The 57,671-nt window shown below is 44.5% G+C and carries 62 protein-coding genes and 3 pseudogenes (1 of these 65 running past the window's edge); 9 read left to right on the top strand and 56 right to left on the bottom strand.

Annotated elements, in window-relative coordinates:
* From ACESLK_RS16220 to ACESLK_RS16055, 34 genes and pseudogenes are all read right to left on the bottom strand, one after another.
* Nucleotides 1-54, bottom strand: partial view of an SAF domain-containing protein gene (locus ACESLK_RS16220; RefSeq protein WP_373230625.1) — the beginning only. It extends 1,089 nt beyond the left edge of the window; 54 of the gene's 1,143 nt are visible here — the first part of the coding sequence; the start codon lies at nt 52-54; its stop codon lies off the left edge, out of view.
* Nucleotides 55-95: 41 nt separating this feature from the next.
* Nucleotides 96-326: a hypothetical protein gene (locus ACESLK_RS16215; RefSeq protein ID WP_373230623.1), complete on the bottom strand. Its 231-nt coding sequence runs from the start codon at nt 324-326 to the stop codon at nt 96-98.
* 14 nt (nt 327-340) lie between these two features.
* Entirely contained in the window at nt 341-1,924 is a 1,584-nt protein-coding gene (locus tag ACESLK_RS16210; protein ID WP_373230622.1) for a CpaE/TadZ family protein, read from the bottom strand.
* Between the two features lie 28 nt (nt 1,925-1,952).
* Nucleotides 1,953-2,144, bottom strand: a complete 192-nt coding sequence (locus tag ACESLK_RS16205; RefSeq protein WP_373230621.1) for a DUF5049 domain-containing protein — start codon at nt 2,142-2,144, stop codon at nt 1,953-1,955.
* Between the two features lie 67 nt (nt 2,145-2,211).
* Entirely contained in the window at nt 2,212-2,400 is a 189-nt protein-coding gene (locus ACESLK_RS16200; protein WP_373230620.1) for a DUF5049 domain-containing protein, read from the bottom strand.
* 5 nt (nt 2,401-2,405) lie between these two features.
* Entirely contained in the window at nt 2,406-2,597 is a 192-nt protein-coding gene (locus ACESLK_RS16195; RefSeq protein WP_373230619.1) for a hypothetical protein, read from the bottom strand.
* 43 nt (nt 2,598-2,640) lie between these two features.
* Nucleotides 2,641-3,441 (bottom strand): DNA adenine methylase, encoded by an 801-nt coding sequence (locus ACESLK_RS16190; protein WP_373230617.1) that lies wholly within the window; start codon nt 3,439-3,441, stop codon nt 2,641-2,643.
* Complete coding sequence (locus tag ACESLK_RS16185) at nt 3,435-3,698, bottom strand: hypothetical protein (protein ID WP_373230616.1); 264 nt, start codon at nt 3,696-3,698, stop codon at nt 3,435-3,437. The genes ACESLK_RS16190 and ACESLK_RS16185 overlap by 7 nt, the downstream gene beginning before the upstream one ends.
* A gap of 9 nt (nt 3,699-3,707) precedes the next feature.
* Nucleotides 3,708-4,565 (bottom strand): annotated as a pseudogene (locus tag ACESLK_RS16180) (DNA cytosine methyltransferase); the annotation flags it as partial.
* Between the two features lie 100 nt (nt 4,566-4,665).
* Nucleotides 4,666-5,697 carry a site-specific integrase gene (locus ACESLK_RS16175; RefSeq protein ID WP_373230615.1) on the bottom strand — a complete coding sequence of 344 codons (1,032 nt, stop codon included), beginning with the start codon at nt 5,695-5,697 and terminating at the stop codon, nt 4,666-4,668.
* The gene (locus ACESLK_RS16170) at nt 5,694-6,677 is read right to left on the bottom strand and encodes a tyrosine-type recombinase/integrase (protein ID WP_373230614.1); all 984 of its coding nucleotides are present in this window, start codon (nt 6,675-6,677) and stop codon (nt 5,694-5,696) included. The genes ACESLK_RS16175 and ACESLK_RS16170 overlap by 4 nt, the downstream gene beginning before the upstream one ends.
* The gene (locus ACESLK_RS16165; RefSeq protein WP_373230612.1) at nt 6,677-7,888 is read right to left on the bottom strand and encodes a tyrosine-type recombinase/integrase; all 1,212 of its coding nucleotides are present in this window, start codon (nt 7,886-7,888) and stop codon (nt 6,677-6,679) included. Before ACESLK_RS16165 ends, ACESLK_RS16170 begins: the two co-directional genes overlap by 1 nt.
* 115 nt (nt 7,889-8,003) lie before the next feature.
* Nucleotides 8,004-8,528: a DNA cytosine methyltransferase gene (locus tag ACESLK_RS16160; protein ID WP_373230611.1), complete on the bottom strand. Its 525-nt coding sequence runs from the start codon at nt 8,526-8,528 to the stop codon at nt 8,004-8,006.
* 112 nt (nt 8,529-8,640) lie between these two features.
* Nucleotides 8,641-8,916, bottom strand: coding sequence for a hypothetical protein (locus ACESLK_RS16155; protein WP_373230610.1), 276 nt, complete (start codon nt 8,914-8,916; stop codon nt 8,641-8,643).
* A gap of 88 nt (nt 8,917-9,004) precedes the next feature.
* On the bottom strand, nt 9,005-9,223 hold the full coding sequence (locus tag ACESLK_RS16150) for a hypothetical protein (protein ID WP_373230669.1): 219 nt from the start codon (nt 9,221-9,223) through the stop codon (nt 9,005-9,007).
* Nucleotides 9,224-9,229: 6 nt separating this feature from the next.
* Nucleotides 9,230-10,189 (bottom strand): M23 family metallopeptidase, encoded by a 960-nt coding sequence (locus ACESLK_RS16145; protein ID WP_373230609.1) that lies wholly within the window; start codon nt 10,187-10,189, stop codon nt 9,230-9,232.
* A complete protein-coding gene (locus ACESLK_RS16140; protein WP_373230608.1) occupies nt 10,182-10,340 on the bottom strand; it encodes a hypothetical protein in 159 nt (52 codons plus the stop codon). The genes ACESLK_RS16145 and ACESLK_RS16140 overlap by 8 nt, the downstream gene beginning before the upstream one ends.
* Nucleotides 10,341-10,371: 31 nt before the next feature.
* The gene (locus tag ACESLK_RS16135; protein WP_373230607.1) at nt 10,372-10,587 is read right to left on the bottom strand and encodes a hypothetical protein; all 216 of its coding nucleotides are present in this window, start codon (nt 10,585-10,587) and stop codon (nt 10,372-10,374) included.
* A 59-nt stretch (nt 10,588-10,646) separates the two neighbouring features.
* Nucleotides 10,647-12,185: a hypothetical protein gene (locus ACESLK_RS16130; RefSeq protein WP_373230606.1), complete on the bottom strand. Its 1,539-nt coding sequence runs from the start codon at nt 12,183-12,185 to the stop codon at nt 10,647-10,649.
* A complete protein-coding gene (locus ACESLK_RS16125; RefSeq protein WP_373230605.1) occupies nt 12,182-14,674 on the bottom strand; it encodes an ATP-binding protein in 2,493 nt (830 codons plus the stop codon). Before ACESLK_RS16125 ends, ACESLK_RS16130 begins: the two co-directional genes overlap by 4 nt.
* A gap of 30 nt (nt 14,675-14,704) precedes the next feature.
* Nucleotides 14,705-14,938 (bottom strand): hypothetical protein, encoded by a 234-nt coding sequence (locus ACESLK_RS16120; RefSeq protein ID WP_373230604.1) that lies wholly within the window; start codon nt 14,936-14,938, stop codon nt 14,705-14,707.
* A gap of 213 nt (nt 14,939-15,151) precedes the next feature.
* A complete protein-coding gene (locus ACESLK_RS16115) occupies nt 15,152-15,850 on the bottom strand; it encodes a TcpE family conjugal transfer membrane protein (protein WP_373230601.1) in 699 nt (232 codons plus the stop codon).
* 6 nt (nt 15,851-15,856) lie between these two features.
* Nucleotides 15,857-16,114, bottom strand: coding sequence for a hypothetical protein (locus ACESLK_RS16110; RefSeq protein WP_138197764.1), 258 nt, complete (start codon nt 16,112-16,114; stop codon nt 15,857-15,859).
* 45 nt (nt 16,115-16,159) lie between these two features.
* On the bottom strand, nt 16,160-16,333 hold the full coding sequence (locus ACESLK_RS16105) for a hypothetical protein (RefSeq protein WP_373230599.1): 174 nt from the start codon (nt 16,331-16,333) through the stop codon (nt 16,160-16,162).
* Between the two features lie 40 nt (nt 16,334-16,373).
* Complete coding sequence (locus tag ACESLK_RS16100) at nt 16,374-17,192, bottom strand: conjugal transfer protein (RefSeq protein ID WP_373230598.1); 819 nt, start codon at nt 17,190-17,192, stop codon at nt 16,374-16,376.
* Nucleotides 17,193-17,197: 5 nt separating this feature from the next.
* Complete coding sequence (locus ACESLK_RS16095) at nt 17,198-18,301, bottom strand: replication-relaxation family protein (protein WP_373230597.1); 1,104 nt, start codon at nt 18,299-18,301, stop codon at nt 17,198-17,200.
* Nucleotides 18,264-20,558 (bottom strand): type IV secretory system conjugative DNA transfer family protein, encoded by a 2,295-nt coding sequence (locus ACESLK_RS16090; RefSeq protein WP_373230596.1) that lies wholly within the window; start codon nt 20,556-20,558, stop codon nt 18,264-18,266. The genes ACESLK_RS16095 and ACESLK_RS16090 overlap by 38 nt, the downstream gene beginning before the upstream one ends.
* A gap of 229 nt (nt 20,559-20,787) precedes the next feature.
* Nucleotides 20,788-21,285: a hypothetical protein gene (locus ACESLK_RS16085; RefSeq protein ID WP_373230595.1), complete on the bottom strand. Its 498-nt coding sequence runs from the start codon at nt 21,283-21,285 to the stop codon at nt 20,788-20,790.
* Between the two features lie 411 nt (nt 21,286-21,696).
* Entirely contained in the window at nt 21,697-22,338 is a 642-nt protein-coding gene (locus tag ACESLK_RS16080) for a response regulator (RefSeq protein ID WP_373230594.1), read from the bottom strand.
* Nucleotides 22,307-23,734: an ATP-binding protein gene (locus ACESLK_RS16075; RefSeq protein WP_373230593.1), complete on the bottom strand. Its 1,428-nt coding sequence runs from the start codon at nt 23,732-23,734 to the stop codon at nt 22,307-22,309. The genes ACESLK_RS16080 and ACESLK_RS16075 overlap by 32 nt, the downstream gene beginning before the upstream one ends.
* A gap of 59 nt (nt 23,735-23,793) precedes the next feature.
* Complete coding sequence (locus ACESLK_RS16070; protein ID WP_373230591.1) at nt 23,794-24,480, bottom strand: haloacid dehalogenase-like hydrolase; 687 nt, start codon at nt 24,478-24,480, stop codon at nt 23,794-23,796.
* A gap of 377 nt (nt 24,481-24,857) precedes the next feature.
* Nucleotides 24,858-26,186 carry an MATE family efflux transporter gene (locus tag ACESLK_RS16065; protein WP_373230590.1) on the bottom strand — a complete coding sequence of 443 codons (1,329 nt, stop codon included), beginning with the start codon at nt 26,184-26,186 and terminating at the stop codon, nt 24,858-24,860.
* Nucleotides 26,187-26,212: 26 nt separating this feature from the next.
* Complete coding sequence (locus tag ACESLK_RS16060; RefSeq protein WP_373230589.1) at nt 26,213-26,611, bottom strand: YkvA family protein; 399 nt, start codon at nt 26,609-26,611, stop codon at nt 26,213-26,215.
* 22 nt (nt 26,612-26,633) lie between these two features.
* Nucleotides 26,634-27,113: a Chromate resistance protein ChrB gene (locus ACESLK_RS16055; protein ID WP_373230588.1), complete on the bottom strand. Its 480-nt coding sequence runs from the start codon at nt 27,111-27,113 to the stop codon at nt 26,634-26,636.
* Nucleotides 27,114-27,330: 217 nt separating this feature from the next.
* Here ACESLK_RS16055 and ACESLK_RS16050 point away from each other — a divergent pair, with 217 nt between their 5' ends.
* Nucleotides 27,331-27,927, top strand: a complete 597-nt coding sequence (locus ACESLK_RS16050; RefSeq protein ID WP_373230587.1) for a DedA family protein — start codon at nt 27,331-27,333, stop codon at nt 27,925-27,927.
* Between the two features lie 283 nt (nt 27,928-28,210).
* On the opposite strand, the gene ACESLK_RS16045 is transcribed toward ACESLK_RS16050, so the two are convergent.
* Nucleotides 28,211-28,936, bottom strand: a complete 726-nt coding sequence (locus ACESLK_RS16045; protein ID WP_373230586.1) for a C39 family peptidase — start codon at nt 28,934-28,936, stop codon at nt 28,211-28,213.
* A 269-nt stretch (nt 28,937-29,205) separates the two neighbouring features.
* Between ACESLK_RS16045 and ACESLK_RS16040 the strand changes: the two genes are divergently transcribed.
* From ACESLK_RS16040 to ACESLK_RS16030, 3 genes are read left to right on the top strand one after another with little or no spacing between them, the layout of a single operon-like run.
* Nucleotides 29,206-30,453, top strand: coding sequence for a tyrosine-type recombinase/integrase (locus tag ACESLK_RS16040; protein ID WP_373230585.1), 1,248 nt, complete (start codon nt 29,206-29,208; stop codon nt 30,451-30,453).
* On the top strand, nt 30,450-31,412 hold the full coding sequence (locus tag ACESLK_RS16035; protein ID WP_373230583.1) for a tyrosine-type recombinase/integrase: 963 nt from the start codon (nt 30,450-30,452) through the stop codon (nt 31,410-31,412). Before ACESLK_RS16040 ends, ACESLK_RS16035 begins: the two co-directional genes overlap by 4 nt.
* On the top strand, nt 31,409-32,428 hold the full coding sequence (locus ACESLK_RS16030; RefSeq protein ID WP_373230582.1) for a site-specific integrase: 1,020 nt from the start codon (nt 31,409-31,411) through the stop codon (nt 32,426-32,428). The genes ACESLK_RS16035 and ACESLK_RS16030 overlap by 4 nt, the downstream gene beginning before the upstream one ends.
* 66 nt (nt 32,429-32,494) lie before the next feature.
* Here ACESLK_RS16030 and ACESLK_RS16025 read toward each other — a convergent pair whose 3' ends face one another.
* From ACESLK_RS16025 to ACESLK_RS16000, 6 genes are all read right to left on the bottom strand, one after another.
* Nucleotides 32,495-33,196 (bottom strand): carbonic anhydrase, encoded by a 702-nt coding sequence (locus ACESLK_RS16025; protein WP_373230580.1) that lies wholly within the window; start codon nt 33,194-33,196, stop codon nt 32,495-32,497.
* 694 nt (nt 33,197-33,890) lie between these two features.
* On the bottom strand, nt 33,891-34,292 hold the full coding sequence (locus ACESLK_RS16020) for a GNAT family N-acetyltransferase (protein WP_373230579.1): 402 nt from the start codon (nt 34,290-34,292) through the stop codon (nt 33,891-33,893).
* A gap of 236 nt (nt 34,293-34,528) precedes the next feature.
* A complete protein-coding gene (locus ACESLK_RS16015; protein WP_373230577.1) occupies nt 34,529-35,203 on the bottom strand; it encodes a TerC family protein in 675 nt (224 codons plus the stop codon).
* A 299-nt stretch (nt 35,204-35,502) separates the two neighbouring features.
* On the bottom strand, nt 35,503-35,823 hold the full coding sequence (locus ACESLK_RS16010) for an ArsR/SmtB family transcription factor (RefSeq protein WP_373230667.1): 321 nt from the start codon (nt 35,821-35,823) through the stop codon (nt 35,503-35,505).
* A gap of 10 nt (nt 35,824-35,833) precedes the next feature.
* A complete protein-coding gene (locus ACESLK_RS16005; protein ID WP_373230576.1) occupies nt 35,834-37,633 on the bottom strand; it encodes a SulP family inorganic anion transporter in 1,800 nt (599 codons plus the stop codon).
* Nucleotides 37,634-38,145: 512 nt separating this feature from the next.
* Nucleotides 38,146-38,475 (bottom strand): ArsR/SmtB family transcription factor, encoded by a 330-nt coding sequence (locus tag ACESLK_RS16000; protein ID WP_373230575.1) that lies wholly within the window; start codon nt 38,473-38,475, stop codon nt 38,146-38,148.
* Between the two features lie 138 nt (nt 38,476-38,613).
* On the opposite strand from ACESLK_RS16000, the gene ACESLK_RS15995 reads away from it, so the two are divergent.
* Both ACESLK_RS15995 and ACESLK_RS15990 read left to right on the top strand, forming a co-directional pair.
* On the top strand, nt 38,614-39,333 hold the full coding sequence (locus ACESLK_RS15995) for a hypothetical protein (protein ID WP_373230574.1): 720 nt from the start codon (nt 38,614-38,616) through the stop codon (nt 39,331-39,333).
* A gap of 123 nt (nt 39,334-39,456) precedes the next feature.
* Entirely contained in the window at nt 39,457-40,026 is a 570-nt protein-coding gene (locus tag ACESLK_RS15990; RefSeq protein ID WP_373230573.1) for a DUF3231 family protein, read from the top strand.
* 104 nt (nt 40,027-40,130) lie between these two features.
* Here ACESLK_RS15990 and ACESLK_RS15985 read toward each other — a convergent pair whose 3' ends face one another.
* The 6 genes from ACESLK_RS15985 to modA form a co-directional block, all read right to left on the bottom strand.
* Nucleotides 40,131-40,838 (bottom strand): tyrosine-type recombinase/integrase, encoded by a 708-nt coding sequence (locus ACESLK_RS15985; protein WP_373230572.1) that lies wholly within the window; start codon nt 40,836-40,838, stop codon nt 40,131-40,133.
* Nucleotides 40,835-43,804: a Tn3 family transposase gene (locus ACESLK_RS15980; protein ID WP_373230571.1), complete on the bottom strand. Its 2,970-nt coding sequence runs from the start codon at nt 43,802-43,804 to the stop codon at nt 40,835-40,837. Before ACESLK_RS15980 ends, ACESLK_RS15985 begins: the two co-directional genes overlap by 4 nt.
* A 217-nt stretch (nt 43,805-44,021) precedes the next feature.
* Nucleotides 44,022-44,834, bottom strand: coding sequence for a sulfite exporter TauE/SafE family protein (locus tag ACESLK_RS15975; protein WP_373230570.1), 813 nt, complete (start codon nt 44,832-44,834; stop codon nt 44,022-44,024).
* Nucleotides 44,831-45,928 carry a sulfate/molybdate ABC transporter ATP-binding protein gene (locus tag ACESLK_RS15970; RefSeq protein WP_373230568.1) on the bottom strand — a complete coding sequence of 366 codons (1,098 nt, stop codon included), beginning with the start codon at nt 45,926-45,928 and terminating at the stop codon, nt 44,831-44,833. Before ACESLK_RS15970 ends, ACESLK_RS15975 begins: the two co-directional genes overlap by 4 nt.
* A gap of 1 nt (nt 45,929) precedes the next feature.
* Nucleotides 45,930-46,607 carry a molybdate ABC transporter permease subunit gene (gene modB / locus ACESLK_RS15965; RefSeq protein WP_373230567.1) on the bottom strand — a complete coding sequence of 226 codons (678 nt, stop codon included), beginning with the start codon at nt 46,605-46,607 and terminating at the stop codon, nt 45,930-45,932.
* Nucleotides 46,604-47,425 (bottom strand): molybdate ABC transporter substrate-binding protein, encoded by an 822-nt coding sequence (gene modA, locus ACESLK_RS15960; RefSeq protein ID WP_373230566.1) that lies wholly within the window; start codon nt 47,423-47,425, stop codon nt 46,604-46,606. Before modA ends, modB begins: the two co-directional genes overlap by 4 nt.
* 205 nt (nt 47,426-47,630) lie before the next feature.
* On the opposite strand from modA, the gene ACESLK_RS15955 reads away from it, so the two are divergent.
* Nucleotides 47,631-48,566 (top strand): substrate-binding domain-containing protein, encoded by a 936-nt coding sequence (locus tag ACESLK_RS15955; protein WP_373230565.1) that lies wholly within the window; start codon nt 47,631-47,633, stop codon nt 48,564-48,566.
* Between the two features lie 305 nt (nt 48,567-48,871).
* On the opposite strand, the gene ACESLK_RS15950 is transcribed toward ACESLK_RS15955, so the two are convergent.
* The 9 genes and pseudogenes from ACESLK_RS15950 to ACESLK_RS15910 all read right to left on the bottom strand — a co-directional run bounded on the left by ACESLK_RS15950 (nt 48,872) and on the right by ACESLK_RS15910 (nt 55,994).
* Nucleotides 48,872-49,084 (bottom strand): cold-inducible protein YdjO-related protein, encoded by a 213-nt coding sequence (locus ACESLK_RS15950; protein ID WP_373230564.1) that lies wholly within the window; start codon nt 49,082-49,084, stop codon nt 48,872-48,874.
* An 855-nt stretch (nt 49,085-49,939) separates the two neighbouring features.
* Nucleotides 49,940-51,157: an ATP-dependent Clp protease ATP-binding subunit ClpX gene (gene clpX / locus ACESLK_RS15945; RefSeq protein ID WP_373230562.1), complete on the bottom strand. Its 1,218-nt coding sequence runs from the start codon at nt 51,155-51,157 to the stop codon at nt 49,940-49,942.
* 533 nt (nt 51,158-51,690) lie between these two features.
* A pseudogene (fabF, locus tag ACESLK_RS15940) lies at nt 51,691-52,926 on the bottom strand (beta-ketoacyl-ACP synthase II).
* A gap of 243 nt (nt 52,927-53,169) precedes the next feature.
* Nucleotides 53,170-53,547: an Asp23/Gls24 family envelope stress response protein gene (locus ACESLK_RS15935; protein WP_373230561.1), complete on the bottom strand. Its 378-nt coding sequence runs from the start codon at nt 53,545-53,547 to the stop codon at nt 53,170-53,172.
* Nucleotides 53,548-53,692: 145 nt separating this feature from the next.
* Nucleotides 53,693-53,830, bottom strand: coding sequence for a hypothetical protein (locus ACESLK_RS15930; protein WP_373230560.1), 138 nt, complete (start codon nt 53,828-53,830; stop codon nt 53,693-53,695).
* Nucleotides 53,823-54,428: a hypothetical protein gene (locus tag ACESLK_RS15925; protein WP_373230559.1), complete on the bottom strand. Its 606-nt coding sequence runs from the start codon at nt 54,426-54,428 to the stop codon at nt 53,823-53,825. The genes ACESLK_RS15930 and ACESLK_RS15925 overlap by 8 nt, the downstream gene beginning before the upstream one ends.
* 850 nt (nt 54,429-55,278) lie before the next feature.
* The gene (locus tag ACESLK_RS15920; RefSeq protein ID WP_373230558.1) at nt 55,279-55,515 is read right to left on the bottom strand and encodes a GerAB/ArcD/ProY family transporter; all 237 of its coding nucleotides are present in this window, start codon (nt 55,513-55,515) and stop codon (nt 55,279-55,281) included.
* Nucleotides 55,491-55,685, bottom strand: coding sequence for a hypothetical protein (locus ACESLK_RS15915; RefSeq protein WP_373230556.1), 195 nt, complete (start codon nt 55,683-55,685; stop codon nt 55,491-55,493). The genes ACESLK_RS15920 and ACESLK_RS15915 overlap by 25 nt, the downstream gene beginning before the upstream one ends.
* Nucleotides 55,686-55,781: 96 nt before the next feature.
* Nucleotides 55,782-55,994, bottom strand: coding sequence for a hypothetical protein (locus ACESLK_RS15910; protein ID WP_373230555.1), 213 nt, complete (start codon nt 55,992-55,994; stop codon nt 55,782-55,784).
* Between the two features lie 178 nt (nt 55,995-56,172).
* On the opposite strand from ACESLK_RS15910, the gene ACESLK_RS15905 reads away from it, so the two are divergent.
* A complete protein-coding gene (locus ACESLK_RS15905; protein ID WP_373230554.1) occupies nt 56,173-56,739 on the top strand; it encodes a DUF6431 domain-containing protein in 567 nt (188 codons plus the stop codon).
* A 41-nt stretch (nt 56,740-56,780) separates the two neighbouring features.
* A pseudogene (locus ACESLK_RS15900) lies at nt 56,781-57,551 on the top strand (DDE-type integrase/transposase/recombinase); the annotation flags it as partial.
* Nucleotides 57,552-57,671: the final 120 nt, after the last annotated feature.

Below are 57,671 nucleotides of genomic sequence, written 5' to 3'. Positions count from 1 at the left end.
CAAACCAATCGCCGAGATCACGACCGGTTTGCGGTAGCGGTACATAAATGACATCGCTACATTTCCCCTCTCGATAAGATAAAGCGGCAGAAACGCTACCGCCTTTCGTGAAACCAGTAGGAACACGTGTACAAATCGATCCCCTTGCGCGTTGGGATGCCAACAGTCCCTCGTCCGTTGCCCTTCCATCCTTGACTGTTCGCGGTCTCGACCGCCAGACGATCGGAGGCTCCCTTGTATATCTCCGTTTGCGTCCCATCAATAAAGACATACAAACCGCCAATGGCATTTATGGGATGAACGATTCTTGCCTCAAGCACATTCATGTTCTCACCACCTTTCAGGAATTGTTTTTTTGGTTTAGATTGGAAAAAAAACGTGCCACCAGGTTCCGTTTTTTACTGGGACGCTCCGGTTCCACGCCCATCCACCGATCCACCAGTTCTTTCACACGCAGTCGATACGGACTGCAAGGTGAACTTGCTATGAACTGCCCGCTTCGAACCGCTCGGCTAATCGTTGGATCTTCCGGCAATTCCAGGATTACCGGCCAGGGTATCTCCTCACGCCATTGCTCCTTTGGCACGATTTCCGTAAAACGACTCCATACGGTGTACATGTCCGGTGCGGGCAACAAGCTGGATAACAACGGCTTCATTCGCACGATACTCTGCATGCTGGCCGGTTCGTCGGTGGTCATTAGTAGCTGTAGCTCCGCTTGTTCCAGAGCCAGCTTCGTGAGGGCGTCGAAATGGACGGGTGTATCGATCAGCACGATATCTGCTTCTTCTTTCAAAAAGCGAAGGATCGCTAACAGTTGCTCCCGCTGCATCATAAAAGTTCCCGGTTGTGAAGGAGCGGCGACAATGGAAAAGCCCATCTTCGTTTGTTGAAGACAGGCTCGGCTTGCTTTCGGATCATCGATCCGGCGAACCAGATCGATAATCGTTTTATGAGGTTGTAATTGCAATGTGGTTGCGACTGTGCCGTTCATCAGATCCAGATCGAGGATGCAAACCCGGCATCCAACATTTGCTAATAATGAAGCCAAATGAATCAGTAATGTCGTTTTACCTACGCCGCCTTTGGCAGCAAAGACGGCGACAACCGATGGGAGGTCCCTGCTTGTCCGAGGCAAAGCGCTAGACGACTCAGGCGTGACAGCTTGTCGTTGCACCGGTTCTTCACCTTCTTCCAGCCAACCTATCGGCTCCGCGTTCTCCGCTCTAGATGGGGTCACTGCTTGTCGGTCCGGCCGATCTTGTGCCGTTTGTTCCAGAAAAGGAGGTTCCGGAAAAACGTTATATGTCTTCTGAACCTCGTCCGAATTAACACTGAAATCTTCCCTGACCCATGGCGCTATTGGAGAAGAAGGAGATCCCTCCGCTTTCTGCCGCGTTGCTTTCCGCTGTGAAAGCGGAACAAACGTTGTCGCATTATGCGGCCCTCTCGTTTCTATCTGCGTTTCGGTCGGCACGCCTACCTGCTCGTCCACATCTGCATGATCCAATTTTCGCGAAACAAACACTTCTTCGGTCGACAGTACAAGCCCTTTTCCCCACTGCGGAAAAGAAACCGGCAGCTCTTCGTCGTCCAGTTTGTTGGGAGCAAAGAATCGGGCAAAGAGTTGATCTGATTCTTCCTCCTCGGTCACCGTACCGGAAACGCCGAGCGCAGCCAACTTGTCTTCTTCCCACTGTGCGCCGCTGGCTACGAGTAGCACAACAGGCACGCCTTTGTCCCTCACCAGCTGAACATAGTCCTTCCATTTGCCAACTGCCGAATCAATGACCACGATATCTAACTCGAATGTTATCCGATCCAGATCATTGACGAAGCGACATGCATAACCTGACGCACGGAGCCGATCGATCCATGCCTGGCGCTCACGCTGGTGGGGACGAAACAAAGCGACTTGCAGCAAAGCTTACCACCTCCTTTCAAACACAGCCTCAGGTTGATGCCACAAAGCCTTGAAACACGCCTTCCCAATACTCGTTTCGATGATCCTGAATCCACTGTGCCGTTTCCGGGTAACCCAGCATCTGTGCGCAGCGGATGACATCGGAAACGATCAGCATATTCGTCTTCCCCGACACCCGAACGGCCTCCAGCCCATCCCATACGTTTTTCGGTACTTTCATGGTTCTTCACCCCTTCCCCATGATTTGCAGGTTGTGATGCGCCGAATTGATTTACCAAGGCTCGACTTCAAAACCAACAATAAGACCATCCCGATAAGCTTTTTTCATGACAACCCATCCAGCTTGCCGCCTCGGGATAGCTGTTGGCCTCTAGCCAACGAATAACGGTCGGGATGTCGTATAGATCAACGTCATCATCTGAAGTTTGGACTGCGTTTAGGCTGTCCATCACGATTTCCGAAACTTGAATAGACAAAATCGTCAGCTCCTTGTGCGGGGATCTATTTTTTGCCCACGATAATAGACATCCACCTTCATACGCTGCGCCAAATAGAACGCATAATCTTCCGCATCCGCATATGCATTTCGCACATCCATTTCCTGCGTCGAACCGCTATGCTCCAGCTCAACGGCAAACTTTTCGCCTTGCGGTACAATACGAATGTAATTCATGATCAACCAACCTCCTAGTAACCGTACACTCGGATATCCATGTTCATGAGTACGTTTCACCCTCTTGCCTAACGGTTGGAACATAATTAGAAATGAGTAATTCCTTTACAGGTTGACGGCCTTTCGTCTGTTTGGCAATAGAGTAATGCGTCTCTACACTATCAATGACAAACGGTGCATACCATTCCCGAATTAGCGGATGGTCGTTGATGCTCAGAAGAAACTTTCCTTTGATCCCACCAAGCAGTTCACGCAGCTTTCGGTGATGGTTTTCATCGAATTTATACAGGTAACCGGAAAGCCCCAAATAGTGCGGGTCGCAATAAAAAAAGCTATCCGGCGAATCATATCGCGGGATAACTTCTTCGAACGAACGGTTTTCGATATACACCCCAATCAGCCGTTCATGCGCGATTTTAAACTTTTCCTTTACTTTGGACATATCATAGGCTGGTTTACTGCGTGTGTACCCCCAGTCGTCCGAATCGTTGTATTTGCCGCCGAAATGGGAGTAAATGCGATAGTAAAAATCATAAGCGCGCATAACAGGATCCCGTTCCTGATCTCGGCGTTTCATAATCCGCTCAAACTCGTCACGAGCATACAATGCCCATTCAAAGCGCTGAGCTAGATCTTCCCACTGTTCCTGAATGACCCTGAAAAAATTGACGAGTTCCGCATTAATGTCCGAATATACTTCCACCTTCGATCGTTCTTTCCCGAACAACACCCACCCCCCGCCGCCAAAAACTTCGGCATACACAATATGAGGCGGGAAGCGGCTCATGATTTCCTCGCGCAATCGTGATTTTCCGCCTTGCCAGCGAATTGGACTTTTCAGCAATGGCGATCCTCTCCTTCGTTTTTCGTTATGGAATCAACAAATCCGGCTCCGAGCGCTACCAGTTGCGGAATCGTATGTCCGCAATAATATACCTCCTGCTCAGCGACGCCAAGCAAGCGGGCGTATACCAATGCTTGGCAGACCGCTTCTTGCGCATTCTCCCGACTGCCTAGATCGTATAAGTCCTTCCCCGGCGCAACGCCGATGACATGATACGCACCTCGTATTTCCTTCACATAAATCTGAATGTTCTGCACGCCATTTCCTCACCTCCGCCCCGCTTCTCGAAAAGCTAAGGCAATTTGCCGTGCCAACTGGTAGGCCAGCTTTGGAGGTACTGCATTGCCAACCTGACGATACTGGGCACTCAAGCTGCCGTAAAAGACGAATGAATCCGCAAAAGATTGAATTCTCGCGCATTCCCTTACCGTGAAGCGACGCGGACGGGAAGCATTGGGATGGTAGTGTGCACCCGTATAAAAAGTGGTTTGCGCGGTAATCGTTGGATTCGGCTTATGCCATGCACCCCTTTTTTGTCGACCTTTTAAGCCCTCGACCCGTAAAGGCATTTCGGCCTGTAGCACCTCCAGCGGAATAACCCCGTTTGGATCCGCCTGCGAAATGAGCCGCAGCACCTGTTCGGAATCTTGCGGTACCGGACCATGATTCGGATGCAGTCCCGCCGACCGATTGTGCGCGGTAATCGTATAGGATGGCGTATCCCAACTCACAGTACGGTTTTCCTGTTCGTAACCTCCCTGCTCCCGAACATTATCAAACAAGTCGCCCTCATGATTGGGCGGAGAACCGGGATGTGCCAAATCAACATCTTTCGACAAATGGGCAGTGACTGTTTTACATGGCTGCTCCCAGTCCTGAACCTTGCAGTCAAACAATGAGACCCCTTTACCAGCGTTGCGCATGCGATTCTCCATTGAGGCCGGACGGGGATTGGACAGCGTATGGTTCATCAGTGTCGGTTCGCTGTCTACCGGATCCGGTAAATCGCCAATGGCATCCCACAGCACCGGACGCGATGGATCAGGCTGCGGCCATTCAAATGTGATGTTCAAATCCGCTCGAAACCCGATAATAAACACCCTCTCCCGCGTCTGCGCCACACCATAATCCCAAGCTTATGAAAAGCAATTGGTTATGCAAAGAAAAAGCAGCAAAGTCTTAATCCAAAAGACTCTTACTGCCATTAAACTTCACATAATTCAATTAGCTTTTCCGGCCAAACGATTGGAGCCAGCCCAACAATGTGCTGTCCTCGCTCCACGAGGGAAAATCGTTTTTGGGTTTTTCATGAACATTCTCCAGCGCTTTTCTCTTGGCCTCCGCATCGGCTCTGGCATAGATCTCTGTGGTAGATATATCTACATGTCCAAGAAGATCGCGGATATATACAAGATTTACACCGGCCTGTAAAAGATGCATTGCTTTGCTATGCCTGAAGCAATGCGGGGTAATATTGTCCGGCAATTGTTCAGGTTGCTCCAGTCTCGCCAACTCAACATATTTGTTCAGGATGTACGTGATGCCTGCGCGAGTGAGTTTTTGTTTGTTGCGATTACAAAAAAGTGGACAATCATGCATCGTCACTGAACCGAAATGTTTTTCTTCGATGTGCTTTTTTAACATATCAGCAGTTGCTGACATCAAAGGAACAATTCTTGCTTTGTTACCTTTTCCGACTAATCGGATCGTCGCAGGATTTACCAAGCGAACATCGCGTACTGTAATATCAGCAATTTCCTGAACTCTTGCTCCGGTGTCATACAACAAGCTAAGCAAGACCAAGTCGCGCCGTCCACTGAATGATGTAACGTCCGGTTTTGAGAGAATCAATTTAATGCCGTCGGAAGAAAGGTAGCTAACAGTTGCCTTTGGCTTGCGTTTGAATGGAATGGAAAGAATGCTTTGGCATAGTAGCAAATGCTCTGGCTTCTCATCCTGCACATACCTGAAAAAGGCGTGCAGTGCTGCCAATCGCTGATTGCGGGTAGCAATTGAATTGCCTCGCGATTCAGCAAGCCATACAAGGAAATTTTCAATCAGAGCTCGGTCAAAACTTTTGAATTCTAAACGCTCAACAGGGCGATTTATTTCCGTCTTACAATATTTCAGCAAAAGCGAGAATGTGTCTCGGTAAGACAAAATCGTATTCGAGCTTAGTCCCTGTTGGCCCGGAAGATACTCGGAGAGATATTTGGTCAAAGAATAAGCAAAATCAGTTGGTTTTACAGTTCTCATACCAAATTGTCACTCCAATCATATTCCGGCATGACTTGTCCAAATTGATTTTCAAAGCGCTCTACGATCTGAGGATACACCTCTGCGGTGAGCCGCAGATACCAGCCTGTAGCCGATACAGAATTATGGCCTAAATAGGTTGACAGATATGGTAGTGCGCATTGAACATCAATTCCTTCGGTTGCCCATTGATTTAGGCAATGGACAGCAAAGGTGTGCCTTAAATCGTGCAGTCGTGGCCCTTTTGTTCTGCCGCAATACGGTATGCCGATCTCTCTAAGCAACTCCCGGAATCGTTTTCCGATATGGTCTGTTCTGTAAGGCTTTTTCCATTTCGTTTGGAATAAGAAATCATCGTTGCTCGAATGAATCAAACATTTTTGAAAGTAACTCCGACATTTTTCTGCAACTGACTTTGACATGGGAATCAGTCTGTCTTTGTCATGCTTGGCTTTACGGATGGTGAGCACTCCTGCTTTCAAATCAACATCGCGAATACGCAGACGTACAGCCTCTGAGATACGAAGTCCACAGCCATACAGCAATCTGAATAGCAATGCCATTACTTCATGAGCATGAGGAGAAAGGCTCGATGGATTTGTATTATCCAGTGCTGCAAAAAGTGCTTCAATTTCCTGTTTGGTAAAAATGTAAGGCACGTTCATCTTAGGTGTTGAACGCTGTTTCGGAAGCACATAGGACTGGTAACCCTGCGCATTCAAGAAAATGGCGAATTGCCTGATCATTTTTTTGCGATTGCTCTGTGTTGTCGGTACCTCATTCGGTTTCCTTTTAATCCAGGCAAGAACCAATTCTCTTGACAGTGAATAGTCGACGACGTCGAATGAATTGCTAAAATCATCAAACCGTTTTAAGAGATAGCTTTGAGTGGAGTATGAATAGCCGAGAGCTTGTTTTTGTTTTAGAAAGGTTTCGCATAATGGTGCGAATTTGCCTGTAAAATGGATCCCGCTCTTCATTACTCCACCTCCAATGAGCACTTGCGCAGCCGTTCAATATCAATTTTCAAGTAAAATTCTGTGCTGTGTGAATCGACATGTCCTAATATTTCGCTGATGACAGGCATTGGAGTGTTTTTCTCTAATAGCGCGGTTGCCAAACTATGACGCAGGGCGTGCATACCTGTTTTTTTCCCAGTTGGCGGAGTAATTCCAGCAGCCCGCATATACTTGACAACCAAATACTGCATACTCGTTCCCAATCCATCAAAAGGAGCTTGATGACGTATGAAAACTTTATTGCAGTCTGTTTCAGGTCGACCGTTTTTCAGATAATCGATGATCGCCCAGCCAATGTCTTCTAACAGCGGGAGCACAAGTACAACATCGGTCTTTTTTTGAACCAGTTCGATTCTTTTTGCTTCCCATTTGATTTCGTCAAATGTCAGTTCACGTACGTCGCTGATTCTTAGTCCAAGCCGGGCAACAAGCATAAGGATGGCATAATCTCGTTTTCCAATAGGATTTGCTCTGTCCACTGCTGCTAATAACTTTGCTACTTCTTCACTTGTGTACGCAGACGGTATTCTTTGATTGCTCACTCTCCGAACGACAGGTAAGACAGAGGACAGGTCTTCCGGATGATATCCATTGGAAACAGCAAACTGAAAAAGCTTTTTCAGATTGCATATCGTGCTGTAGACAGTTCCACTTGAAAAACTGGATAAAGTCTCCAAGTAGCGGTTGATATGGGACTTATTAATTTCCGAGAAAACTTGAACGCCTTGTCTGTCAAGAAAATCAGCAAATCGAAAAAATCTGCTTCTCCAAGTCCGACAAGAACCGGAGGTGAATCCAAAATCACGTAAATAGTCTAGGAAGCCTTCAAAGATTTTTTCAAATTGAGGTGGCCACTTGTGTTCATTCACCTTTGTTTGCTTGAACACCATACCATATTGCTGAAAATCGGCTATGACATGGACAGCTCTTGTTACTGCGCCGGTATGATCTTTTTCTCCAATGGAGAATCCGAATCGTTCCTGTACGAATTGTCTTGCAAACTCCATGCTGAAATAAGAAACGCCCTTTTTCTCAGCGTATTTCAGCATCGGGTCCCATACGCTTTTGAATCGGGCCATGCTGCCGTATCTGTAATTCAAAGACAACAAGGTTTTTTCCAATTCTGCAATGAGCTCCGGCAGTTTTAAGGATTTTACTCTTTCGCTTAACATAAGGACTCCTCCCAATAGTTATTGAGCAGCATTGCTGCCCTAACTTTAGGGTCCATCTTATGTTTAGTGAAATCAATGCAAAATCTATGGAAATCAAGGCATTAATCTTGCAACTTCACATAATTATTTGCTTTTTATAAGCTTGGTTATGTAAAGCTTCACATAACCAAGCGTTCAACAACTGCCATTCTAGCTTATAGCCCGCCGCCGTAAACAGCTCGTAAATCGCGTCAAAATGAACACGCTGCTTTTTACTGAGCAGTCCTTTTACATTTTCCATTAAGAAAAAAGCAGGTTGGATTTCCTTCAATAGCCGGGCATATTCATATGGGAGTTGATTACGGACATCGTCCGGATTATGATTTCCCGCCACACTGAAGCCCTGGCACGGTGGGCCGCCAATGATGCCGAATATCGCTTCATTACCTGCCAGTTCCCGGAGCTTGGCTCCGGTCAACTGCCTGACATCTTCCTTTAGTGCTCGTGCATCATGGTGATTGTGTTCGAACGTGAGTAGTGCGGATGCATCCACATCTACCCCTAGGCGAATGTCAAACCCTGCTTGCGCAAAACCGTACGAAAGTCCACCCGCTCCGCAAAATAAATCGATACAAGCTCCCTCGTATGGAATCTCGATCACCTCCCCAAACGGTTGTAAAACGAAAAATGGGCATAAAAAAACGGCTGCTCCGAGAACAGCCGTCTATCGTTATTTATTTTCAAGTGTTTCCTGCACACATTTCCGCTCCCACTCAATACTCCCGAGGCAACAGCGCCGTAATGACCAAACGGTCGCCATAATCATCAGTTTTGACCCACACTTTCTCCGGCAGTGTCATCTGCATCGTATCGAGTTGCTTTCCGTCACCATCACCAATAACCACCTGGTTGCCCTGTGGTTCAAACACGAGAAACTCATGTTTCGGTAGAAATGACTCTGCTTTCCGAAAAAATAGGTTCATCACGACCGGAGGTAATCCCAAAGCCTGCACCCCACGCGTGATCACTTTTTGATTTGGTTTTCCCATTTCCTTCATCTCCCTTTACTGTTTTTGGGCATAAAAAATAGCCCCCTTCTCTCGAGAGCCGCCATGATTGTCCAGCTATTCATTCTACTTAAGAACAAAAAGAAGCCGAATCCGTTTGTTTAAACTTCTCCCAAAATGCTTCTCGATCCGCCGCGCTGTCAAACGTCACCGTCAAATAACCTCTTTCAGCGGCGGCGTCCAGTTCCCGTCCAATCACGTTACCGCCGCAGCGGGTCACGTCGCGGGCATAGGCATCCAAATCGCCCCTGTGTTCACACTCGCGAAAACGAAGTAACTGATCCAGCATCAACCTTCACTCTCCTTCTGTTGGATCCAACCAATAGTTTTGTGGATTAACGGATTGTCCATTTTGCGACATCCCAAAATGGAGATGCGGTCCCGTCGATTTGCCTGTACTGCCTACCCAGCCGATCACCTCCCCACGCAGCACCTGCTGTCCGCTACGAACACCGATATCTGATAAATGAGCATATAAACTCTGGACACCGCCTTCATGTAACAGTCGGATGTAATGACCGTACCCACTGTTGCTTCGGGTCACTTGAATCACTGCCCCTTTTTGAATCGCAACAACCGGCGTACCACGCGGAGCGGGGATATCGATCCCATCATGAAATACCCCAAGTTCTCCGGTAACCGGATCGGTTCGAGAACCGTACGAACTAGAAAGAGATGTATAGCCAATGACCGGCCACAGCCAGTTTCTCGGCATAATTAGCATAGAAGCATACTCCGCTTCCTTGGCATGAACGAGCGCTACATCAATCGGGTTTAAAAACCACGCTTCCAGCGCAGCATCTGTCTCAAGGGAGGCCAATCGCAAATAATTTGCCAACGAAAAAATCGCATCGTAGGGGTTATCTGCGCTGATCTTTCCATCCCCGTCTCCATCGACCTTGTACGCTTCCCACAAAAGTCGCGGAAACCCCAATCCGCCAATCGTATCGATCCGCTTCGCAGTCTCGGCTCCAAAATCGGTGGTGACCTTGTGAATCGCCGCCAACCGCGACCACGTCACCGCTTCGTTTTCTGCGTGAATATAGATCGGCAATAGCGGTGCGGGAATATCGAACGTTTGCTGTTGGGGTACTGGAATCCCCTCCATAGAGGAATCCGACGAGCTGACCAGTACACCTAACAAGACAAAAGCCACAAGTAAAACCAACAACACAATAACAATGCCGACAAAGCCCAAGCTGCCGATCACCCACCAGAGTACCCTTTTTTTGATCAGACCACTAACCTCATCCATGGCGGTCCCGCTCCAACGTCGCTTGTTTTTCACGCGCCTTTTTCAGATCTGCTTCCGCTTTGTCCAGTAGCAGTCGATACGAAGAATCGCCGTTTTGGATCCGCTGCATCAGGTCGGATACCAACGTCTCCCAGTCTTTCACAACATCCATCGTCATCCCCTCTTTTGTAAGTTGACAACAGTCACCGCATGACCCGATCAGGTACTTTAATCCCCGTTGGCTTCCACTCCTGGCTAGCCGCTTTTCTCATCCACACATGTTGCGATTCGGGCACCAAAAACACCACTTCCTCGCCACGGCTAACTCCCCGAAAAACCAGACCGTGCGCCAGCTTTTCCTCATAGGACAAGGTCTGCACCTGGAATTCACCCCTAAGCCACTCCACAATCCGGTTCATTCACATGCCTCCCCCTACTTTCCTGTTCAGCTTGGATCGTCACTTCTGCATCGGTTTCCTTATTTCAACTTGGAAATGATCTTCTTCGCTGTCACCGCTGCTTTTTTCGTCGTTTCCTTCGTGTTTTGCCACGACTGCTTCGCTTCCCCCCAATGGTGGACGACTTCCTTTTTGGAGGTGTCATACATCTCATGCGGTGTCGGCGCTTGGAAGATGCTAAGCACCTGTTTGAGAATCTTTTTGCGGAACAAAAATGCACAGAAAAAGAGCAGCGCCACAAAGATTTGCTGCAGCATCAGAATGCCGGAGCCGCGCGCGACGATATCGGCAACAAGCAGCGTAAAGCCCATGTAAAATCCATAGATGACCTTCGTACCGAGGACCCCGATCAACCAGCCGAGCCAGCGGCGTACAAACATAAACCCCCGTTCCGGAAAAAGTCCAAGCAGCAGCACGACCGGTGCAAGAATAAGTATCGCCAGTGCCATTTCCTGAGCCAAAATCAAAATAAATGAAATCGTTCCGACAAACAGAAGCAAGGTTAACGTGGCAATCAGGGACAGTAAAGCGACCAGACAGCGAATGCCCGCCGATCCGCCACCAAACACATAGGGAATGTCGGCATGATCTCCGTGGTCAATTTTTGCATCACCCAGCACCTTGCGCAAAATGTCCCGGTGCGTCATACCCGGCGCATACTGCCGCATCCAGTGTGACCACGCATCGCCGACCTGCACAGATAACTCCACGTCTTCCTCCTCTGCTTGATCCAAAATCGCCTCCACTTCCTCCGCTGTCATGCGCACCACGTTTCCATCCTGTCGGTTAAATTGCCCGATCGTCCAAGGACGGTCTACAAACAGTTTCCATAGCCGATTGGACGTCGCCATCAACTGCTGATCTGCCACATTCGACAGACCTGCGCCCAGTTGCTCTCCCGTCACGCGTTGGTAAGGCGCGGCCAGCGATCCCATCGTAATTTGCGTCAGCTTGTCCATCGTCTGTGATACCGCACGGATGCTCTGACCCGAATGGGTGAAAAACCAGTAGCTGCCGATCAGGACAACAATCGAACCAACCACGCCAGACATCAGCCGCGTTGTCTGGTTGTTCCAGTACCCGACCTTCACCATCCACGCCGCCAAGAGCACAAGAGCAAACGGCAAAAATTTGGAAAAAAAACCTGTTCGCATCCCTTCCATGATTGGCAGGATCATCGACAGTTGTTCGTTAACCAGATCGGTATGAAAACCAAGCTGCATCAGAAAAATGGAAAGCCGGGTAATGAAGGCATTCGCCAAAAATAGCCCATTCGCGATCCAATTCAGAATGATCGGAAATGGATTATTCAACTTCGGTTTCCAACCCGACCATTCCACGAGATCGTACCCCAAATCCCATGTGTAGTGATCCGTCGGGTACTGTCGGTAATCTAGCGTCCGATCACCCGGTTCAATTCCCATCTGACTTTCACCCGGCAACAGTTGATCGAGCATATCTTGGGGCGCTTGTGCAAAAACGGTGAGCGGGTTTGCCAAACTCATCAAACAAGCGATAAACACCATCAGTAAAAGCCCATAACGGCATTTTCGTCTCAAGGGGTTTCCCTCCTTTCCATCGGCACACGATCCGGCGTTGTATTAAAGATGGTAAGCAGATCGTCCGGTGTCGGTTCAATATGTACCCGCCCGATCCGACCCGTTATATCTTTCATGTAGCAATCTCCGGCCTTCAATTCACGAAACGCCTGAATCATGTCCTCATCATCGGGATCAAGTCCAAGCAATGTCAGGTTGTCCGCAATAGCCCGAGGGTCCTCCGTGCGGAAACAAAAAATAGACCCCAAATTGTTGCGGGTCTCTTCATCGGCAACGTCCCCCGGGTTTTGTGTTGCCAAAAGCGGCACTACCGCGAAAGAGCGACCCATGCGGATGATTTCATCAATCAGTAACGCACCCTCGGGAAAAGCTTTCAGCATCCACGATTCGTCAATGCCAAATATTTTAAGTTGATCGTGTGGGCTATAAAACATGTACTCGCGCCCTAGCGCGGCTACCAGATACATGATGCCAAGACCAAATCGCTCATTCGGCGTCAGCGCCGTTTGCAGACGTTCACTCCGTTTCTTCGGTAGCGGCAATCCAGCCAGCGTAATGACAATAAAACGCGCACCGCTGAGCTGCGCGTTTTCTTCCCCGTCGTGGGCAAAGATGAATTTACCAAACGGGCTGCGCGAGTACGACAGTAAACGATTCACACATCTTCTGGCTTCCACCCGGATCGCTTCCATCGGTGATTCGGTTGCGATACGCTCCAATTCCGTCATAAAGATGTGAAGGTCGCGCTTCTCCTGCTCAAAGGTTCGCTCAACGGCCTCCATTAATGCGTCTGCTCGTTCATCGTTTCTTGTTCCTTCAAGTAACAGACTCAGGAAGTCTAGTACAATGCCGTGAGCGCGTTCTTCACTATTCGACATGCGAAATGGATTGAACTTCGTCGTTGACTCCGCTGAAAAATTAAGCCGTATCATGTTCTCACGGATATCCGGGATCAAAGCAAAGCTGCCATCCTCATCTTTGGGATCAATGGAGAACACAATGCCGCCCTGATTGTACCCATGGTAGAACAGCGTCTTCTTCAATACAGATTTCCCTGAGCCAAGCGTACCGACAATGACAATGGCCCCGGAACGGTTCAGTTCCTTGGACATCGGGCGCTTCAAATCCAGCAGCACCGGAATGCGATGCAAGGTGCGTCCGATATAGTCGCCGTCCGGATCGCCGATTTCCCGCGACCCGTGCAGCATCCCAGCAGACAGAAACTTTGGATCCATCGGGATCCGGTTCTGCTTGTCCATCACCGAACCGGGCAAAAAGAGCTGAAAAGCCGTGCCCTGATCCGCCGGAGAGCGAACCACGCGAATTTGCTTGGTTGCATACAATTGCAGGAGCTGCGCGGAACGTTCCTCCAGTTCCTTGCGGGAGGAAGCCGAAACGTTCAGCCAAGTCGACGCCCATACGAGCGGCATCCCTTTTTGCAGCTTGTTCTCCAACACCCGTCCGCGCTTCCCTGCCCATTCCAGTGTTATTGGCGTTTCCTCGGATGCTTCCTTATACTCGCGTCTCTGATCCTTCAGCACCTTGCGATTGCGCTGCAATCCGCCCGCCGCTTCATGCGGTGTTTGCACCTGAAAATGAATGCTGACCTCTGCAGGAAAGGGAAGGTCTTCAAGTGCATACAACCACTCGTCGCCAACCGTATCAATCTCCTCCGGCACATCGACAACGGAGAAGAAGGCCTGAAAGCTCTTCAAACTGTCCTCATCAAGATCATCATGATGCACGATCCAGGTCTTCATTTTTTCTTCGGAAACCAGATCAGCAGCAAGCAAAATCGGTAGCGATTTTTTCGGACGCAGCAAAACCTTGTCGCCCTTCACCCGTACCTCGCGCATCGATTCCGGTGTCAGTGTCAATTCGGGTTCTAAGGATAAACCCCTGAAGAAACCCCGTCGCAACAACCATTCAATTTCTTGCGGTCCGCATCGTTCACCGCTCAGGTGATGGTTCACCTGATTAAACTGCAAGCTTTCCGCTGACTTGGCAATCTGAAGACGTTCCATCTCCAGTTCACCGCGTTGACGGTACCAGAATTGCTCCGTCACGCTTCGACCCAGCGCACCTGCCAACGCCTTCAAGGTTTCGCCCGTTTTAAGCAAGCCGGACAAATCCACTTCCGGAAACTGCTTTTGCACAGCAGATAACTGCAAAATGAGATAAAGCGATCGCTGCCACGGCCGCCGCTCGGCAAACCGTTGCATGACCGCTTTCACATAACGTTCATATTCCGCACCATGACCCGTGCGTCTAGCTTGCCATATGCTGGCATCCATCATCCGGGTCACGGAAAGCAACTGTCCGCTGCCGTGGTAGCTGTGCAAAAACTGTTGCATCTGGCTTACGGTGCCGCGCTTTTTCTCCAGTGATTGATAAGCATATGGCTTTAGCGGAATGCGGTACACCGCCCATGGTTTAAGCAGCGTATCGAACAGGAGGTTTTGTTCCCAATACAAAATCGGAAATTTCAACGTCTCTCACCTCCCTTCTGAAATTAGTCTTCATCTGATCCAGATACGATGTCGGTCGGCGTAGTCGTACATGCGTGTCAGCCATTCATCCAGTTCCTCTGCGTTCTGGACCGATCGAAACTCCGCCAAATACGGAAAAGACCGGAAACATACTTCACGGCTTAACCGCTCGGCAATCGTCCGGCCCTTCTGTTCTACACTCGTTGATTCATTTTCCAATAGGTCGTCAAGGCTGATCGACACCTTGTGTTTCCAATTGCCCATTTGTTCACCTCATTTTATAGATCGGTTCATTACTCAGTATCAAAGGTGAAGCTGTCTTGGTTTGCAAACACCTTTCAATGATGCCGCTGCAATGCCCGCTATTGACCAGCCGGAAAGTTACAGTATCTTTAACCCGAAGGTGTGTTAACTTTTCACGAGAAATCGATGCATGTAAAGATTTCATATTGCCTTCACTCCGTCTTTCCATTCTCTTTATTGACGTTTACTAACCTTCCATTTCTTCCTCGCACTATCTCTACTCTCTCGTTCAACTTGTACCGGATCCGATGTCATCCACGTCATATTCCCGCCCGCTTTTCCCTCCACCAAAGCAGGAGGAACGATCGCTCGTTTTGATGGCGACTTAAGTGGCGTAACCGTCAGTTTCTGACTCCTGCCGAGCCAACGAATGCGCACATGTGCGGGAAGGAAAAGCGTCTGCAGTCCTTCAACCGTTCCATGCAGCCACCCGCTACCTCCGCGCCATTCCTCAGTACCGTTTGAAAGCGATATTCGTTCATACGGTCGGCAACGGCCAACAAACGTGATCTTCCCTCTTCCTCCAGGCTGGCGAATTGCCTGCCAACGGACAAACCACTTCGGTCGCACCAGAAAATGAACAATGTCTCGCAAATAACGCGTGACCGTTTTACCCGCTGGGTCAAGCTTGACCGTGAAGTACGCAGCGGCAATCGGTCCTACGACCATTGTGATCGTACGATCCAGCGGAAGCACCCAGGAAAGTACCGGGATTATATAACAAAAAACGAAAAACACGCCGATATACACGAACCAAAGGACAACGCCGTCCTGCCGTATGGGCATCCACAAGCGGATGTCCCCGATATGGTAAATGAGCGGCCGTACCCGGTAGAGAGCACGATACGATTCTGTTTTCTCTTGATCTTCCACTCGGCCTCACTCTCCCGTCGTGTCAGTTAGTCCGTCCACGGAAATGCCGAGCGTCTTTAGCACATAGAGCGCCAGATACTTGGCGATGCCAGGTGCAAAAACAAAAATACCCAAAATGACCGACAGCATAATATGCGACCACAGCCGATTTGTCTCCCCATTGGCATACATCTTGACGCCCCGGTAAATCGCTATGGTCAGGAAAATGGCTTGCAGTAATCGTTTGATTACGAGTAGACCCGTATTAATAAAATCCCCTTCCATTTTTCGCACCCCCTAACCTGCTGAATACTGACTTGCATAAGACCCTTATTGATTTTCCGGGTCTGACATATAGGCTAACTTTGCTCGGGTCTCGCGCAAAGTCATGGGCGGGTACCCTTCATTCTTGCTTTGCTGATCGCTCCAGACCCCATGCCGATCCATCTGTTGTAGCTGTGTAATGATAGCTTGTCGTTCTTTGTCCCGTTGTTCTTTTGACATCGTAGGGGTACACTTCCTTTTTCATAGATTTCAAAACCATTTACTCAATCCCACCTACGAAAAACTTCTCGTTCTCCTCCGTCACCGCCAGCCTCCACACCTGTGTTAGTCGAAATCCAGTGGCTTCGTCTTTGACAGAAAAGGTGACAGTGATGGTATACGGTCCAGCGCCTGTCGCCTCCAGCCTATCCAGCGAAAGGAACTTGAGTCGACCTTTGAGAGGCATCAGTTTGGAGCCTGTCGTAACATAGTTAAACAGGCTTTCTGCATCTTTACCTTCACACATCGCCTTCAGGAAGCTTTCTATTGCCGGACGTACCCGTTGCTTCACCCCGCTGGATGCTTCCACTTCACTGTTACCCGATTCGGGAACAGCAGGGGGATTCTGAAGAGGGTGAATGAGCGGTGGATCCGTAATTGCAGCGCCTTTACCGGCTTGCACCCATACGGGTACATCCACTTCCCATAGGGTGCGATCCGGATTCAAAGCAATTACTCGGACCCGAATCTTGTAACGTTGATATCCATGGGAGGAGAGCGAGATCAATTCCACTGCAACTACGTCCTGTAGATTCGTATTTTTATCGGACAAAATAGCTGCGATTCGGACGAGCGATTCCGGATTCACATATGGTTTGATCCGCTGCATCCGAGCCTCTGGCAATTCCTTCCCATCCCAGTGCATCCACTCACGGGAAAAGCCAAGCGCGGTCTGGATTGCCATTTGTTGCTCCGTTGTGCGTTTGAGAATGGCCGGTATCGGGTCAGTTTCTATTCGCAATAGTGTAGAAATCGTACCCAAACACGCAAGCGTCAGCATGCCCCAAAGCAGCAGCTTCGGCAGTAAGCGTAGATCCACGAGCCTTACCTCCTTGTTTTAGGGGGGAGTTCTCTGGGTTGTTTACCCAGCAGCGGGTCCAACGGATCCGCAAGCGTGGGGAGCAGCTGCATATCCTTCAGGCGAAGACGTTGCCCGCCGCTACCCAGCCAAAGCGTCCCCCCTACGCCTTTTTGTTTCCAATCTTTCTCACTGATGGCCCATACACTGGGCAAACGGTCGTTCTTGAACGTCCCTTTCATCAGCGCCTCCCAAATGTCGATAATCGTTTTCGGACGGCTTTCAATTTTCGTCACAAACAGTACCTGCACAGCCTCTACCTTTGGCCAGATCGTGGGGAGCAGTGTTCCATAATGAAAGAGCTTATCTTTTAAGCGCCACAGCGTTTCAGTTCCGGTGTCATATTCCAGATGAAACGCCAGCCGTCCGCGATCAGGAAACAGATACATGCCGAACCCATCCGGCTTGACGGGTGCAGCCGCTTTCCCTGTTTTTTTGCTCTGCACATATCGCTCGGCAGCCGAGCGTGGGTCCAGCCATTCCAGCATACCTTCTTCGGCATGGGAAATGCTGTGGCGAATCACATCGGTAATAAAAGCGTTCGTTCCAAAAAAATGTTCGATCTGCACCGGTCCGGCTTCCCAGGCTTTCGCCCGAAAAACCGTTTCATCACCGGCAAGACTAGCCCCCGCTCTGGCTCCAAAGGCGGTCAAGGTATATCCGACATGGTTCCTTTTCAGAAAAGGGAGGGGGATGGTACGAATCAACCCCTTCTCCTTCAATTCACATGAGATGTTATAGATCGTTTTCGGTTTGTAATTTAAGCTGATTGCTAATTGCTCGGCTGTCAGTAAGGTGTGTCGGTACAACATAATCAGCGTTTCTTTCTTGGCTTCATAGTACAAATCTGGTGGTCTCCTTTCCTTCAGGCCGTGTGGGGTGATATAGTCGGGTTCAGGCCCGCGGTCGTATCGCGCGCCGGTATGCGGTGCATGGCCCATTTTTGAGATTGTAACCTTCCCTCGAAGTTGCCCTCGAATGTTCTCTCGAAACTGCTCTCGAAGGTGCCCTCCAGCCTTCATACCCTGTTGTTTATTTGAAATTCGGCAAAATGGTTTCGCCTGATTCATCGGAGAAACCCGAGCGTTTCATTTCTTGTTCAACAGCTTCTACGCTGCGGCCGTCCTGCTTGTCCGAATGCGCCCATGCCTCTCTGATCCAAGCTTCCTGGTGTACAGGGACGATTTCATTTTTGACTGTGAATAGCTCCAGCCTCCCCTCCTGTCCCTTGGTTCGGACGATGGCATGTAGTTCAGCCAGATTCATCAGGTCTACGCTAGTTACCTGCGGCTTGAGCCAGCGCGACAGCTTATCTGCGTCCGGTCCGCCAAGCTGCAATAGCATGAGCGTACCTATGTTGCCGAGAATGGCCTCCAAAATGCGATCGGAGAGCTGAGTTAAATACTGCGTTGCCAAAAACAGCGACAAGCCGAATTTGCGGTCCTCCGCCAGTATTTTCGTCAGGATGTCCGTGGCGAACAGATGGCACTCGTCGGCGAAAAAGAAGTGCGCTTTGGACTTGTGCTGCGGACGTTTACGGCAAGTGAAATGGTAGTCGATGAAGAACAAACTGGCTAAAATCTTCAGCAAATCCGGCACACAGCCGGAGCCGTCGATCAATACAATGTGTCCCTCATCCATGACTTGGCGCGTGTTGATACTGCTATGCAGTTGGCCGAGCATCCGCCGCGATGTCGGGTAAGTGGTTAACGCACCCAGCTTGTTCAGAATTGGGCCAAGATGCTCGCCGAAATTTTTGATTTGTGCAAATTCGTCCATCCAAAAATGACGAAGATGCACATCCAGATCCGGCAAGATTTTTTTGCGGTACGTCTCATTAAAGAATATGTCGATGATTCCGAGCACCGTTTGCGGCGGCACAGAGAGCAGACTGAGTACAGCGTTGCGTAAATAATGCTCTGCTCGTGGCCGCGAACCCGGAAAGAGTTGCTGCAGCGTCGTAACAAATTCCCCCGTCAGGCTTTCCCGCACATCCACATGTGCAGCCTGAAACAAATTAAAGCCTCGTGGCCGCTCAGTATGCCCGAGCGGAATGATGTGCAGCTTCGGATACAAGCTTTTCGGGATATAACTGAGCAGCGTTTCAATCGCCCCTCCGTGCGGATCTAAAAACGTAAAACCCGGCGCTTGGTTCGGCGAACGCTCCAGATCATCCACCATATTGGTCATGATCGAAAGCAGCGTCGACGTTTTCCCCGATCCGGTTGTTCCTGCGAGAAAAGCATGCTTGAGCATCTGGTTGACCGGCATTCGAATTTCTTTTTCCACACCCGGAACATTGCTCTTCCCGATAAACAGTCCCGTATTCAACCCTTCCGGAGCCGGTATGATCTTCGCATGCATCTTCTGCATGTACGCGGCGGCCGGATCGCCAAAGGCAGGAATACGTAACCAGTAGCCGAGTTCCTCTGCTGTAAACAGCAGTTTCTTCGTCGGTAATCCCGGCTCGAGAACGGCTCTCTTGCCCCTCACAGGGCGCAGCACGATACCATTGCCTCTGCGCATCGATTGCAGCATATCGTTCATCGTGTGCAGCCTCGCTTTCGATGCATGCGAACGAATGAGTACACGAAAGCCCGTCCACAGTCCGATTTCGTCCGTGTCCTGCTTGCTTTGCAAGGAACGCATAACGTTCTGCTGGTGGGCGGTCAATTCCCGTGGTCTTGGCTTATCCTTTTGATTCGTTTGCATCTCCCGCCAGATCCCCTGTAACGATACTGGCTCGTTGGCTGGGGAACGCAGCCACTTCTCCGCTCTGCGGACGCGTCGCTGCAAAAGTCGTTTACCTGCTGGTGCAAATGCAAGCTCCAACCATACCTCCTCGCCTGTCTTCAACTCACCCGCACCCATTGCCGCTATCATCTCGTTGACCGGGTCTTTGCCCGCCGGATGAAACGCAGCGACCGACAGAGCGCCCTTATACGCCGGACGTCCTTCGGCAACGATTACGTTTTTGCCTGTACCAGTTGCAAACACAGGCGCATCAGTCGGGAGCAAATACATCCCGAACACCTGCGTATGAAAGCCCGTGCGAAAACCCATCCAGCGAATGTCGGGAACAGAGAAGTAGATTCGAACGTGACCAGCAGGTCCTACACACTGGATCAGGAAACGAAAAAATAACTGTCCATAACGTAGACGCTTGAATCGGGGATGGCCGAGCTGACTGATATGCTTGGCAAGACGCGCTGCCTTCATGAAGTCCATTGGCGCAGCATCTAGGGAGGGCATTACTTCGAACCATAGGGTCTGTTTGTGCTTGCCATGTCCCGGCTCACTCCAGCGTGCAAACCAAAAAGAGCGCATGGCGCTCCCTCCCTTCTTACCTGTATTTGGTTGTCATTCCGCATGATTGCTCCACATCTCCCCTTTCAATGAAGAAGAAACACCAGAGCAATCTTTCCTCTCCGATGCATCCAGAAATAAAAAAAACAGGCGATGCCGGGGATGCCGGATGGCCTGACTCACATTTTTCTACACTATCAGATTAACAGGATTTTGTTACCTTGTGTTGTCCCAATTTGTTACCTCATTTTCACCTGACAGTTACCTGTTCGTTACCTTCGATTTCCAACCAAGATAAATCATCCGGCACTCCGAGAATGGAATTAGGTCCGCCGACAAAGCGATATATTTTTGTTAAAGAGATTTTACGATGCTGAAAAAATATTCGAGATGTCATTAACAATTTTTTCATCACATCGGGATTAGGAAGTCGTAATTGATATTTACTTTCCACAAATCGCTTTTCAACTGGAAGCAGCGATTTGATGGCCGCCTCCAACATCCGAATTTTCATCTCCAGCAATGGAATCTCAATCTCCTGCGCATGTAAGCGCCGGATGACTTCCTGTAAAATGGCCTCGTTCTTTTGGCCTTGCCCGTGAATGGCGACCAATTCAAACTTTTGGGCAAGGCCTGGAATATGCTCAAGCTGTGCCTCCAAAACTTCCAAACGAGACTTCCAATCAGGGAGGGCAAAAAGCCAGCTTTCTACTTCCGTAAAGGGAATGTTAAATTTCAAGTGTCCCACCCCCGCTGTCGAAAGCGATGTCGGACTTTAGCATGCCAATCGTGACGCATTAATTGTTCGTAATAAGCCAGTGACGAATCTGTTGTACGAGATTTATGATCAGTATTGATGACTTCGTACCAGGGTATAGGAGGATTCGTTTGGCGGTCCTCAGACGGAATCTTGGATTTTATATGTTTAAGACTCATTTCCTATGCTCCTTTCATTGGTATTATGAATGAGCGCTCACAAGCCAATTGTAGCTTGGTCTATTGATTCGGATAAGGTGAATCTTGGCATAGAACTTTTCACAAAAAGGTTCTATACCCTATAGAACCTTTTTTAGTTTCGTTGACTCGAAAAGCAAATCGAAGCGAATACAAACACAAAAAAGCCTGACTCTCCGGGAACGGAGAATCAGGCTCGATTCGTTTAATCGATCATCCCAAGTCGCTTAGCCATGCGAGCAGCTTCACGGCTCGAGCTTACTTTGAGTTTTCTTAGTATATTATTTACATGTTTTTTTACAGTACTTTCAGCAGTATAACGTTCACTTTGAATCGTCGTTTGTCTATGTCCATAATGAATGTATGTCAGTACTTCCCGCTCTGCCGGGGTTAACAGTTTACCTCGCTGTTCCTTTCTCAATGTTCGAAATCCTTTCATTAATACCCCCGCCGAGTCTGGATGAATATAGCTCGAATTATTATATGCCGCCCTAATGGCATAAGGAATATCTTCATAATGATCTTTTGTTACGTAATTGACAGCCCCAGCCGTAAAAGTGTCCAAGATCGCTTCTTCTTCATCGATACCGGTCAACATGATAATTTTCGACTCTTTAATCTCCAAAATATCCAAAGCCGCTTCAATACCATCGTATCCATCATCCGATAAAACCAAATCCATTAAAACAACATGCGCGTCACTGAGCCGGGCAAGATGCACCGCATCTTGCCGGTTTACAGCTGTACCGACTATCACCAGATCCTCTTCTCGGTTCAAGTAATTCGTTAGTTGTTCTCTCCAGATCCGATCGTCTTCAACCAACATGATTTTGATTTGATCCAACATCGCTCACCTCCGCCAAGGGAAGCATAGCAGATCGAACTCTTCTTTTTGGAAACATAAGTGAGACCGTCGTTCCGACTTTCAGTTCACTCTGAATATCAATGGATCCGCCGTGCTGCTGCAATACATTATAGCAATATGTAAGTCCCAATCCATAGTTGTGATTGCGGTGTTTCGTTGAATAAAACGGATCAAACCAATTGGAAAGCTCTTCCTTCGTGCTGCCTTTACCATTATCGTGGAAGACGAGTACGATATCTTTGCGTTGTTCGCGCATGGAGATAGTTAGGATCCCATGATGTTCCATCGCTTCGGCCGCGTTAACAATGATATTATGAAATGTTTCTTGAAGATGAACCGAGTCACACGATAAAAACAAACTTGTCGTGTCTAATTCCATGATTGTCTGAATATTTCGCTCGTCCAAAATAATCTTAGACATTGAAAGCGCCCGGCTCAAAATGTCTATTACATCATATACCCCCTCTTTGAGTAGAATGTCTTGTGTTTGGCTTTGTATTCGCGAAACCATATCCAGCATATGTTTTGTTGATTCGAGTACAACTACTGCATCATCTGCAATTTTCTCCTGTTGAGCGGAAAAGGCCATGTTGCGAATCTCATCAGTGACAATTCTGATTTTCCCGACTTCGTTTTTGATCGTATGATTCAATACGCTGGTTCCATAAGATATTGCCCGCATCGTCCCATATAGACGATCCTTCTCAAATTTCAACCTAACACCCAACACACCATACTTAATGCCAAGCAACAAGAAAGAAATGAGTAAAAAAGTAATGACGAATGGCATAAAGCGCCATACTTCCTGTATTTCAAAAAATGCCTTTAAGGTGTAGTTCGCTACTATTTGAAACAGAATGGGGGGAAAAGCCACCAAGTTGGAAAAAAGCCTGCTTCTTTTCCTTTTCAAGTTTTTCTCTCTTAAGTAGCTGTAAGATAGTAAGGTCAGCCCCATGATCAAATAAGGTACACACCAATAAAATAGCACCAAAAAGTTATGTTCGATTGGTGGAGTAAATGAAGTCAGGAAGAGCATACCAAAAATCGGCAGTGGAAGCGCCCAAGTAAGAATTGATTTTACTTTATTGTGAAAAATGTCCGAATAGCTAATAGCATACATTAAAAAGCAATACGGCAGCCCGTTATGATTCATAAACGAGCCGAACATGTGCAGTTTGAGCAGAATCGATTCGAGCGAAGGATTAAGAAGTTGATACTTATCTAAATATGGCAAAATGGTTTCCGTAACTGTACGTGATAATCCACCGCCACCTCCTGTAAAGGCAGTAAGCGCGGCCCAGCGCGTTGATTCATTTTTAGGGTTGATAATGAGTAGGATGGCTGCGATCGTCCACAAAGCAATAAATACAAATACCATTCGGTTCAACTCCTTTAATCGATTGGATTAACGATTAAAGAGCCGTCAAGGACAGAGAATCATGAATGTCGGATCAATAGAGCCTCCCTCTGTAACGACTGCATCCATTTCTTTTTTTTCTTCGCTACGATGATCGGATAATGGACGTGCTCTAGCATCGGTAGATCATATTTTGAATCACCAACAGCCATTGTCAAAGCCGGATCGAAATGTTGAATGCTATAGTGTTTAAACCCACTCAACTTGGAAAAATCGATTCGTATCCCGTTATCGGTTTTAATCACCGACAAACATACATAGGGAACTTCAAAATAACTGCCGTATTGTTTGACAAGCAAATCAAAATTGGTCGATAACAATGTAATCTGAACCCCTTTGCTTTTTAAATAAAAAATAAGATCATGAATTGGGGAAATGAATTGTTGTTTTAGACTCTCATGAAAGAACATCTCTGCATAGATTTCCAATTGTTCATACGTATATTTCCGAAATTTTCGTTGAACAAATAAATGGTTGAACAAATCCCTAGATATTAAGTCCAGAATCAGGTAAAAGGGAGCAGCTCCAGCACAGTATAAAAGAAATGGCCACCAGTAGAGCGTATTCTTTAAGCGCTTTCTTTTTATGAAAAAGTAGAACTGTGTGATATTGCTTTTGGTAATTGTATTGTCGACATCAAAAACTGCATAATTCACTCCTCGTTTTAATATTTCGTCAAATTGACCTATTGTATCAAATACTTTCATCGCATCTCCTTTCCATACTTAGGATAAATGGACCCAGTATGTCGTGACATATGAACCATATGGTATGTGATAATTGTACCAATTTTCACCATTTTTCGCGCGTGATAAAAGTCCTGTGCCATTTGCACCACTTCCATTATTTAAGTGACTGAATGCACAGAACTTTCTGCCTATTTCGGGATAACACCAGCATAGTCTCAGTTATCTAAACGAGAATGTGAAAACTCCTTGAAATATAAGGGCCACACATTATTTACATGTATTTTTTAGGGGAGTATCAACAAGAGGACCAAAACTGGAACAATACAGTCTTGGTCTGTTTTTTCTGTTATTCAACTCCCTCGTATTCCGTTAATTGAAAGTATTTACCCGCTAGATCATTTAGGGAGCATATGAATTAATTTTTGTCTCTTCCGATATCTCATAAACAAAACCGCCCTCAGTGCGTTATCAGCGGCGATACTTGCCCAAACAGCGGGAAGACCTAAGCCCAATTTCCAAGCAAAGATATAAACGCCAAGTGTACGAACTCCCCAGATACCTATTGTTGTCACAATCATAGGATATTTGCTGTTTCCTCCTGCTTGGATGGCTGAAGTGTCCACTAAAGCTGATGCTAAAAACGGTTGTGATAGCGTGTCAATAGTAAGCACAACAAGCAACAAGTGAATCACATAACTGTTATCCGTAAACAATGAACCAATCCAAGGTGAGAAGATACAAATCAGGGCAGTTATCAACGTCATGGAAACAGCAGATTGGATATAGCTCCATCGTCTGTAGGATTGTACATCAGAATTATTCTTACTTCCGATTGCCTGTCCTATAGTTACGCTGGCTGCAATAGCAAAACCTGAACCAATGGTTGAAGCGAATACAGTCAATGTGCCTGCAATATTATGTGCGGCATATACATCAACACCCATTCTTACAATTAGACCAAAATATACAACTTGTCCAAGTCTCATTGATAATCGTTCCACGGACACAGGAATAGCGAATTTCATCATGTTCAACAAGAATGATGCCCGTATTTTAAGCTCTTCTTTAAGTAACGAGATTGCTTCAACGTTCCTTGACTTCCACCACAGACGTACAGACGCATACAAACGTGCAAGCACCATTGCCCACGCTGCACCTGCTAAGCCAAAGCCAGGGATAAATCCAACTCCAAATATCAACACGTAATCAAGGATAATGTGAATCACATTCATCTCTAGTCCAACTTTAAGGGGCGTTCTCGTATCTCCTGTGGCGCGAAATGCTGCCGATTGAGCAGTGAATAATGCTATCAGCGGGGAAATACCCAACACAATACGAAAATAAGGTAAAGCTGTTTCTTGTAGTTCTCCATAAGCCCCCATTACGTGCAAAAGGGGTACAGCAAAAATAACCGACCCCATTGAGACCAAACAACCTATAACAAAAGCAACCACGTAACCATGCCAAACAGCAGAACGTCCATGTTCCAAGTTTTTAGCGCCAATGGCTCGGGATAAATAAACCGATATTGCGGTTGAAACAGCAGTGAAGACACCAATATACGTCAAGCTATAAATATTGGTCACTCCAACGGCATTTATGGCAAGCAGTCCGAGCCTCGCTACAAAAAATGAGTCAACCACGCCCAGAAGGCTTTGTAAATAAGCTTCACCAATCGCTGGTAATGCAATGGCAAAGACGCGCTTTGCAGGAATAGGGAACATATTTATCTCCTTTGAACAAACAAACCTTATGTGAAAAATTTATAGCAGACGTTTCCAATCCAAATCGCTAATAAAATCCAAATAATAATGAATAATGCACCTGTCACCCAATTTTTCGGCTTTCCGTTCTTACGAAGTTCCTCCGCTTTTATCCTACAATCTTCAATAACTGATGCAGGAATCATTTTAAGCGCAATCGTTATTCCAAGGGGAACGATAATTAAATCATCAAGATAACCTAAGACAGGAATAAAATCAGGAATTAAATCTATCGGGCTAAAAGCGTACGCAACAACCAAAATCGTAAATAGCTTCGCATACCAAGGTACTCTCGGGTCTTTATAAGCAAGGTATAATACAAAAATGTTCCGTTTTATCTCCCTTACCTTATTCTTCGTTCTTTCCAGCGCCTTCGCTTCTCCCATAATTACCTCCGATACTTTCGAATTAATCTTTTGTAATTTCCCCTTCAACATTACCTTCCGAAGCATAAACACTTTCTATAAATTTGCCAAATTTTTGTTCGCATTCATCTAGCAATTGTTTCGCCTGTAAAGAATTTGGACAAGAGAAAAAATCTCTTTTCATGATTTTTTTATGCCATCTTTTCAGTTTACCAAACTCCGCTTCATTCTCTTCAACTTCATGGTAGGTAAACTTTCCTTTCCTTGTTTCTGTCTCTATTTCATTTAAAAAGTTTTTACAGCCCTCCAATAATTCTTCATATTCCGCTATTCGCTGCTTATTAAAAAGCTCAAAAAGCTGTTCTTCTGTTTCTGCCGTAAATTTATTTACCTCAAGCAAAAGCGCTTCGCCTTCACTTGATTCAATGAGCTTTTTTATGGATTGTATTTTCTTTGTTACTTCCGCAGTATCTGGGGCTACACAAACGGACTGCTGAATATAAACGACACCAAGCGATTTCAATGTACGCCAACTCGCACTCGAATGGTGGATGGTTCATTAGGTACTTTATAAGAGAAAACAATCCATGAACAGTCCTTATCCAAAGAATGCTAACCCCCTTGTTTTATTTGATGACTTCAGATTATCATTCAAAAGCTGAAAATGCAACGTATGTTTCATTTTTGATTAGGGAATGTTATATTAGACAAAATTTATTGTTGAAAGTAGAGGGATATTGATGGCTCATCTAGGGTGGCTTATTACACGTTATGGTTATATTGGCATTTTTTCTGCTTTAGCTGTTGGTATTGTGGGATTGCCTGTGCCGGACGAAGTGCTATTGACCTACGTAGGATACAATGTATTTCAGGGAAAAATGATGTTTCTGCTTGCTTTGGTTAGTGCCTTTTTAGGCGCAGTTACAGGAATTTCAATTAGTTATGCTATCGGTTTGAAATTAGGCTTACCGTTCCTAAAAAAATTCGGGCCAAAAATACATATCAGCCAAGGAAGAATTGAATACACGCAAAATCTTTTTAAAAAATATGGAAATGTTGTACTAGTTGTTTATTTTATTCCGGGAGTTCGACATCTCATTGCCTACATAGCGGGAATCTCCCGCATGGACCTTCGGAAATTTATGATATTTGCCTACAGAGGAGCATTTTTGTGGAGTATTACGTTCATAAGCCTGGGGCATGAATTGGGGGAACGGTGGTTTATAGTCGAAGAGTATATCCATCGATACGGATACTATGTCTTTGCTGCTGTTATTCTATTGATATTAGGGGCTGTTGCATATTTTAAATTAAGGCACACGAAAGCAAAAGTATAAGAGAGAGAGAGGAACCACAAATGAAATGGAACCAAATTGGTTCGCCTATAAAAAGATATTTGTATATATCCACTTTGATACTATTCTTTTTCATTTTCATATTCGATCGATTATGGATGAAACGAAAAGCTATCCCAATCATCCCCCTTTTTTTCATTCATCAATAATATTTTAACGGTTCATCTCTCCTTAGAATCATGTTCTGTGATTTTTCAACCACAAAACAGTCTAAGGATGAGCAGTGAGGTCCGACCACGGCGGTTACCCAATTGAAAGTGATTTTCTAATTATACGTTAACGCCTGTTTACCCATGATTTCCCAAGTACGGATAAACATTTTCCTTTCAACTTTGTGAGCCTTCTTCCCAGTCAACGGGTCATTGATGTAAACATAATCCGGATCAAAACCGACCAATACCACTGCATGCAGATCCAGCGGAGTGTGTATTTCTTCATTCCCATGCTTCCAAGTTTCCCATCGATCAGGTTGTTTATAGTCCCCTGTAGTCCATACAACAACAGGTTTTCCCTTTGTGATTTGGGAAAATACATCGTCCATCGATTTACCGGTCAAATTTACGGTTTGGTCAGGAAGATATTTTCTCATCAATTGTTCAAGCGGCTTAGCGTAGACGGCATATCCCATTTTTTTGCCGGTGATATCTCCAACAAACCCATGATCAGGGTTACCCCAAGATTGTATATCACCGGAGATCTTTTTAACCGGGTCCGAATCTTTCGGAAGTTCATTGGCCAGTTTCATTTTATCCACTTGAATTCCTGCATAATGTAAAACCATCGTTAGACTGGTTACTTCGCATCCATATTTCAATTCGGGATTTTGAGAAATGAGCGGAACATCTAACATTGCCTCTTTAGGGTTCTCTTTTTTTTCTTCTGCCTTACGATGTTCATTCGTAGAATTCTGGGCTTTATGCTCAATAGGTTTGGGTTGAAGACGATCCTCACTCGCCCCATATGGTTGTTCATGCTTTTTACAACTGATCAAACTGAAAAGCAGGAGCAAGATATATAACCGTTTCTTTAGGTTCCTCCTCGTGATCGGGAAATTGCATTTTTCTTATTCTTACTCCAACCACTCCACTTTCCCTTTTTTATGTGAATTATGCATAACACAGGTTATGGAAAGCTAGCCGTTATGTAAAGTTGAAGTGGAAAAAGCGCATAGAATATGCGGTGTAAGCTTGAACAACTTTACATAATGATTCAATCTATTGGTAGGCATGTGATGCCAAAAATAGATTGGAGGTCAGTACAATGGAGACAAATCAGTTGCCAGCAACAGAGCTTATCAAGGCTACGAGAGAGGAGTTGCTCAAGGCGCGTTACACGAATCTATCATTGAAAGGAGTGGAAAGAGTTTGGATGAATCTGGAGAAGTACATGCAGAGCGCAAGCATTGTATACTTCTCCAAGGATGTGGGGATGACTTTTTTGGAAGAACGGTATCATTTTGCGGAAACTCCAAATTCACACTCCAATGAAGATCGCTTGCGAGCCATTCAACTGCTTGCAGACTTTCAAACACACCAGAGAATATTGATCAGGAGGAAGAGTAAGACGAGTGAAATCGCAGAACCGTTTGAAGCGGTTTTCAATGCATTCATGGACTTCAGAAAGAATGCGGGGATTTCAAGCAGAACACTTGAATCATACGCCATTTATTTGGAAAGGTTCTCCCAGTATTTGTTGAACCATGCAGTAACCCATGTGACAGAAATCGATGTTCCGCACATTCATGGTTTTATTCAGTCTACCGCTTCTGCCTACCGCACCGCCACAGTCTATTGTACCTCCTGCTTGTTGCGTGTTCTGTTTCGGTACTTATATGAACGGCAACTCATCACCAAAAATCTTGGGATATTTGTTCCGAGTGTGAAATGTAGCAAAAAGTCCAAGATCCCATCCGCTTATTCGCAAGAAGAAATCCGACAATTACTTGCGTGTATAGATCGAGGCAACCCGAAAGGCAAGCGGGATTATGCTATGTTGTTAATTGCAGTCCGACTGGGCATGCGTGCCTCAGACATTTGTGGATTGACGTTTGACAACTTCAAATGGGAGTCCAACACCATAGAACTGAAACAGGGCAAGACGGATGAACCGATCGTTTTGCCGCTCCTGAATGATGTGGGGGAGGCCGTAATCGATTACATCAAATATGGTCGTCCGACCGTTGAGATGAAGGAGGTTTTCCTACGTTTGTCAGCACCCATCGGTCAGATGAAGGCCCCCACTCTGCATAGTGTCGTGACCCACTATATGAGTAAAGCCAGCATAACGATTCCAGAAGGAAAAAAACATGGTCCGCACGCCTTGCGCCATAGCTTGGCAAGCGCATTGCTTCACAACAATACCCCTATGCCTGTCATTTCTGAAGTTCTAGGGCATACCGATAGCGATACAACATCGGTCTATCTCAAGATAGATACGCTCCACTTGCGCGAATATGCCTTAGATGTTCCACCCGTAAAAGTGTTGTGGTTAGGAGGTGGCCTTGCATGAGAGCCTATATAGGTGTTTTTGCTGAATTACTAACAAACTTTGTCGCCTTCAAGCGCTCATTGGGTTTTAAATATGATACGGTAGCCGACGAGTTATACCGATTTTCAAGATTTAGCGAAACCTTTCAAATGAGTGAGCCCGTATTGACTAGAGACATCGTTCAAGCATGGAATACCAAGCGTCCTAACGAAGGGCTTAAAACGAATGCGCGTAGAGCCTATACCTTACGACAGTTTGCGCTCTATCTGAATAGTGTAGGCTGCAAAGCTTACATTGCTCCGCCGGATACGAATACCCGTCACTATACCTTTATCCCCTACATTTTCACCCACAATGAGATCGAACGGATATTTGCAAACAGCGACCAACTCTACCCTCGACGATATTCAACGCTTCCCCTCATTTTACCGGTCATTCTGCGAATGCTGTATAGCTGCGGGCTTAGAATCTCCGAGGCTGTCCATCTACAAAACAAACATGTGAACTTACAGGAGGGTATTCTGGAAATTAAGAATAGCAAGTTCGGTAAGGACCGGCTGGTTCCCATGTCAGAGGCCATGACCCATATTTGTCGTCAGTATTACCCCGTGCTCCATAAGCATTCCTCCATGGAGGATTATTTCTTTATGAAGGCGGATCGACAACCGGTTACCCGCGATAATGTCTACAGAAGATTCCGTGAGATTCTTTGGGAAAGTGGCATCTCGCATGGCGGAAAGGGAATGGGACCGCGCCTGCATGACCTACGACACACCTTTGCTGTCCATGCCTTGAAACATGCAGTGGACAGGCAAACGGATGTATATTGTGCATTACCGATCCTGTCCACTTATTTGGGACATGCGTCCATTGAAGCGACCAGTCAATATGTCCGACTTACCGCCGATGCTTTTCCTGAAATCCGCGTCGTTTTAGATCAAACCTGCGGATATGTCATACCGGAGGTGGCATGGGAATGAAGCCAACCGATTTCGCTTACCATTTGACGGCGTATCTATCCAAATATCTCCCCAGCAGGATTGGCATTAGCCACAATACCATCTTGTCGTACCGCGATACCTTCTCCCTTCTGTTGCGCTTCTGTTCAGAAGGGAAGGCGATGGCGATTGAAAAGATCACGCTCGGCACATTGCAGAAGAATCTCATCGATGAATTTCTGGCCTGGCTCGAAACACAGCGTTGTTGCTCAGTTTCAACGCGGAACCAGAGACTTGCGGCTATCCATGCGTTCTTCCGTTATTTGCAATTGGAAGAACCCGAGCACCTTTATCTCTGCCAGCAAATCCTGGCGATCCCCATGAAGCGTACTGCCAACAAAGCCATCGATTACTTAACACTGGATGCCATGAAAGCCATTCTTAAGGCTCCCGATACAGCTTGTTTGATGGGACGAAGAGATCTTGTATTGTTAAGCCTAATGTATGATACGGGAACTAGAGTTCAGGAGATTGCCGACTTGGTTGTGGCGGATGTGCGTTTAGAGAACCCCGCAACCATCAAAGTCACAGGCAAAGGGAACAAAAGCAGATTGATCCCGCTCATGACACCAACTGCAAAATTGATCGACCAGTATCTATCCGAGTTTAACTTGAAACATGTTGCCTATGGCTCCTATCCCTTGTTTCAAAACCGATCTCATACCAAACTGACGCGTGCCGGCATTACATATATGCTGAAAAAGTACGCCGAGGAAGCCAGATTGCTTCATCCTGAGCTCATTCCGAAAGTGGTCTCACCACATAGTTTTCGGCATAGCAAAGCTATGCACCTTTTGCAGTCTGGTGTTAACTTGGTATATATTCGTGATTTACTTGGCCATGTCAGTATTAAAACGACCGAAGTATATGCCAGAGCAGACAGCCAGATGAAGCGTAATGCCTTGGAAAATGCGTACCAAGGTGTGTCACCTTCAGAAATGCCAATATGGCAGCAGAATAATGATTTGTTGAAATGGTTGAAGGAACTGGGGAGGTAAGTGCTGCCGTTATGTAAAGTGTTTTGCTTGAAAAGCCACGGCATTCGGGCATTCTGCACTTCAACTTTACATAACGGCTAGCTTTGCATAACCTGAGGACAACCGGTATATAGTCCCTGAGATCTTTAATTCCCCATGCTGTAACTGTTCCTTAATGATCGGATCGCGTTTTAACTCTTTTTCTACAGCCTTTACATTTTGAATGACTGTGTTGTTAATCAGTTCCTCTCCTTTTGCTCCGGTGGATTTTACTTTATCTGCAGAAGGTTCAATTTTTTTCATGATTGAACGGATATTCCCGTTTTGATGTCCTTGTAAAGCTGCAATAACCGCTCCGCATTGTTCATGACCCATAACCATAACGAGTGGTACATGAAGATGTTCGACTGCGTATTCTACACTTCCTAAAACATCTGGATCGAGGATATTCCCCACTACGCGAATAACAAATAGATTGCCCAAAGTTTGATCAAACACAATTTCGGGAGTAACCCGCGAATCTGAACAACTTATGATAACGGCTATCGGATGTTGCCCTGAAACGAGATCTTGTCTTACTTGCAAGAGATGCTTCTCAGACAGATGACCTCCCACAAATCGAACATTTCCTTCCCTTAATGAAAAAATGGCTTCATTAGGTTTTATGGTTGAAAATTCTTCAATTGCTGAACTTTCAATTATCGGTTGATTTACCGATGAGCAGCCTGCGCAAATCAGCATACTGAATACAGTAGCTGTAAGTACAGCATACCGGAACAATCCCTCCATATTGCCACCTTTTCTTCATACATTTGAATTTTCAGAGATATACATAAGGTATGTTATCCAAGGCATTATGAGTGTATACATCGTCATACGAGAAATTGCAAAGTCGCACCTTTTTCTTCAAACTTCCATGACACTCGAAATCAGATTACACACTTCAACTTAATAATCAAAATGATAGAAAATAAAAAGCACTCGATGATGAATAACATCGAATGCCTCTTTTTGATATTTATTCATCAGGCCGATCCCATTTTTTTGAGTAGGCTTTATTCGTAACCCATATCGTAACCCATATAATAAGCGCAGCAACAATACCTACCCAGAAATAAATCCAAAACACATTGTTACCTCCTACGCTGATGATTTATTACCATCGATTTGATTGGGACTTAATAAATAAGTACATACACATTCCCAAAAACAAAATGAATAGAACAATTTTAAGTATGGAATATAACATCACAACATTCATCCTTTAAAAAAAGGATTTCTAGCTTTAGGTTGTCCCTTTAACTGATCAGTTTTGCAGTCCTTACAATATTTTGATTTTAGGAATTGTCCCGAAATATCGCCAACGGAGAGAATTTGAATAGCATTTGAAATATACGTGGTTTTCTGACATGTCATACAAAAGACTTTGTTTTTTTGAAAATTCATTTTGCTCCCCCAATAATATCCTATTTAATGGTCTTGATCATCCTGTTTGTCTGACAAAATCCGCTTTTGTAAATCCGAGGGAATGGTACATTCCCATAGCTGCAACATTTGCTTCATCCAGCATGATCCCAACCCGTACGACATTTCGATTTTGGAAGCGACCCACAAGAGACTCCATTAACGCGCTCTCTACTCCCTTATTGCGGCAATTCTCATCTATTGCGATTCGGTAACATATCCCTTGTTGATTATGGATCGTTCCTATAATGACACCAATAACTCGGTTGCTACGCTGAGCAACAATGATTAAATCACTGTCGCAGTATAAGTGCTTAGCAAAAGACGCAATGGTTTCTTCCATAGAAGCACCTGAAAGAGTACTTTCAAACAACGTTGACACAACAATATAATCCCCTAATTGAAAAGAGCGGATATTCATAATAAGCCTCCTTATCGTTATCCAAGCACATTATTTCACATCACCATTTTGCTCTCCTCCTAAGTCTCTCTTTACACCTGCCAACTCATATATATAAAGTTATCAGGATCCCCATCCAAACAATAATGCATGTTCCGGAATGGACAATATAACCCTTAATTTTGGGCCCAAGAAGATTCCGATGGATACAAAAAGGAGTCCCCAAACGAGTCCACCACATCCATGAATGAACCGACTCAACTATCTTTGATACCTTTCTTTTTTGACGAAATCTTTTGGATAACTCCGATAAAAATGACAATCATTGTAGTCAATGCAGGAATCAGCCAATGGAAATAAATAAGATTATCCGGAATCGCATTTTTGATTTTAGGATCACGAAGTACCATTTCTCCAGCAGTGTACCCCAGAATTCCGGTGCCTACGTAAATAAGGATCGGAAATTGATTTAACAAGTTACCAACTAAAGTGCTTCCGGCAATGATCAGTGGAATGCTTAGTCCAATTCCGAGTCCAAGAAGCAGGTAATCATTATTCGCTTTTGCCGCTACCGCCAATACGTTGTCTAGACTCATCACAAAATCGGCTACTATGATTGTCCAAACCGCTTGTTTCAAGTTGGCTGAACTTATAATATGGTCTGAGTTTTCATCCCCACTCATTAGCTTAACAGCTATCCAAAACAAGAAAATCGCTCCGATAGCCTGAAGATAAGGAATCTGCAGCATTGAAATAGCGAGCAAAGTTAGCAGTATTCGCAAAAAAATGGCTCCAAAAGCGCCAAACCAAATCGCTTGTTTGCGCTGTTTCAATGGGAGTCCTCGACTTGCCATTGCTATGACCACCGCATTATCGCCGCTAAGCACTATATTGATGATCATAATTTGCAACAAGAGTAACCACCATTCCAAAAATTCACTCCCTCTATCGAATTCCCACGAAAGCCTATCTTGTAGGATAGAAATATACTAAATAAAAGAAACCATGATACTTCTACCTTGATAGAAGACGTTACGTTCCGGGATGTGTAGTTGTCTCGCTTTTTCCAAAGCGAGCAGAACGCATTCGCAGTACCCGATGCAATACGCTAACTCCTGACGAGGCTCCTTTCTAGTCTTCAAGCAAACGATCGAAAACCCTTCTCCTTTGGGTTGTATATAAATTTGTGCCAGCCTCAACACTTCCCATCCCTAGTTTACGTCACCTTTCTTCAAGCCTGAGGTTCAAGGACATGAATCACGTGTTTTATTTGATTATTGAAGATCTCTTTTGTCATGATCAGCAAATCGTGTATGAGAGGGTTCTGGATCGAATAAACGACACGATTTCCCTCCTTTATTCCTGAAACAAGATGCTTCGCTCTAAGCGCACTCAATTGCTGAGATACCATAGAACCTTCACCGTTTAAACACGACTGAAGCTCGTTGACACTCTTCGCTCCTTCACATATCAATTCCAAGATTTGAAGTCTGAGCGGATGAGACATGACCTTAAAAAAATTCACTCTGAACTGCTGTAGAGCCAGTTGCATAATCATCACCTCATTCCGTCTTTGAAGAGACATTCAATGAGCTAAGCTTATGTTTTTTATGTTGAACTTGTTCCAACGTATTTTTTACTTCTTGTTGGGACTGGGCATTCGACAATGCGGCACATTCACGGAAAGCGAAATGTTTACAACCCAAGCATTTATTGTGATCCAATTGGAATAATGCGTAATCAATTGCCTCACCCGTATGTTCAAAAAAGTGATTTTCCCCGATAAGATCAAACAAACCGGTTCTCTTTAACACTTCTAAAGGTTGTGGCTGAATTCCCGACATCAGAACCATACCGCCAAACTTCTCGAAATGCTTCACCAAGCTGGCCAAGTTGGACTCGCCTGTCGTATCCATGAAAGGAACTTTTCCCATGCGCAGCAGTAAAATTTTCGGTCTAAGATGAATCGTATCCATGATCGACTTCTCAAACATATTCGCGGCGCCGAAGAATAAGGGGCCCTCGATTGTATACATGCTGATCTGAGGACAATCATGTCCTTCGGTTACCATGTGCGCTTTCACTTTTTCATTTTTTGTGGTTGGATCAGGTAAAACCTTGGCTACCTTCAATACCTCACTCATTCGCTTCACAAAGAGAATAACAGCCAAGATTAAGCCAACTTCAACTGCCGTTGTTAAATTCGTAAATACTGTTAATAAAAATGTAATAAGAAGTACGACAGAGTCACTCGTTTTCGTTTTCAGGACGTGAACGAATTCTTTTCGCTCACTCATATTCCACGCAACCAACATCAGAATGGGTGCCATACTTGCAAGTGGGATATCAGATGCGTAAGGAGCAAACATAATGAGCACCAGAAAAACAACAACACCGTGTATGATACCGGACAAGGGTGATGCAGCCCCGTTTTTGATGTTGGTTGCCGTCCGTGCAATGGCCCCTGTCGCCGGAATGCCTCCAAATAGAGGAGTCACCATATTAGCGATGCCTTGTCCAACCAACTCACGGTTGCTGTTATGACGACTCCCGGTCATTCCATCGGCTACGACAGCCGATAACAAAGATTCTATACCGCCCAACATGGCAATAATAAAAGCTGGACGAATCAGTGTTTCAATTCGTTCCCAGGTTATTTCCGGAAAATGAAAATGGGGTAATGTACTCGGAATCGCACCGAAGGAAGATCCAATGGTTGCTACATGTCCTTTGAAGAACAAGGCCGCTATTACGCTTGACGCGACAAGCCCCACTAATGAACCTGGGACCTTAGGTAGAAATCTCGGTGAAAGTAGGATAACCATCAAACAAACACCTGCTGTAATAACACTGTAGATATTAATGGTTGCCAGATGCATCACAATTTCCTTCATGTTGGGAAGAAATTTTTCATGTTTCTCGATACCGCTGAGACCTAAAAAATTAACAATTTGACCGCTGAAAATAATGACAGCGATACCAGCGGTAAATCCGATGGTTACAGGACGAGGGATAAACTTTATTAATACACCAAGTCTAAATGCACCCATTAGTACAAGAATAATCCCAGCCAGAAATCCAGCAATCAATAAATTTTCGTATCCATACTGGATGACAATGGCGAAAAGGATTGGAATAAATGCACCGGTCGGACCACCAATTTGAAATTTGGAGCCTCCAAACAAGGATATTAAAATACCGGCAACGATGGTTGTATAAATTCCGTATTCGGGTTTGACCCCAGCAGCAATAGCAAACGCCATCCCTAATGGAATGGCGATAATGCCAACAATCAGGCCTGAAATGAGATCCTTACGAAATGCAGCTGCATTATATCCTTCAAATCTTCCTATCCATCTCATCAGGTGTACCTTCTCTTCTTCATATATTTGATTATTTGAATATATATGAAATGTTACTCCTGTGAACTGCCAATGTCAACCGCGAAAATTCGACTTGTTACCACCATGGAGTATTGAAAAAACGCAAAAAATAAAGGAATCCTGTGCATTGCTCGCGGATCCCCCTATTATTTTACTATTTGCTCGTTCCGAATAACTTATGCAATGAAATGTCATGAACGAGGCGATTAATCGATTTAATGAGTAGATGATTTTCCTGTATGATCAGTTTTCTTCCTTTAAAGATGAAGATGCATTATTCATACAATGACTGCAGTTATTTGTTATGGGGTAACTATTTTTGAAGAACCCTGTTTTCATAATTTGGTATGCTTTGTCAATGGAGATTAAGTTCTTACACGTTAAATAATCTACTTCACATGGTTTTTGATACGTCTCCATCTCAAACCTCCTGCATATACAAAAAACAAAGTGATTACTTCATGTGCTCTCGGATCAATTTATTCTTTTGTCTATGGTTCGTTCCGTATGACTTCCAATAATGAAATAGCATCAACTAGATGGTTATCAAAAATCTTCTTCGTAACCACTAATAAGTCTTTAATTAATGGATCCCGCAATGAATAAATGACAGAGGTTCCGTCCTTTAATCCATAAACGACATTCTTATTTCGTAATACAGCCAACTGCTGAGATACGGCGGAACCTTCCGACCCCAAAATAGTTTGAAGTTCATTTACATTTTTATCCTCTTCGCTTAAGACTTCAAGAATTCGAATTCTCATCGGATGAGCCAAAGCTTTAAAAAAATCGGCTTTAAATTGTTGGATATTTTGATTCACGGCATATGCCCCTTTAATTTTTGAACTTTTGAATATATGAATATCATAGCATATATTTTGAAACGAATAAAAATATCTGTTGAACTTATGGTTCAGTATCATGGGGATTCTTTTGGCAGGCTTTCTGTTTGAGAATGATTGATTGCTGCGGTTGTCATTTGTTTTCATGTGGGGTATAATGCCTTTTATATTCAAACTTTTGAATATTTGATTGTTAATCATTTTAAAATGGAGTGGATGCGAATGCCTGGCTTCACGATCAGTGATCAATCAACAAGAAATTCGCAACCCCTTAATAAATTACCGAAACTTGTAAGCAGGTCGATGGTCATTGAGAATGGAATGAATTTTCTGCAGGAAATGGGATCGGACCATATTTGTAAAGTTTGCATTTCTAACGGCGGTTCTTGTTGCAGTGGTTGTCGGCATCTTTCGAATGGAGTTGGATGTCAAAAGCGTAATACAAGTTGCACCGCATGGTTATGTGGATTTCTTAAATATATGTTGTATGAAACGGGACTTTTACAGGAATGGAATGATTTTTGGGATCAAGTTCCTGGTCAGGATTATCGTGAGGATTTCACCCCGGAATATTTTTTCACTCAAAAATCATTACACATCCAAAACATGAGAGTTCTTAGTGAGGCACTTGCTTCCGATCTTCATGAGTTGGCTCGTTCACATATCGCGATTGGATTCATTCTTACACTTAGGGAGAAAATTGATAAAAATATTGACCAATTAACTTACTGCAAAAATGATCCTGCGAGGGAAACAAAAATAAAAAGAAACATAAAAATTTTATCGAGCCATTTTCATCATTTTCACAAAGCATTAAGTGAATTTTACCCGAGATAAATAAATTAACAATGGACTTTTGAACGGGTACTTTATAAGAGCGTGCAGAAATGCACATCTCTTTTTGCATCAAAAAAAATAGAAATTCGGCACAATATAGCTAACTAGAGGAGGTAAAGAAGTGTGCCAACTTTGTCAGGAATTCTGGAAGCGACGTCAAGTGTGATTAAGTCGTTGTCGGATGGTGAAAAGCCTCCATTACATGTGGGAGAAGTAATGTCTTGTTGGACATACCTTGCTTTTATCCAAGACATTATTAACTACGAAAGTGTAGCTCTCAACACGACAACCGACAAAGAATTAACGGAACTTTGTCAAGAAGCTTTAAAAATCACTCAATCCCATGAAAAACTAATCAAAGATTTCATGGGAAAAGAAGGTATTCCATTGCCGGATGGACCACAAATCAAGCCAAAGTCTGATCCTAACGCCATTCCAATGGGTGCTAAATTTACGGATAAAGAATTAGCTAATGCCGTAGCAATAAATTTAGCTTACGCTGCATCGATTTGTGCTAACTCTGCTATCCAATCTCTTCGCAGCGATGTAGGTTTAATGTTTTTTAAATTTCAAGCGGACAAAATGATGTTTGGAACCACTGTCAAAACATTGATGGAAAAACGAGGTTGGCTTAAAAAGCCGCCTTACTTTTACCAATCAGGGTTGCCAGCCCAAAGTGAAAACAGTTTATGATATTTATTGAGCAAATCCAGTGCTGCAAAGATGCTGGATTTGTTCATTTATATGCCTTATAGGGGTAGTACCAGCGTAGCTGACACCACCCGCAAACGAATGGATTAAATTGGGAATTTATTAATTACCTCGTTATATTCATTTTGTGCATCGGTAATCGCCAGCTTTGAATAAACTTCTAACGACTTTCTGCTTTCATGACCGGAATATGGTTGAATCAGCGCGTCATCGATGCCTTGCTTTTTTAGCCAGGTTAATAGAAAGTGACGTAGTTTATGAGGAGACAGGTTTTGAGCTAATTTGGCCTCCTCTGAATATTTGGCCAAAATCTTGCGGATTCCCCTGTCCGTGTACTTTTTCTTCCATGAGGACTCAAACAAATAGGCCGCTTGCTTCTTTTTCATCGAATCTGCGTGCATGGCCAGCAGTTCTTTGAAAGTCTGAGGAAATGGAACAATGCGGTCTTTACTGCCCTTTCCTTTGTTGATCCTGATCTGACAGTAATGAAAATCGATGTCCGCCAGCTTAATGCTGATTAACTCACTGACTCGTACACCAGTATACATGAGGGTTTTCACGATCATCATGTCCTGAAAATTCTTGGCCTTCCAAACCACTTCATAGTATCTTTTTAATTCTTCTTCTGTCGGCACGTAAGGCAGCTTTTTTGATGATTTTGGAACCTCAATTTCAAGCTCGCTTCTTAAGTGCTGAAACAAACATTTTAAGTAAGCATAGTCCGGTCGTTCTGCGCGAAGATACTTCACCAGTTCCCGGGCTTTCTTTTTTGCGGATACGCGCTTTTCAATCATGCCAGTTCACCTTCCAATGGAAGTCTTTCCTTCATGTCCAATCGGAATGTGCCATATGGATTAACGTGTGTATAGATTAAGGGTGTCACCGCACGCAAATCTTCCGGTATCATTAGATCAAACCACTTCTTCTCCGATAAAACATTCTGGAACATGATGGTATTAATGTAGACTAAGCAATTTTGAAGTAGGTGAAGAGATAAAACGGCCATCTCTTGATCTTCCATGCGATTGGTGGCAATTTCTCCACCCTTGCCATAGAAGATAAACCCGTTGGCTGAATTCCAATTTTCTACTACATTTAAACCAGCATTAATCTCCCGGCGCAATTCTTCCGAATGCAAATATTCACAAAGGAAAATGGTTTTAACTGCCTTACCCAACTCGCCTAGCGCCTGATACGTTGGATGCTTCAAGTTGTTCCGGGTAAACCTTTTCAGAATGGCTTCCGTTTCAGCTGTACCAAGCCGTAAAGCTGTTGCATACTTCATCATTTGATCATATTGCTGACGGATCAGTTCCCAATTAATCGGGCGCGTAAGTACATGCTGCAGGTTCGCATATGCATCAGTCATTCCTAGATCCGGACGATATAACTTTTGTGTATGGATAGCTTTTAATCGGGGCATGAGTTTGTAACCAAGTAAATAACAAAAGGCAAATGCAACCTCACTCTGTCCATGTGAATCAACATAATTTTTCTCTACTTCCATATCGGTGCAGTGGCGCAACAACCCTTCCATCATCGCGGCGACTTCTGATGAGGAACACGATTTAAGTTGCGAGTAGATGCACGTCGAGTTTTTCTCCACATGCCAATAAATCATAACACCGCGGCCGCGGTACCGGATGTGCCATTCAGTCATGAGGTTTTGGTCCCACGCCCCGAATTTCTTTGAATCGGAGGCGCAAGAAGTTGTTCCCTCACCCCATATTTCCTGCATCCGTACTTTGAAAATAGCGTTTACCACTTCGGAAATCGCATTGCGAAGGTTATCCTTGTGAATGAATTTGCGTCGGACATATAGGAGATCTTTATAGCTTTCACCGTGATCACCGGCGCTAACACGCTTTAAACCGGTATTCGTTCCCAAACCGTAAAGAGATAGGATCAACCGCTTTTGCAGGGTATTCCGGTCTAAAATCTCTCGATGGGCCACCGTTTTGAACATTTCTGTAAACGAAATACGTAAATCGGTTTCCTTCAAAATATCCAGCAAGCTTGTCATTGGCCAGCGGCGCGTAATTTCACCTTTGATCCGGATTAAATTAACCGGCTCTGCTTGCGGTTCTAACGGAGAAACCGAGATCCATCCTTTACCTTTATCAGTAATCCGTACTTTAGGGTTTTTCGGCATTCCCTCGTTTAATTTTTCAAGACCTTGAACCATTTCCTGCTTAAGCGCAGTGATAAAAGAATCTGCATCCAATGGTTGATTTAAAGCTTTGTAGTTTTCCTCCCGGCGTTCCTCGAAGTCTACCGGCAGATCCTCATCCGGATTTCGATACCGGTTCGCTCCGGATACCCAAATTTCTTTACATCGTAATTTATCCCGGAGCATTTGCAAGGCGCTGATTTCATAGTTGATCCGGTTTACTCGTTCTTGTCCCTTTTCATCTTTTTCGATGATAATTTCTTTGTAGTTATTACGGATCACCCCATTAATCGGAATTTCGTCGGTTACGGGAAAATAGTGCATTCCCGTTTGAGTGTATTTCTTGATTAGCTCGAGCGCGAGGATAACCGGACGGTGAACGTCGTTATTAGAACGAAAATCAAGAATACTAAGAATTTCAGGAACTATCCGGCGGTAATGGCTTCCGTAGGAGGCACGGATGACCGTATGGATTTTTTCGCGGTATGCCGGTCCAGTATGCTTAAACTCTTTGACCAAATCTTTTAGTGTTTGTTCGTTTACAACTGGGTATAGGACATCTTTAATGATTCCTTCCGGATGCTCGATGGCCGTCTGTGCCATGTTAAATAAAATGCCGTACTTGTTGCTGACTCGTCGTAGATCGTTCAGAATTTCCTTTTCGATCTTTCGTTCAGCACGTACCCCGATACGGTGAATAATTTGAATAAGCAGATCGACCAGGTTGTCCGATATTTCCATGCAGCGTAACCAAAAGAAAGCTGATAACAGCGTATACCGAATCGGATCGGGATGTCGGCGCAGCTCGCGCAGATCCTCAGTAGAAACGCGCTGCCGATACTTTTTCAGCAACTTATGGGGAATGTCTCGAAATAAATCATCTGGAAGCCCCAAATTGCGAATTGTCCGCAACTTGTTTACCTCCTTCAGCACGCTATCCACCCCAGCTCGACCGGGGTCTGCCTTTAACTCATTAAATGATATTTGCATGCCGCCGTCACTGGCGGCTTCATCTTCGTCCATCTCTAAATACGAAATGCTATCAATCAGGGAGTCCAACTGTGCTAAAGACGTGGAAGGCAGCTTTTGGTATGTCGATTGGAAGAAGGATTCTTCATAGGTGTAAATGGCAGAACGGATCAACCGTTCAATGCGGTCCAGCGTGGGAGGCACGATTTTTAATTCATGGAATCGACGGTAAACGCGTTCCTTTAAATGCTCAAATTCATGATCGTGATGCAGAACATGTTGGCATAGCCATTCTGTCATTTCCTGAGCATCCTCTATCGTATCCTCGCGGAACCCGAAGAACTCCCGGATCTGTGTTCGATGGTACGTGATCGAACGACCGGTCCAATCGTACTGAGCATATAATTCCGGCTCAGAAAAGATTTGTTTTGCAATGTACGCGATAACCGCTTTGGGAACTTCGTACTTATGGGTTGGAAAACGGGCTTCATTTTGAAAAAACTTGAGTAGTACGGCAAATCCAATCCTGGTTTCCCCAGTCTTGTTCTCGATCAGCCTCATCTCATTCGGTAGGATCGTAAAATGTTCGATTAATTCGTCCAGTTCCCAATTTCGCTTCATGTTATCCCCTCCAAAGTAAAGTTCCTACAACAGTAAGTATCGGCACTTTATTGTTGTTTTCAGTATAGGTTAACACCAAAAGCTGCACAATAAAAAGTTAAAATTGATGATATTCCGTTTCCAAAAATGAATTCGGAACTTCGATAGAATACAAAGTTTATTTGATTGCAATAAAAATGAAGTTGCTCATTTGGTAGCAACTCCATCGGTCAAATCATTATATCGAATGTTTACGTTTTGACTTGAGATACATTTTCACAGCTGAAATGATTAATATCGTTCCCAAAACCAATTTTAGGACACCACTGGATACATAAACAATCAGGGCACCACCAATGAATGAGCCGATTATTGATCCGATACCCATCGGCAGGACAAGGGTTCTCACTTCCTGATTATCCGAAAATGCTCCGTTGGAACGATGCCGAAGCAACCCGATTAATACTGTAGGCAAACTAATAATGATGCTGGCCGTTCCGGCTATTTTAATATCAAGCCCGTAAACAAGAATCAATGTTGGTATAATCAGTTCTCCGCCAGCCACGCCAAGTAAACTGCTGACGATTCCAATGCCTAATCCCAAGGCGACCCCAACTACAAACGAAAGCAAAACTGGCATGGGTATCCCTCCTGTAACCACAGGATAGAACGATTCTGTAATAAGTAATAAGCCGATTCCTATGAGCAGTATTAGTATTACTTTTTCCAATGCCTGTTCAGACAAATGTTTGGAATATTGCGCCCCTTTATAAGCTCCTATCATTCCTCCGACAATGAGGGAGAGTATGACAGGTATGTGGATAACAAGTTGATTTAAGGGAGCGTTCGGCAGTCGAAAAACTAAGGATGACAACAGTGTAATTAGGCTTACCGCCAAGTTCAGAGGAACAGCTTGTCGTGCGGAATACTTAAATAATCCCATCAATACGGGGAGTCGGAATTCCGCTCCTCCTAGTCCAATTAGGCCACCTAAACAACCGATAGGGGCGCCTGTAAGCAATGCGAGTAACGATTTTTTTCCATTCATCATATTTCACCATTTCCTTCTGCTTGGGACAGAACATCATCATCGACCAAGAAAATGTGTTCTACCGGAATTTGAAGATACATATTACAAGGTTGATTAATCAGCGTTCGCTTCCATTCATCGAGCGGAACTTCCACTTGAATCCGGTTCCCCAAGCACTCTACCCAAACCGTAGCACTGTATATCCCCTCTATAACGTCTAAAAAACGACATTTAAAACTGTTGACTGCTTGAATCGGTTCTGTACTTAAACGGACATGATGAGAGCTAAACCCTGCAATTTTTTTTGAAGTTACCGTTTCGCACGCTTTTACTCTGAGCTGCATTCCTTTGGTGCTGACCATCCAATGATAACTGTCCTTGCTATTAATGATGACTGGTAGTAAATTTTTGCATCCCGTAATTCGGGCCGCGGTTAAATTTACAGGACGATGAACAATCTCCTCTTTCGATCCGATCTGTACGACACGACCGTTCGCATACATCATAATCCGATTGCAAAGTCGGAATGCCTCTTCAATGTTATGAGTGACTAGGAGAACGGTTCCGGAGTAATTGTTTCGGATGATCTCAAGAAGTTCTTGTTCAAGAATGTGCTTCACATGATTATCAACTGCTGAGAAGGGTTCGTCTAAAAGTAACAACTCGGGGTTCGTAACCAGAGTCCGAGCAAGAGCAACGCGCTGCTGCTGTCCTCCCGATAACTGGCTTGGATATCGATCGGACAGACCGGTCAATTGCATTCTTTCAATCATATCTCCTACATAAGTCGCCCGTTCTTTACGCGTTACATTGCCAATACCATATGCGATATTTTGGGCTACTGTAAGATGTGGGAATAAAGCGTATTGTTGAAACACATATCCGATTTTCCGGAATCGGGGGGCAACATGAATCCCTTGGCTGGAATCAAAAAGTACCCTCTCGTTTAAAATGATCTTTCCCGCATCCGGCACCGTTAAACCGGCAATACATTGGAGGGTCAGACTTTTTCCGCATCCGGACGGTCCCAAGATCCCAAGTATTTCTTTACCAGCTGAAAAAGTAGAGGATAGAGAGAAATCTTTCAGGTTTTTGGAAAAGGCTACATCCAACATGTCACCAGGTTCTCCTTCCCCATCTTTTTTCCAATCGGTTTAACGAAAATAATGATACTACTGCCACGCCCGTCATAATCATGACCAATAAATTGGTCATCTCTTTATCGCCCGATTGCATGGTATCATAAATCGCAATCGGCATTGTCAGTGTCTTATTTGGAATGCTCCCGGAAACCATCAAGGTGGTACCGAAGTCTCCTAGCGCCCTGGCAAAAGCGAGTATGACACCAGAAACGGTTCCACGCCATGCCAGCGGAACAATAATACTGAAAAAAATGCTCCATTCGCTTCTTCCGAGCAATTTTGCGGCATGAATAATGTCGCGGCTGATTTCGGAGAAGGCCGTTCTTGCAGATTTAATCAGAAACGGAATGGAAACGACAGATGCCGCGATCACGGCTCCTGTCGGCGTAAACACAATCATAATCTGAAAACGTTCTTCTAAGAATTGACCGATCGGGCTTTGTCTGCCAAGAAGAACTAACAAGTAGTAGCCTAAAACGGTTGGAGGCAATACAACCGGTATCGTAAGTATGGTGTCAATGAGATCAGATAACTTGCTTTTTGATTTGCTTAAATAATAAGCAATCGGCAAGCCGAAGGCTATACCAACCAGCGCAGCCATGAAAGCTACCTTAAGAGACAAGAACAAGGGAAAAAGATTTAACTGACTCATTTCTTAAGCTCTGGGGGAGGAGCGAAACCATATTTTTGCATGATTTTTCTGCTGTCGGGTTCATTGACGAATAGGACAAACTGTCTTGCGAGCTCTTCCTGCGATGTACCTTTAATGACGGCAATCGCTTGATTCAGCGGGTCATACAGGGATGGATCGATGAGTTGGAATCGTGTTTCATCTGGCTTAGCAATGGATTGTGCAATGATTCCTGCTTCTGCGTTACCCGTTGTAATAAAAGTAAGTGTTTCAGATATGTTCTTGCCAAAAACCAGTTTGTCCTGCAGTTGGTCCCATAAGCCCGCTTTTTGCAGAGCTTGCTTTGCAGCCAAACCGTAAGGCGCATGATCAGGATTTGCAATAGCGATTTTTTTGATTTGGGGATCGAGCAAGTCCTTTAATTCTTTGATCTGTAACGTGCTTTTTACGGTGGTCGCTAGTCCAATTCTGCCCTGGGCGTACAGTTGTTGGGTATCTGCAATGACCTTACCTTTCTCCTTTAGACCATCAACAAAGCTAATATTTGCTGCAGCGAATACGTCAAAGGGAGCTCCATTCTCAATTTGCTGGGCTAATGTACCTGTGGAACTGAAATTAAACTCAATCTTACTATTTGTGTTCTTTTCAAAAACTTGTCCAATTTCTTTGAATGCCATAGTTAAATCTGAAGCAGCTGCGACCGTTAATTTTTGTTCAACCTTCGTTGAAGGTGCGAGGGGCTGGGAATTTGTTTCCTGCATCTTGTTCCCAGAACTACAGCCGACTACTGTGATCAGCAGAGTACCTGCCAGAGCAACTTGTAAAGCCAGTCTTCTCATTCCTGTCCGTTCCTTTCATAAACTTATGTTTACAGCTAGTCCATGTGCGCCATCGATCAAATGCTTTATAATATTAGTGAGCATGATCGAAAGGGGAACATAACAAAACGTAACGAAACATGACTAAACCGTATTTAGGTACTAGTTTATGATATGTCAGGAAAATTAACAAGAAGAATTAATAATCAACTAATGGGGTGCCAAAATGACCGATTCGTTATCATATTCACCTGAAGAAGTCGCCAAGACGCTGAAAATTTCAAAAGGAACGGTATATGAACTCATCAAACGCGGGGAACTCCCTTCCTATCGAGTTGGAAAAAAGATTAGGATCAGTCCTGCTGATCTTGAGGCTTATACACGTTCATCTCAACCCACCATGAAGGTAACTAGCACAAACATGCAGGTATCGGTAGAGAAGTTAATTTTGGAAAACCAAGGCTTAATTATATGCGGACAAGATATTGTCCTAGATGTATTGGCTCGTCATCTTGAAAAAAAGAACCCTATGTTGCGCTCTTTGCGCTCTTACGTGGGAAGTATCGACGGCCTACTTTCATTGTATAGAGGTACAGCCAATTTAACGGCGGCTCATCTTTGGGACGGTGAAACCGAGGAATACAATATCCCCTATGTACGACGTTTTCTGCCTGGTCAACATGCAGTCATCGTGAACTTGGTGTACCGTACCCAAGGATTTTATGTTGCTCCCGGTAATCCGAAGGCCATTAGAGATTGGCAAGACCTCATAAAAGAAGATATAACGTTTGTAAATCGGGAAAAGGGTTCAGGTACCAGGGTACTGCTTGATGAACAACTACGAAATTTAAATTTGGATTCAAAATTAGTTAATGGGTACAAGGTTGAGGAAATGAGCCATATTGCTGTAGCGAGCGCTGTTGCAAGGGGAATTGCAGATGTAGGACTGGGAACAGAAAAAGCGGCATTGCAGGTTCCAGGAGTAGAATTTGTTCCTCTAAAGAAAGAACGGTATGATCTCGTCTTTTATAGTGACGATTTGGAGAAAGCAAACTTTCAAACATTGCTGTCGGTCATCCAATCGGTAGAATTTCGGGAAGAAGTGATGGGCTTGGGTGGATATGATATTTCTAAAACAGGAGAGATTATGGGGGAAATATAAAATTTTTGACGAAACTGGACGATGTTCAGCGACCGATTTTCGTCCATTTATGTAGTTTAGTTACTATTCAAATAAATACCAACAGTTTCCATGTGTTTGCGGGTGGTGTCAGCTACGCTGGTATTACCCCTTATACTGAGCCCTGGTTTACAGTTTAGTAAGGTAGCCATCCTCAATCGTGATACCGTAGATTGGGATGATTAGAAGATTTTGGTTCGATGTAAAGGGCAACCCCCTTGTCCGTAAGAATCTCTTCATTGCTTACCGATGCTGTGAATGAAAAATCTCGTGATTAATAGTGTGAACTAGGATTCATTCTTCAAAACAGGAAGCACTTTAATGCCATGAACCATGTTTGAACCGCAAACAGGACAGATTGGAATTTTTTCAAACGTAAAATTCTCCCGGATCCAGACTTTGCAAATACCTTCCTGACTGCAAATCCAAATTGGTGACTCCTGCTCTGGAATTTCTGGTTTATTAAAAAAAGAAGATTTTATTAGTGCTCCCTCCCTCAAACATTATAATTAATATGTATGCTACTGTCATATGGAAAAGCCCCCGCAAGTGCCTTCTGGATGTCGACGCGTACGTATCGGTGTTTGGTGCCTTCAATTGCTGATCAGCGTTCCATTCAACTTCGTTTTATTATAAATAATTCGGGGGAATTTACACTCATAATCGAACAGTACCGCTGCTAACAATTTTCCCACCATATTGTATGTCATTTGCGAAAAGTTCTTGTCCATTTGCGGCTTAGCTACCATACAGAACGAACCTGAGTGAAATTCAGTCTTCTGACTTTGTGTGCTCCTGTTTTTTTTCAACGTCTAATTTAATTGGATCAGTAGTATGCTTGAATTTGTACGCTTGAACTACAACCTGAATACTTATTATTGACATGATAATAACAATCATGGTGCATACAAAGACTGTAAATGCAAATGCCACTCTTAGTTCCTCCTAAAATTACTTCAGAATACGTGACGTGATGGTAGCGATTGAAGCGTAGCTTGATAGCAATCGATTGAATAATTCTCCCTTAGATTAGCCGGGATCGAATCGATAGAAAAATTCATCTTTCTGAAAATCTTCTTTAGCCAAAACCTAGTAAGAGTAATAAACATTACTGATAATAACGCTTCAAGCCTCAATCGCACGGTTGTCAAATTCAACGAGAGTCGTGTCCTTGACATCGTTTTGATACTCTCCCGCTCCTACGTTTGCCAACAGAACCTCCATTCGTGATACAAACTTTACAGATATATTCAGATCCGCTAATAAACTTACTGGAATGAACGGTTATGTAGCATTGGAACGGCTTAAAAGTATTCCTGGAACTTATTTTTGGCAGGCTGGCCTAATCTACGAAATCAATGTTTTATCTGCGCGATTTTTTCCTGCAATTTTTCTATAGTCAATGTATAATTGTTAATGTCCGTACGAGATGGCGCTTCATACATGACTTCAAGCATTATGCTCTCGATAATTGCTCGCAAGCCCCTTGCTCCGGTATACAGCTTGATCACTTCTTTGGCGATAACTTCAAGTGCATCGGGAGTAAACTCTAGCGATACGTTGTCCATTTCAAGCAACTTCTGATATTGCTTAACCAGCGCATTTTTCGGTTCTGTCAGGATGCGAACTAATGCCGCTTCATCCAACGGATCCAGCGTTGAAATGATAGGCAACCGGCCAACGAATTCTGGAATCAAACCGAATTTCAGCAAATCTTCCGGTAAAATCATCAACAAATACTCCCTCGTATTCAAGGTGGCTTTCATACCGTCCGTACTGAAGCCGATCACTTTTTTGCCGATCCGACGCTTAATAAGCTCCTCCAAACCGTCGAACACTCCTCCGCAAATAAATAGGATGTTTCTCGTGTCAATTTTGATGAATTCCAGGTACGGATGGTTGCGCCCTCTTTGTAGAGGAACAGAGGCAACCGTCCCTTCTAATATTTTCAGCAACGCCTGCTGCACGCCTTCACCAGAAACGTCCCGGCTAATCGATCGATTGTCTGATTTACGGGCTATTTTATCAATTTCATCAATGTAAATGATACCGAGTTCTGCTTTTTTTACATCGTAATCAGCGGCTTGAATCAGCTTAAGCAAAATATTTTCGACTTCTTCGCCGACATGACCGGCTTCCGTCAAAGAAGTCACGTTTGCGATGGCGAACGGCAAGTTTAAAATTTTAGCGAGAGTTTGTGCAAGCAGCGTTTTACCGCTACCGGTCGGTCCTATGAGGAGAATATTGCTCTTCTGAAGCTCCACATCTTTCTTCATGTTTAGCGAGTTTATACGTTTGTAATGGTTGTATACGGCAACTGAAAGTGACTTTTTCGTCAGATCCTGACCGATGACGTACTGATCCAAGATATTGTTGATTTCCTTCGGCTTCGGTATGTTCACTAAATCCAGATATTCGTATCCAGTCTCTTCCTCAACGATTTTCGTAAACAGTTCGATGCATTCATCACAAATATTTTTGCCTGGCCCTGTAACAATCTTATGGACCTGATCATGGGACTTGCCGCAGAAGGAACATTTCAACTTCCCTATCTCAACGTTAAATTTAAACATCGGATTACTCCTTCCTAAATCAGCTCGTTATGGCCAATGACCGCATCGATCAGGTAAATATGACTTGACCTCCTCAACATTCATAAAGAAATCCCTTGTCGGTATCGCACTCGATTTTTTTCAAAGGTTGGTATTCTTGCTGCATAAATTTGATTCAATTGTTGCTTGATCTTAATGATCTAATTCCCATGCAGCAGCGAAAGCATTTGCATTCGGATCCCGATGTAAGCAAAAGCCAGTTCATGTTAACAGCCAAGCCGACGAAAATTGATCAATATATAGGGCTTATTAAATTACATCGTATCGTAGTAAATCCCATTCCAGTGTCACGAAGCCGTCAGACGAATTATGGAATAGCCCACGCAAGTGGCTTTGGATGTCGAGGCAGGCTTAACGGATCAGTTCTTGGATATCCTCAATTTCGAGCCAGCGTTCCGTTCCGCTCAGTATATTGTTAATCATTCGGGAGTATTTACCGCTCATGATCAGACAGAACCGCTCCCAAAATATGCATGAATTAGCGACTAAATGATTCAATATTTTTTAAACGCAAGCGTTACATTATGCCCACCAAATCCCAACGAATTTGAAATTGCGACTTTAATATCCCCTTTTCGAGAAATATTAGGAACGTAATCCAGATCGCATTGTTCATCAGGTGTCTCATAATTGATGGTAGGTGGAAGGATGTCTTCTTCAATCGCTTTTACTGAAAATAAAGCTTCAACCGCTCCTGAAGCGCCCAACATATGGCCTGTCATGGACTTGGTCGAGCTGACCGCAAGTTTGTAGGCATGTTCGCCGAAAACCGATTTGATCGCCTGGGTTTCATAAAGATCGTTATAATGAGTGCTGGTGCCATGAGCATTGATATAATCGACTTCGTTGAATATCAATCCTGCATCATGAAGTGCAAACTTCATCGATCTTGCTGCTCCCTCCCCTTGAGGGGCCGGAGTCGTGATATGATAGGCATCCCCCGAAGCACCATAGCCGATGATCTCGGCATATATTTTTGCTCCTCGCCTCAATGCGGACTCTAAACTTTCCAGAATCAGAATGGCTGCGCCTTCTCCCATCACAAATCCATCTCTGTTTTTATCGAATGGTCTGCTTGCGGCAGCAGGATCCGGATTGGTCGATAATGCCGTCATATTAGCAAATCCCGCGATGGCTATATCCGTGATTGGCGCCTCCGTGCCTCCGGCTACCATCACATCGGCATCACCGCGTTGTATGACTTTAAATGCGTCTCCGATAGAGTTCGCTCCCGAAGCGCAAGCTGTTACCGAACAACTGACAATTCCTTTGGCCCCAATCAGAATTGAAACCTGGCCTGAGGCTATATCTGGAATCATCATGGGGATAAAAAACGGACTAACCCGTTTAGCTCCCCTCTCTATTAATTTTTTCTAGTTTTCTTCATACGTCTCCATCCCGCCGATTCCGGAACCGATCCATATCCCAACACGTTCTGCTTCAGCATTTTCCCCAATCATCAGATTTGCGTCTTCCACTGCCTGAAGTGCTGCGACCACAGCAAACTGTGTAAAACGATCCATCTTTTTCGCTTCTTTTGGGTCAATATACAGGCTAACATCAAAATCCTTTACTTCAGCAGCCACTTTTACCGGAAAGAGAAGTGGGTTTCTACGCGTTAGAGGCCCAATCCCTGATCTGCCTTTTTTAACGGCCATCCAAGTTGTTTCCAAATCGTTACCTAACGGTGTAACTGCTCCCAAACCTGTAATGACAACTCGTTTTTTCATTAAGTGTAATTTCTCCAATCTTGTTTTAACTTAAGTCCGATTTTCTTCCCTGATTGATGGGGATTTTTGAGCTAATAGAAAATCCCAAATATTACTTTATTTGTAAATATCATTACAGTAAGCCTTGAGTGTGTAAATGTCAAACCATTCACATTCATTTAGGGATACATCCAACAAAACGCGAAAAACTTACGATAAACGAAAAATTCATTTCTTACGTCGGATTTTCCGTATTTGAAAATTTTATTTCCCACGATGCATACTTTCAGATTCTTCTAGTTTAAATGCTACGCCTTCTACCTTTACGTTTACTTCTGCGACCCGAAGGCCGGTCATATTTTCCACAGCTTCACAAACGTTTTCTTGAAGATTCAAGCATACTTTCTGAATTTCGGTACCATAATTGACGATGACACGTAGATCGATGGCAGCTTCCGACACTCCAACCTCGACAGATACACCTTTTTGCGCAGTTTTTCCTCTCAGACGATTAGTGAGGTCCTTGGAGATCCCACCAAACATAGAGGAGATTCCAGGTGTATCTAGGGCAGCGAGCCCAGCAATAGTAGAAACAACTTCTTCGGAAATACGTATGAATCCGGATTGAGATTTCTCAGACAATTGGATCACTCCCAATAATAATGTTTGGGTTCCTATATAATGATTTAGACTATTTGATAATCAGGCGAGATAAATGTAAATTGCTAGTTAGGTTCGTCCCTTTCCACAAGAATAGCCCATTGTCTTTCTTGGTTCGTATCCATTGTTACTTTCTACAATGTTTCTCCTGCAACCACCAATACTTTCTTATATAAACCGGAAGCAATGATTGTGCAGTAATAAAACCATAAACAAAACCAGCGGATACCGCTGCGGTATCCATTGAGCTGACATTATTAGCCATAAGTCTGTCGGCGGTAAGACTCAAGAGCTATATGAAATCGGTAAAACTCCTTCGACAATACCCCTAAATTACTTTTTATGAGAGCCTTTTTCTCCGGTTTGGTTTCCCGGTCAAATAGCAAATCCAAATTACGATCGATTTTCTCTCTTAAATCAATAATATAACCTTGTAGGGGATGTTTTTTAGACAATTCCTTCAAATCCTCAGCAAGTTCGTGACTCAGAAAGCGGGTATTGCGTTTAATTAAAGTATTTCGAAATTTGAAATAATCTGGGGTATAGTCTTCCCTATATTCCCGCCCAGGAATTTGTCTCCAAAATGTATTCCATTCTTCAAGAAGATCTGCTTCATAAAGAAAGAACCTGAGAAAACCACATAACCAAGAAGTACAACTTGTGTTGCGAAGTCTGCAACCACTTTCTTTGGCCAAGTTTCTGCAGCCTTTACAGCATGATCCTCCATCAGAAATACAAATGTTACAAATCTGATCTGTTCCAACACCTTTTAAGTAATCAAGACCTTGTTCGATAACTATCTGTCTAGAAGTAAGATTCTCATTATCAGTGGATTGCTTAAAAAAAGAACTAGCTTGAGTCATTAGATCAGGTTCCCTCCAAATTAATATTTGTACTCACACCCTAGAAGAAGGTTCCTATCCATAATGTGCTTCTATTTTTAGCCTTGATCCTCTTCATCCCATCTGCGGGAGTATGCTTTATTCGTTGCCCAGAACGTCAAGCCTAGTTTTATGATAAGAGCAATTACACCCAATATAATTGCGCCACCCATCTTTTAACACTCCTCTTATGCTAATTCAAAAAGTAATACACTTTTAGCTCTGTACATTTAACCATTAAAATAATTTTCTGGATGCTTTAAAATGTTTGAAATCTTTCATATGCATTTTTTTCAGTACATGCCGTAGGACCTCTGTATTACAATCATCGTATCTCATCTTTAGGTTTAAGTTCCGTCTTATTATATATATTTGATTATTTGAATATATATAAATTATAAACATTTCAGATCAAGAATTCAATCGAGCATAAAATAGCTTTATAGATAACTCCCTATGTGTATGTCATAAGGGAATCATTTTGTAAAATGATATATCTATATATTTAAATGTATGAGGGAGAACGTAATTATGAATCTAGAACTACAACAATTTTAAGGCTGAACTCTTTCAAGTATTGGCTCATCTCTTACAAATTCGCATTCTTGATGTATTTTCAGAAGGATATAATCCCGTTAACGAAATCCAATCAATCATCGGTAATGAAGTGTCAATATTGGATAACATGAAAACAGGAGATATTACCGTATCATTGGGACCATTAGAATCGATGAGAAATTGGTTATTCAGAATCCCACTCAAGCGATAAGATCCACTGGCTGATGATCGGTCCGGATAACCGCATTTTACGGTATAGAGTCCGTAAAGCATCTTAAGCCAACTGGCTGTCAGTTCCATTAACAATGAATGGCAATATTATGCCTGAGAAAATTTTATGATTACGCAGGTTAAAATATTGATTCATGTAATGTATGGTTAAATAATAACTGGATAAAAAAGTCGTAAACACTGCAGTTACCCAAACAGCAAGAAAAACCGCGTCCAAACGCTCAAGGATGTTCGCGGGTAACGATATTGTTTTGGCTAGTTCGAGTGTAAACCAGAGCAATAGCTTAGTCTCTTCCGTAAAAAAACGGCAATTGTAATTGTAACAATCGAAAGATAAAATCCACCAGCAATCATCATCCCCCAAATGCATGCTTTCATTGCTTTTTCACGACGACGCATTTGTGGAATACCCATCGACATCACAAACTTACCCTGAAATAATGCAGCCATTATCAAAATGCCTCAAAACATCTCCTTTGGTTCATTTCCCCAGATGGCTGAGGATTAAGCACCTCTACATTTTCAAAGAAAGTACGCCAATTAATACTACGGGTCTGACGATAGCATGCAGAAAAAATGATGCATATAAGCAAATACTGTAATACTTTTACGAGAGGTGACGGTTGCCAAAAGAAGCATGATAATAACTGTTACTTCTAGAAGAGTTTTCTTCCATACAGAGGTAATGACCATATCGCCGAATTCGCGCCCGGTTAAGGATGATACCATTGCAAAGAAACCGATAATAAAAATATTCACTCCCCTAGTGATCCATTTCCCGAGGATGTCTTCTGTTGCCGCTAGATCATAACGTCCAGATGCTGGCGGGATTGCCTGTCCGGGAGTTGCCGAATATAATGACCGTATCTCGGTAAAGGAAAAGGATGCCCCCTATCATGTGAATCTGCGGGAACAGGTTCACTGGAGACATCCCTCAATGCAATCATCATGGTCATTGTATCAAAGTATGAGCTGGTTGAGAAGATCGCCGGCGTTTTTTGTTAGGTGTACGGAGATGGTTCCTTCTCCTTGCTGCCTAGCGGAATTATCCGTTATTGGTAGTAGGAAACGAAAGGTCATCGGAGCTACTGGAGAGAAGAGAACGCTAGTTATTCGGAGACTTCGTTGTCAGGGATGTCGTAGCATTCATCATGAGTTGCCAGACTTTCTAGTGCCTTACAAGCATTACGAATCAAGCTGTGTAGAGCAAGCTGCAAATGAAATCACTACACTTATAGTCGCAGCAGATGAGTCCACATTATATCGTTGGCGGAGCTTTGTTCAAGAGCGAACCACCTATTGGTTAGGTTGCCTCGCCTCCCTCGCGACTCGCTTTCACCAGGATCCTGTAGAGCAATCGTCCGTTGCCCTACAGACCGCACACCAGAAAATCGGACACGTCGTTGGCAATGCCCCCGGATGGCTGGCGAGAATTGTCCGCCCTATCGCCAATGCGAATTGTTGGCTACATACCCGCTTTGCATTCTTGTCCGCATCCCTTTGAGATAGACTGGGCTTCGAAGTCTATCGGGGAAGGTGAGTCGGATGAAAGATCAGAAGAAAGCAGAAGAAATCGCGTCTCTTCGGGTACAGTTGTTGTCACCACTCTTGGCGGAGGGAATGGATTCGGCCAAGGCCCAGGCATTAAAGAAGCAGATCTGCGAGCAGCATGGGTTATCGGATCGGACGCTACGCCGTTACCTGGCAAAGTATCGTGAGGAAGGCTTCGGCGGATTGCGTCCCAAGAGTAAAGGCCGTCAGGAATCAAGCAACATCGCGCCAGAAGTCATGGAGCAAGCCATCCTCTTGCGCCGAGAAGTGCCGGGGCGAAGCGTTGCACAGATCATTCAGATTCTAGAGTGGGAAAACCGGATCCAACCCGGTGAAATCAAGCGAAGTACTTTGCAAGAAAGACTTGCATCGCGCGGTTACAGCACACGTCATATGCGAATATACGCCGAGTCCGGCGTAGCTGCAAGGCGTTTCCAGCAGCGTCATCGCAATCGACTTTGGCATTCGGATATCAAATTCGGACCCTATCTGCCTATTGGACCGGACAGCGCAAAGAAGCAGGTATTCCTTGTCGTCTTTATTGACGACGCCACACGGTTTGTACTGCATGGTGAGTTCTATCCGGTCATGGATAAGACCATTATCGAGGATTGCTACCGTAAGGCGATTCAGAAATACGGCCTACCGGAAGCCGTCTACTTCGACAATGGGAAGCAGTATCGCACGAAGTGGATGACGCGCGCTTGTTCCAAGCTTGGCGTACGACTACTATTTGCAAAGCCCTATTCGCCAGAGGCCACAGGTTATGGAAAGCTAGCCGTTATGTAAAGTTGAAGTGGAAAAAGCGCATAGAATATGCGGTGTAAGCTTGAACAACTTTACATAATGATTCAATCTATTGGTAGGCATGTGATGCCAAAAATA

The organism is Cohnella sp. (assembly GCF_041640265.1).
In the GTDB taxonomy this organism is placed as follows: domain Bacteria; phylum Bacillota; class Bacilli; order Paenibacillales; family Paenibacillaceae; genus Cohnella.
Note: the sequence above shows the minus strand (reverse complement) of the source record. Positions and strands in the feature narration are given on the sequence as shown.

Coding starts and splice junctions, on each gene's coding strand:
- modB (WP_373230567.1), bottom strand. CDS start 46,607: ATGAGTCAGTTAAATCTTTTTCCCTTGTTCTTGTCTCTTAAGGTAGCT.
- ACESLK_RS15970 (WP_373230568.1), bottom strand. CDS start 45,928: ATGTTGGATGTAGCCTTTTCCAAAAACCTGAAAGATTTCTCTCTATCC.
- ACESLK_RS16145 (WP_373230609.1), bottom strand. CDS start 10,189: ATGGATGAGGTTAGTGGTCTGATCAAAAAAAGGGTACTCTGGTGGGTG.
- ACESLK_RS16025 (WP_373230580.1), bottom strand. CDS start 33,196: ATGGAGGGATTGTTCCGGTATGCTGTACTTACAGCTACTGTATTCAGT.
- ACESLK_RS16140 (WP_373230608.1), bottom strand. CDS start 10,340: ATGGATGTTGTGAAAGACTGGGAGACGTTGGTATCCGACCTGATGCAG.
- ACESLK_RS16175 (WP_373230615.1), bottom strand. CDS start 5,697: ATGAGAACTGTAAAACCAACTGATTTTGCTTATTCTTTGACCAAATAT.
- ACESLK_RS16065 (WP_373230590.1), bottom strand. CDS start 26,186: ATGTTCCCTATTCCTGCAAAGCGCGTCTTTGCCATTGCATTACCAGCG.
- ACESLK_RS16060 (WP_373230589.1), bottom strand. CDS start 26,611: ATGGGAGAAGCGAAGGCGCTGGAAAGAACGAAGAATAAGGTAAGGGAG.
- ACESLK_RS15980 (WP_373230571.1), bottom strand. CDS start 43,804: ATGAAGCGAAATTGGGAACTGGACGAATTAATCGAACATTTTACGATC.
- ACESLK_RS16050 (WP_373230587.1), top strand. CDS start 27,331: ATGGCTCATCTAGGGTGGCTTATTACACGTTATGGTTATATTGGCATT.
- ACESLK_RS16010 (WP_373230667.1), bottom strand. CDS start 35,823: ATGCAACTGGCTCTACAGCAGTTCAGAGTGAATTTTTTTAAGGTCATG.
- ACESLK_RS16205 (WP_373230621.1), bottom strand. CDS start 2,144: ATGAAAGTACCGAAAAACGTATGGGATGGGCTGGAGGCCGTTCGGGTG.
- ACESLK_RS16020 (WP_373230579.1), bottom strand. CDS start 34,292: ATGAATATCCGCTCTTTTCAATTAGGGGATTATATTGTTGTGTCAACG.
- ACESLK_RS16030 (WP_373230582.1), top strand. CDS start 31,409: ATGAAGCCAACCGATTTCGCTTACCATTTGACGGCGTATCTATCCAAA.
- ACESLK_RS15915 (WP_373230556.1), bottom strand. CDS start 55,685: ATGGCTGCATTATTTCAGGGTAAGTTTGTGATGTCGATGGGTATTCCA.
- clpX (WP_373230562.1), bottom strand. CDS start 51,157: ATGTTTAAATTTAACGTTGAGATAGGGAAGTTGAAATGTTCCTTCTGC.
- ACESLK_RS16005 (WP_373230576.1), bottom strand. CDS start 37,633: ATGAGATGGATAGGAAGATTTGAAGGATATAATGCAGCTGCATTTCGT.
- ACESLK_RS16110 (WP_138197764.1), bottom strand. CDS start 16,114: ATGGAAGGGGATTTTATTAATACGGGTCTACTCGTAATCAAACGATTA.
- ACESLK_RS15905 (WP_373230554.1), top strand. CDS start 56,173: ATGCAATCATCATGGTCATTGTATCAAAGTATGAGCTGGTTGAGAAGA.
- ACESLK_RS16090 (WP_373230596.1), bottom strand. CDS start 20,558: ATGCGCTCTTTTTGGTTTGCACGCTGGAGTGAGCCGGGACATGGCAAG.
- ACESLK_RS16095 (WP_373230597.1), bottom strand. CDS start 18,301: ATGAATCAGGCGAAACCATTTTGCCGAATTTCAAATAAACAACAGGGT.
- modA (WP_373230566.1), bottom strand. CDS start 47,425: ATGAGAAGACTGGCTTTACAAGTTGCTCTGGCAGGTACTCTGCTGATC.
- ACESLK_RS15955 (WP_373230565.1), top strand. CDS start 47,631: ATGACCGATTCGTTATCATATTCACCTGAAGAAGTCGCCAAGACGCTG.
- ACESLK_RS16105 (WP_373230599.1), bottom strand. CDS start 16,333: ATGTCAAAAGAACAACGGGACAAAGAACGACAAGCTATCATTACACAG.
- ACESLK_RS16080 (WP_373230594.1), bottom strand. CDS start 22,338: ATGTTGGATCAAATCAAAATCATGTTGGTTGAAGACGATCGGATCTGG.
- ACESLK_RS15985 (WP_373230572.1), bottom strand. CDS start 40,838: ATGATTGAAAAGCGCGTATCCGCAAAAAAGAAAGCCCGGGAACTGGTG.
- ACESLK_RS15925 (WP_373230559.1), bottom strand. CDS start 54,428: ATGACTCAAGCTAGTTCTTTTTTTAAGCAATCCACTGATAATGAGAAT.
- ACESLK_RS16120 (WP_373230604.1), bottom strand. CDS start 14,938: ATGGGCAATTGGAAACACAAGGTGTCGATCAGCCTTGACGACCTATTG.
- ACESLK_RS16170 (WP_373230614.1), bottom strand. CDS start 6,677: ATGAAGAGCGGGATCCATTTTACAGGCAAATTCGCACCATTATGCGAA.
- ACESLK_RS16195 (WP_373230619.1), bottom strand. CDS start 2,597: ATGAATTACATTCGTATTGTACCGCAAGGCGAAAAGTTTGCCGTTGAG.
- ACESLK_RS16165 (WP_373230612.1), bottom strand. CDS start 7,888: ATGTTAAGCGAAAGAGTAAAATCCTTAAAACTGCCGGAGCTCATTGCA.
- ACESLK_RS16215 (WP_373230623.1), bottom strand. CDS start 326: ATGAATGTGCTTGAGGCAAGAATCGTTCATCCCATAAATGCCATTGGC.
- ACESLK_RS15975 (WP_373230570.1), bottom strand. CDS start 44,834: ATGATGAATGGAAAAAAATCGTTACTCGCATTGCTTACAGGCGCCCCT.
- ACESLK_RS16035 (WP_373230583.1), top strand. CDS start 30,450: ATGAGAGCCTATATAGGTGTTTTTGCTGAATTACTAACAAACTTTGTC.
- ACESLK_RS16075 (WP_373230593.1), bottom strand. CDS start 23,734: ATGGTATTTGTATTTATTGCTTTGTGGACGATCGCAGCCATCCTACTC.
- ACESLK_RS16070 (WP_373230591.1), bottom strand. CDS start 24,480: ATGAAAGTATTTGATACAATAGGTCAATTTGACGAAATATTAAAACGA.
- ACESLK_RS16155 (WP_373230610.1), bottom strand. CDS start 8,916: ATGGGAAAACCAAATCAAAAAGTGATCACGCGTGGGGTGCAGGCTTTG.
- ACESLK_RS16150 (WP_373230669.1), bottom strand. CDS start 9,223: ATGCTGGATCAGTTACTTCGTTTTCGCGAGTGTGAACACAGGGGCGAT.
- ACESLK_RS15930 (WP_373230560.1), bottom strand. CDS start 53,830: ATGGCTAATAATGTCAGCTCAATGGATACCGCAGCGGTATCCGCTGGT.
- ACESLK_RS16040 (WP_373230585.1), top strand. CDS start 29,206: ATGGAGACAAATCAGTTGCCAGCAACAGAGCTTATCAAGGCTACGAGA.
- ACESLK_RS16135 (WP_373230607.1), bottom strand. CDS start 10,587: ATGAACCGGATTGTGGAGTGGCTTAGGGGTGAATTCCAGGTGCAGACC.